This window comes from uncultured Thalassospira sp., from assembly GCF_963976115.1.
Lineage (GTDB): Bacteria > Pseudomonadota > Alphaproteobacteria > Rhodospirillales > Thalassospiraceae > Thalassospira.
On the sequence record NZ_CAXBJJ010000016.1, the window covers coordinates 57,672 to 102,596 of the forward strand.

Genomic DNA, 44,925 nt, shown 5'->3' on the forward strand with positions numbered 1-44,925 from the left:
CCGGCGTCACTGTAAGCGCAAACCCGATATTGGTATTGTTTGCCCCGACAGTGCTGGCTTGCCAGCCGTCAAAGATAAGCCACGAGGTTAAAACGCCAACGGCAGCCCCGATGGCGGCAAGAATAATGGCTTCGAACCAGGTTGCCAAAAATGCCGAAAGACGACTGAAACCCAGGGCGCGAACCGTTGCAATCTCGATCGTGCGATTGGAAACCGAGCTCATCATGGTGTTAAGGGCGCCAACGGTGGCACCAATGGCCATCAGAAGTGTCAGCGGCCAGCCAAATACCCGGATCAGATGGGAAACATGACCGGACTGGGCCGCATAAAGGCTGGCTTCCGAGACGGCAACGAGGGGTGTAATTGTTATCGTTTTTAGTCTGTTGTTCAGGCTTGCCAAAGACGCCGGGTCTTTGAGCCGCAAGCGCAGGCTTTGAACTTCCCCCTGACGGTCGAAAGCCGCGCGAACTGTGTCAAGGTTGGCCCATATTTCGGATTCAAATGCGCTGCCATGCGCCGAAAAATGGCCTGTTACTGTCCATTGGACCGAGCCGAGCCGGATGACATTGCCAATGTCCAAGCCCGGAAAGCGGCGTGCCAAATCATTGCCAACAACGATTTCGCGGGTGCCGGGCCTGAACATGCGCCCAAAAGACAGTACAATGCCGTCGCGGATTTCTGCACCTTGCACATCCATTCCGCGCAGTGCCAGTGTTTTTGAGGTGTCACCTGGAAGTTGCCTGACCTCGACAGGCACCACAAGTTCGCGCGACAAAACCATATTGCCGGTATTATCGCGCATGACGCCAATATCGTCGCCGATTGCCTCAATGTTACGGATCGCGCTGGCAGGCACATCAGACCCAGTTTCCTGGTTGGTGCCACCGCCAAGTATAACGGCAACCAAAGGGGAACCCGCACTGGCAAGGGCTGTCTCGAACCCTTTGGCCATGGCGAGAAACCCCACCAGAACCGCAACCACCAGCGCAATCGACAGCACCATGGAAACCGAGATTGAGAGGCGGCGTGGCAGACTAAAGAGATTGGCGCGGATCATCACGAGCGTTTGTTTAACCTGGGATGACATGGAACTTACCTTGTTCTGAAAGCTTTGATGATGGGGGTGCGCATGGCATTAAACGCGGGCAACAGACCGGTCATCAGGCCAAGCGCCAACAGAAGCACGGTGGCCTTGAGCGCAAGAAAGGGAGAAAAAACCAGCCCGAGTGCAGGCATGGCAAAGATGGTTGCAAGTTTGGCTAAAGCCAGACCGGTGAAGCCGCCAATGGCAAAAACAAACAGCGTCTCGGTGAGGATTAAAGTCAGGATCTTGCGATTGGAAAATCCGAGTGTCTTGAGTACCGCGATCTCGAATGTCCGCTCTCGGACTGCAAAAATCATGGTATTGATGACGATCAGTAAAAGTGTGACAAAGGCGGCACCGACAACCAGGTCGACAATCAATGTGATGTCGGCATATTGACGCAGAAAGGCACTGAGAAACTGTTTTTCCGACTGTGTGCGGGTCGGTGCGGACGAATTGGCAAAGAGATGGTCGATCCGTGCGGCAAGCTCGGCCGGGGATACAGACGGATCAGGACGCACAGCGAAGGTATCGACCCGGTCCTTGCCCTGTGTGCGTGCGGCATTGACATAATCAAAGCGGCCGATGGCGAAATAGGTATCGGTGCTTTTGCTTTCCCCGTCGAAAATACCTTTGATGTCAAAACGCCAATTGCGCCCGCCATCGGACCGGGTTGGTTGAAAGGATGTAAGGGTAATTCTGTCGCCAACCGACCAGTTCTGGCTTGATGCCAATGCACGGCCGATCAGCACGCCGTCGCGCCCCTGGTTTAAGGATTGTATCAGGTGCCGTGTCAGGCCAAGTTCCTTGCCGTTGACCGCAAGGATCTGTTCCGGGTCAACGGCGCTAAGCGCCATGACATTTCGTTCTGTATTTACAAAACCACGCAGGCGCGCAACGGGCGACACCGCTGCAACGCCGGGCTCGGCTTTGATGCGGGCGAGATAGGCAATCGGCAGGGTAAGGGGGCGCCCACCGGCATTCATGACACCAAGAACGTCTTCGCTTGCCCCGGCGGTTCCTTGTGAACCGTCGACGAAACTTGTTGCCAGGCCATAGATCAAAAAGGCGATGCCAACACAGATTATTAACAAGATGCTGCGAAGCGGCTTTCGCCAGGCGTTCTTGCGCGCAAGTTTAAGGAAGGTCATCACGCCGCCCTTTCGTTGTCTATGAACTGACCCTTGTCGAGGTGCAAGACCCGATTGGCAGAACGGGCTGCCTGGGGGTCATGTGTCACCATGATGATGGTCTTGCCCAGGTCGCGGTTCAGAAATGTCAGAATTTCCATCACTTCATCCGCAGATTTTCGGTCCAGATCCCCCGTCGGTTCATCGCACAGCAAAAGGTTGGGGTCTGATACAATGGCGCGAGCAATGCCAACACGCTGTTGCTGACCACCCGACATGACAGAGGGATGCTGCTTTTCGCGACCTTTGAGTCCGACAAGATCAAGCACGTTTGCCACTCTGCTGCGGCGTTCTGCTGCCAAAAGGGGTTTTAGCAACAAGGGCAGGGCGACATTTTCGGCAGCGGTTAGCATCGGCAACAGATTATAGAACTGAAAGACAATGCCCATGTTATGGGCTCGCCACGATGACCGTGCGGCTTCTCCCATTCTGTCGATACGCTGATTGTTGATGCGCAATGTTCCTGCATCCAGCGTGTCTATACCGGCCAGAATGTTAAGAAGTGTCGATTTCCCGGAACCCGAAGGCCCCATGATGGCGACAAAGTCACCCTGAGATATCGACAGATCCAGGTCGGAAAAAATCCGGATCGTTTCTCCGCCGATGCGATAGCTTTTTTGCCCATCTTCGAGGGCGATATAGCTGTTTTGCGTCATTGTGTTGCGTCTCCTGTTTGTGGGCTGCTTTCATGCCGTTGGGCCGGACGCGGCAGTAAAAGGCGGATGCGTGCCGCCATGTTTGGCCGAATGCCCTGTGGCGGATTGATGAGGGACAGGCGCAGCGTGATGGTGCCTTTTTCGACCGAAACGACGGGCGATAACCGGACGACTTCAAGCTTGAACGGGTGATCTGGAAAACCATCCAGAAGGGCTTCTCCGCGTAATCCCGGATGCAAGTTCGCCATATTTGTCTCGGCCACATCGGCGTCGATCATCATGTTTTTTGTATCGGCAAGGGTCAGCAGGCTTTGGCTGTCGCGGACGCTGTCAGCACGTGCAAGTACCGTGTCGCCGGTATGGGCGTTTAACCGGGTAACTGTGCCGGCAAAGGGCGCGCGGATAATAAGTTCTTCCAGGCGTTCTTTTGCGATGCGGATGGCAAGGTCGGCATCGGCAATTTCCTGCCGGGCTTTGTCAACGCCGTTCGCGGCACTGCGCCATGCCGTTCGTGTTTCATCCAGCCGTTGTTTCGATACGGCATCGCGCCGGGCCAGAATTTCGATACGGTCAAGCGACGCGCGGGCCTGCTTGAGATCGATCATGGATGCCGCAAGCGAGAGATTGGCGCTGATCTTGTCGGCCTGGGCCTGTTCGAGGGCAAAGCGGGCGGTTGCGTCCTCAAGTTTAATCAGAATTTGCCCTTTTTCGACCCTGTCACCGGGCTGAACCGCAATATCGGTGATCCGGCCTTCATATTTGGAGAAAACGATTGTGGTGCGCGGGGTAACCACAAAACCAGAACCGGTAATCTCTGTTAGGGGGGCCGTAACCGGTGGCGCAGAGGAAAGCTTGTCGGGTTGCTGATCTGCTTGTGCAAGCGATGCGGGAATGCGTGCTTCGGTGGTCTTGCCTGAAGCATTGGTCACCGAAAAAAACATGCTTTCGATTTGTAAAAGCAGGGCAGGTTCATAGCGGAAGGTGAAAAACGCCGCTGTTATGGCGGCAACCAGTATGACGATGGCAAGGGTAACCAGACCGAAGCGTTTTGCCCGCCGTGGTGGTGCATCCGCAGGTGGCTCAAACGAAAGAGATTTGAGCGTGGCGGCAAGTTTGTTGGTGTGATCGGTGACTGTGTGCATGTCGGCAACCTTGCGGTTTTGATCAAGGGTCGTGGTGATGCCGACATCATGCAGGATGGGATAAAATGCGAGACCTGAAGCGTATTTCAGGTCGTCCTTAATCGCGATTCAGGTCAAAATATTTCCGCAGAGGCCTTTTGTGCGACGCCCCGCCCGTCGCTTTGCGTTTTCTTGCGCCATTCAAGGGGCGACATGTCGGTAACGCGGCGAAATTCCCTGTTGAAGTTCGACTTGGTCTGAAAGCCGACATCGAACATGATTTCGGTGACAGGGGTGGTCGTTTCCGCAAGCAATGTGCAGGTTTCGGCAATTCTGTATTCGTTGACATATTGTGAAACGTTCTTTCCCGTCGTCCGGTTGATGGCAGAGGAAATCTGACGCGACGGCATTGTCAGTTTTCGCGACAGGCGGTCAAGATTAAGGTCGGGATCACGATAGACATGCCGGTCTTCCATCAGGGCCTCTAGCGCGAGGATGGTTTCTTTGTCTTCGGCCAGGTTTGGTTTTTGCGTGGTTTCCGGTGTTTCGACCGGCACGTGACTGCGGCTGGCAACGCTGGCGGCGGTTGCGAGAATGAAAAAGGCACCAAGATTGCCAAAGGTAATGACCTTTATGGCAAGCGCGCCATCGGTCCAGAGGAAATCAAGGAAAATGAACATATCGAGAGCGGCAGACAGGGTAAGGGCAAAGGCGGCAAAGAGGATGGCGTGGTAGGTGGATGTGGCCCCTTCGAAGGGGGCCAAACGCAATGCATCCGTGCCATGCCGCATGAGCCGCAAAATAGCCCCCGCATAACCGATAAAGATAAGGATAAGTGCAACGTCGATTGCCCAGGTGAGAGTTACCATACACAAAACAACGATGAGCGCTGGCAGAAGGTGAAAACCCAGCCGGGAAAGGCGCGACCGGTTGTTTTTGCGCACCAGTCGAGCGACCCCAAGATAGGTGAGCGGTGGCATAAAGGCTGCTGTTACAGGCGTTATATACATGGCTGCTTTTACATCATACCCCCAGTGCAGACCGGAAAGAACCGATTGAAACGCACCCAACAGGATGAGTGCCAGAAAGGGAACATTGGCCGTGGTGCCGTTGTCTCGCTTTATAACTGCGACAAACAGGATAAGCAGCAGCAGGGCGACAACAAAAGGAAGAGGAATGAACAGCATTTGGCAGCCTCGGGTTCCGGGATGGCAACAACCTCCTGATTTTGCCGAAAACGATGGCGAGAGGCGACCTCAATCGTGATTGAGGTCAGAAATGATTTTGCAACGAGATTATAATACCGGCACGGTATTACCCGGGATTTTGGCGGGGATTGATCCGATGACTTCTTCGGGCTATAGCCGGTGGGCAATTTTATTTTGGAGTGTGTGAAAGCGCACAAGGCGTGCAGCACGGAGGAAAATGATGCGCGGTTATTTCGGGATCGGGATCGAGGGGGCCAGTAAACCCTTGAATGTCGGCACCCTGTTTCGGTCGGCCCACGCCTTTGGTGCCAGCTTTGCCTTCACCGTTGATGCGGATTTTGAAGACGAAACCAGCAATGCCACCGATACCTCCAAGGCATCCGAACAGATGCCCTATTATCATTTTCCCGACCTCGACAATATGATGCTGCCTACCGGCTGTTCGCTGATCGGGGTGGAATTGACCCCCGATGCGATCGAGTTGCCCAGTTTCAAGCATCCATCGCGTGCGGCTTATGTTTTTGGCCCCGAACGCGGCGATTTGTCACCCGAAACCCAGGAACATTGCGACTTTATCCTGAAAATTCCGATGAAATTTTGCATCAATGTGGCGATTGCCGCCAATATCGTGATGTATGACCGGTTAATTACACTGGGCCGTTTTGCCCCGCGCCCGATCCGTGCCGGTGCCCCGATTGAAGAAAAGCCGGTGCCGTTTCACGGGCGCCAGTTGTTTCGCACCATCAAAGACAAAAAGAAAGCCAACCCCGAAACCTTTCGCCGTGCCCCGCCGCCCGATTACAGTGTGGTTGATGGTGCGCTTGTTGAAAATGACGATGATGATTAATTGATGTTTCGGTCTGTCTTTTAAGGGGCCGACATAAAAAAACAACGACCATGCGGGAGGCAACATGGTCGTTGTAAGGAACCACCGGGTATCAGGGGATGGCCGGTGGTTGGGGGATGGTGTCGGGTCAGGCGGCTTTGCTGCTGCCCGGGGTGTTTGTATCGGTGTTGCTTTCGATATCGTCTTTATCTTTGCCGCTGGGGCGGCCCTGCGGGTTGCGCAGCAAATTGGCAATCATGTGCATTCCGGCATTGCCCTGAAGGGTTAACAGGCTTTCGGGGTGAAACTGCACCGCACTGATCGGCAATGACGCATGGCGAATGCCCATAATCACCCCGTCACTGCTTTGCGCTGTCACAATCAGGTCCTTGGGCAGGGTATCAGGGTTGGCAAACAGCGAATGATACCGCCCCACCACAATGTTTTCGGGCAGGCCCGAAAATAGCGGGTCATTGGCATCAAGCCGCACCTTTGACGGTTTGCCGTGCATGGGGGTTGCCAGTTGCCCCAGTTCGCCACCAAAAAATTCGACAATGCCCTGAAGGCCAAGGCAAACGCCAAAAACCGGCAGGCCATGTGCCAGCGCACGTTCGATATTGCCTTTCAAATTGTAATCATCGGGGCGGCCAGGGCCGGGCGATAAAAACACCAGATCGGGTTTGTAATCATCAAACACGGCATCGGGGAAGCCGGGCCGCATCGTCAGGGTTTCGGCCCCGGTGGCGCGGATATAGCTGGCAAGGTTTTGCACAAAGCTGTCTTCATGGTCGATCAGCAATACCCGCTTGCCAATGCCCGACCGGGTCGGGTCATCGACTATACTATCGCTATCAGGCCGGGTGATGGCATCAATCATCGCCGATGCTTTTAAAACCGTTTCGGCTTCTTCGGCGGCGGATTGCGAATCATACAGCAATGTTGCCCCGGCGCGGACTTCGGCCACCCCTTGTTTAAGGCGCACGGTGCGCAATGTCAGGCCGGTATTAAGGTCGCCATTGCATAAAACTGCGCCAATCGCCCCGCCATACCAGGCGCGCGGGCTGCGTTCGACATTTTCAATATGGGTCATGGCGGCCCGTTTGGGCGCACCGGTTACGGTAACGGCCCAGCAATGGGTTAAAAATGCATCAAGGGCATCAAACCCGGCGCGCAGGCGGCCTTCCACATGGTCCACGGTGTGGATCAGGCGCGAATACATTTCGATCTGGCGACGGCCAATAATACGGATCGAACCGGGGTTGCAGACCCGTGCCTTGTCGTTGCGATCCACATCGGTACACATGGTCAGTTCGGATTCTTCCTTGGCCGAGTTCAACAAGGTGCGAATGTTTTCGGCATCCTCAATCGCATCGCGTCCGCGCGCAATGGTGCCCGAAATCGGGCAGGTTTCCACCCGTTTGCCGCTGACGCGCACATACATTTCGGGCGAGGCACCAATCAAATGTTCCCCGTGGCCCAGATTGATCAAAAAGCCATAAGGGGCCGGGTTGCGCCGTTTTAAACGGCGAAAAATTTCGGACGGGGCGGTGGTGCATTCGGTGCGAAAAACCCGTGATGGCACCACTTCAAACAACTCGCCGCGGGCAAAGCGCGGTTTGGTGTCATCAACGATGTTGGCATATTCGCCTTCTGCCATATCGTTTTGCACAACGTAATTATTGCCATGCGATGGCGGATGGGCGGCACCGCTGCGCGCCAGTCCCTCGGTGGTTTCGCCGGTGGTGGCGCTAAATTCATAGTCAAAACGCATGGCGTGGCGGGCGGCGTGGTCAACCGTGATGATGCTGTCGGGTAAATACAGGTGCAAATCCTTATGATCGGCCGGGCGGTCCTGTTTTAAGGCAATCTGTTCAAATTGCAGGGCCAGGTCATAGCCAAAACTGCCATATAGCCCTAACCGTTCATCGCCATTATGGGCAAACAGGTCGCGCATGGCACGGACCACCGAAAACAGGCTGGGTTGCTGGCTGCGTTCTTCTTCGGCAAACCATTTGGCGGGCTGCGCCACGGTGCCATAAAGGCCGTCATCACCACTGGTTATGCCTTCGACATGCGGGTGTTTTTCCAGCACCAGGGCAATAATGGGCAGCAACACCCGGCCCCGGTCATTTAAGGCATGAAGGGCAAAACCCCGGTCGCGACCGGTAATTTCCAGTGGCGGTTGGGCAAACCCCATATCCCAGCGCGAATAACGCCCCGGAAACTCATAGGACGATGACAGTAAAACGCCCTTTGCCGCATCCAGGCTGTTAATCAGCCCGGCGGTGGCGGTTTCGTAATCAATGTCGATCTGGCGGCGTAAAATGGCAACGCCACCATCGCTGACATATCGGTATTCACCAGCAGGGATGTCGTCGTTGGTCGCATTGTTTGGCGAAGTCTGGAACGGGGTGGTCACGGGAAGTCTCCTGTTGTGGGGCACAGCCACAGACGGAGAATGTTTTTCAGATGGAAAATGGACATGCCTGAAAACAAAAAACCGCCTGTAAATCAGGCGGCCGGAATATGGTCAAGACATGGGGTTGGCCGCCCGCTTTAAGCGCGCCACCACCAACGATTTGCAATGCGGATCGGGGTTATGTCTTGTGTTTTCATGGGTAAAATATGCGCGGGCCGAAAGGGCACGTCAAGGCTTTTGATCAGATGAACGGTTTTCGGGCCATTATCGATTTCGCGCGCGGTCGGAAACCTCGATCCGCAGGGCTTTGCGGCAATGCGGGCAATACAGGGTATCGTCAACGATATGGCCGCGATGAACCTCGCGCACATCGTTGATGATCAGTTCGGCCTGTTCATCGGTCAGGCCCAGTTCTTCCTGATGTTCTTGCAGGCGGGCGCGCATGGCATCGGTCAAATGTGCCCCGCCATATAAATGCTGGGCGGCGGTCTGACGATAGGTTTCTTCGCGGCGACGCAATTCACTGCTAAAGGCCGATGCTAAAATACCGGCAGGCACGGCAACCATGACAATGCCGCTAAGTGCTATGAAGGCAGCCAGAATTTTGCCGCCGACCGTAACGGGCACCACATCGCCATACCCTACCGTCGAGAGGGTAATGATCGACCAGTACAGGGTTTTGGGCAAATTGCCGAATGTTTCGGGCTGTATCTGGTGTTCGAGCAGATAAATCGCGCCTGAACTGAAAATCAGAAAGCAGGCCAGCCCGGTGCTGGCTGCCCCCAACATACCGATTTGTTGGCGCAGAACAGTTGTCAGCAGGTCCATCCCGTGGGAATAGCGGGTAAATTTCAACAAACGCAGCAACCGCATGATACGGATGAAGCGCAAATCGATGCTGGTGAGCAACAGCAGAAAAACCGGTAAAATAGATACCAGATCCACCAGGGCCATCGGGCTTGCAATATAGCGCAACCGGCCGAACCGACCGGCAAAACGTTCGTCATCCGGCGCGCTCCAGATGCGCAGCAGATATTCCAGGGTAAAGGCCGAACTACAAACAATTTCAATGCCCCAGAACCAGTCGATATGGTTGCGGGCAAAGGGTTCGACGGTGTCCATCACCACCGATGCAACATTGATCACAATCAGCAGCGACAATGCCCCATGCACGGCCATCGTTACCGGTTCGCGGCGCTCCTTGGCGCGCAAAATATCCGAACAGCGTTGGCGCAGGGTTTGACTCATGAAGAAAGGCTCCGTCTATGACTTTTATGTCGCACCAAAATGCGATCAGGTGGTCATAGTGCGCATCGCTATTTCAGAAAACAGTAATTTATTGATGATGGCAATGACCCTTGTTGTATCTCAATAAAAAAACCGTGCAACGCCCTCATCGGGCCAGCGCACGGTATATTGTTCGTGCAACGGGTTAATATCCAACGGGTTAATATCCCTTGGCCGCGCGAATAAAAGCATTGATCTTGCGCGCATCTTTGACACCCCGGGTGCGCTCCACCCCGGATGAAACATCTACCCACGGCGCGTTGGAAATTTCAACGGCTTCGGCGATGTTTTCGGGGTCAAGGCCGCCTGCCAGCATCCAGTTGCTTTTCCAGTCGCGCCCGGCCAGCAAGGTCCAGTCAAAGCTGACGGCATTGCCGCCAGGAAGGGCGCTGTCTTTGGGGGGCTTGGCATCGAACAGCAAAAAGTCGGCAATGCCGTCATAGATGGCAGCGGCCTGGTCCAGATCTTCTGCCGTGCTGACAGAAATGGCCTTCATCGCACGCAGGCCAAAAACATCCTGCACTTCTTTCACCCGGTCCGGCGTTTCGCTGCCATGCAACTGAATAATATCAAGATTTCCGGCTTTCACCGCGTTGGCAATGGCCTCGTTTCCGGCATCGACAAACAGGCCGACTTTTAAAATGCTGTCGGGCACACGTTCGGTCAGGGTTGCGGCCCCGTTTAGGGAAATGTGACGCGGGCTGGGTGGGAAAAATACATAGCCAAGCGCATCTGCACCCGCGCTCATGGCGGCAAGAACAGCATCTTCGCTGTTGATACCGCAAATTTTAACCATACAGCTCATGGCAGATCCTGTTTGTAATGATTTGACGTAAAGGCGTGTTGCTATTTTTAATTATCAGAAACCTGTCGCATTCAACAGGATATTTCTAAAAACTGCCGCTTTACACTGGCGGGCAGACGGTTGCTGCGCTATTTTCCGGCCATGAGCAAGCATCAAGGCCCAGCCGCGGGCGAAACCGGCGATAAAACAACCCACTTTGGTTTCCGCGATGTGCCGGAAAACCAGAAAGCATCGATGGTGCGCGAGGTGTTTGACACGGTCGCGTCCAAATATGATGTGATGAACGATCTGATGAGCGGCGGTATTCACCGCCTGTGGAAGGATAGTTTCATCAACGAACTTAAACCGCGTCCCGACATGCGTCTGATCGACGTTGCCGGGGGCACGGGGGATATCGCCTTTCGCTTTTTAAAGCGCGGCGGCGGGGCGGTCACGGTGTGCGACATCAATTATGAAATGTTGCATGTCGGACGGGACCGGGCGGCCAATCACGGGCTTTTGAAAAATATCGACTGGATGGTGGGCGATGCGCAAAAATTGCCGCTGCCCGATCAGTCGATGGATGCCTACACCATTGCCTTTGGCATTCGCAATGTCACCCGTGTGGACGAGGCTTTGCGCGAAGCTTACCGCGTTTTGAAACCCGGCGGGCGGTTTTTGTGCCTGGAATTTTCCAAGGTGGTCGTGCCGGGGTTTGACAAGATTTACGATCTGTATTCCTTCAAATTGTTGCCCGAAATTGGCCGTATGGTTGCCGGTAACCGCGAGGCGTATCAGTATCTGGCAGAAAGTATCCGCCAGTTCCCGGATCAGGAAACATTCGCCCAAATGATCCGCGATGCCGGGTTTGGCCGGGTGCGTTATCGCAATCTGTCTGGCGGAATTGCCGCGATTCATTCTGGCTGGCGAATCTGAGGGCCATTTCACATGATCCGCTTTGTTCGTAACAGTTTTCGCCTGATCACCATGGCGCGAACTCTGGCTCGCCACGATGCCCTGTTTCCGCTTGACCTGGTGCCAGGCGGCAAGGTTCTGGCGATGCTGGCCCGTTTGACAGCGCCCTTTTCCGGTGGATCAACTCTGCCCCAAGGGCGCAGGCTGGCCCGCGCCCTTGAAGAACTGGGCCCGGCTTTTATTAAATTGGGGCAAACCCTTGCCACCCGTGCCGATCTGATTGGCGATGATGTTGCTGCTGATCTTTCATCTTTGCAAGACAGGTTACCGCCCTTTCCTGCCAGCATTGCCAAACGGTTGATTTCCACCCAGCTGGGTGCCCCGTTTGACGCGCTGTTTGTTGAATTTGATGAAATTCCGGTGGCTGCGGCATCTATCGCGCAGGTGCATTTCGCCAAAACCCTCGACGGTCGCGAAGTGGCGATCAAGGTGTTGCGGCCCGATATTGCCGTGCGCTTTGCCCGCGATCTTGACCTGTTTTACTGGGTGGCAGAAATTGTTGAATGGACGCAACCGCGCCTGCGGCGTCTAAAGCCGATTGAAACCATCAAAACCCTGGAAGACAGCGTTAAACTGGAAATGGATTTCCGGTTCGAGGCATCGGCAGCTTCGGAATTTCGCGAGAATTTCAAGGACGATCCCACCTATTATATCCCGGAAATTGACTGGGAACGCACCGCCCAGCATGTTTTGACCATGGAGCGGGTCAAGGGTGTGCGTATCGACAATGTTGATGCGCTTGACCAGATGGGCATTAATCGGACCGAATTGTTGGCAAAGGCCGCTGCGGCCTTTTTCCAGCAGGTGTTCCGCGATGGTTTTTTTCATGCCGATATGCATCCGGGCAATTTGTTTGTTGATGAAACCGGCCGCGTCAGCGTGGTTGATTTTGGCATTATGGGCCGGGTGGACCGCCAGACGCGGCTGTATCTGGCTGAAATGCTGCTGGGCTTTTTGACCCGCGATTATCGCCGGGTGGCCGAAATTCATTTTGAAGCCGGTTATGTGCCGCGCAACCAGTCGCTGGAAAATTTCCAGCAGGTGTGTCGCTCCATCGGCGAGCCGATTTTGGGCAAGGAACTGGCCGATATTTCGGTTGGACGGCTGTTGGGGCAGTTGTTTCAGGTGACTGAAACCTTTGGCATGGAAACCCAGCCCCAGCTGTTGATGCTGCAAAAAACCATGATCGTGGCCGAAGGCCTGTCGCGTATTCTAAGCCCGAACGAAAACATGTGGAACCTGTCGCGCCCGCTGATTGAAGAATGGATGCGCGATAACCTTGGCCCCGAAGCCAAAATTGCCGAAGCCACCCGCCAGGCCGGGGCGATGTTGCGTCGCCTGCCTCGTGTGATCGAGGCGGCGGAGCGGGCATCGGGCGTGCTCACCGAACAGGGGCTTAAATTGCATCCTGATACCGTGGCGGCCATGCGGGGCCGTGGGGGTAAGGGCGGCGGCAGTATTCTGAAAAACGGTGTTTTGTTGTGGGTTGCGATTATCGCGCTTGCGGTTGCTGTTATTTTAAAATAACGCGTTACGGCTGGTGGTTATCGGTTTGAATGTTGTGCTTTGGCATAGGATGAAAGCGGTCATGGAAAATCAAAGTCAGGTTGAAATCAGTTGCGATAAAAGCCAGGTCGATCTTGATTATTGCTATGGTTTTATCGCCAATGCCTATTGGTCCATGAACCGGTCCCGGGCGGAATTTGAAAAGTCGGTTGAAAAATCTTTGTGTGCCAGTGCGTTTTGCGATGGTCGGCAGGTTGGTTTTGCCCGTGTTGTGACCGATCATATTTCAATTGCCTACATCGCTGATGTTTTTGTCGATGATGCCTATCGGCGGCGCGGCATTGCGGCCAAGCTTGTGAATGCTTTGCATGGACATGCTGATATGGTGCGCGTCAAACGCTGGATGCTGGGCACCCGTGACATGCATGCGGTTTATCGCAAGCTGGGTTATCGCGAAATTGACGACACGATGATGATGCGCATCAACGAAGAAGCGGTAACGCATCCGCCTTTGAGATAGGGCTGTTTTCATTTTAGCCGCTGGTCGCGATATGTACCATGCTTGAGGGTTAGCTTGGGAATTGAGGCAGCTATTTTGTGCGTTATCAAACTCGCGTTAGATGCTGTCTCAAGAATGCATATCAATGCCCCTTATTCTTCCATCGCCATGAAAACATCCCATGGCGGAATGTTGCCAAATTCCATATTAAGGTGGTCAAGAAATCGTCGGAGTTTGAGCGAGTTGTACCGCTTTGTTGGATATACAGCATGAACCTTTAAATCCGGCGTTTTATGGTCTTCTAATAAAGAGTGAAGAGCGCCGGTTGCGATAGATGGTCCGAAAACAAAGCTCGGTCCATATGCAACGCCAGCACCCGTTAATGCTGCTGAAAGCAAGATCTGCATGTTGTTTGCGGCAAGGCGGACAGGTCCGTTGATGACGTGTGTTTTTCCATCTGGATCGGTCAAATTCCAATCTCCGGGAGAAATAGCGTCTGTGAAAATCAGCCTTGGCGCCAAGCTCAGATCTTCTATTGTTTTTGGCACACCATATTGTTTCAGAAATGACGGCGCGGCACAGTACACCATTCGGCATGGAGCGAGGGACCTGGCGATAAGGTCGGAATCTTGAAGCTGACCGATGCGGATTGCGATATCCACGCCTTCTTCTATCAAGTCCACATAGTGATCACTCAGCAAAGTCTCGATAGAGACATCGGGATACGTTTCGAGGAAACTTCCTATTACCGGGCCAAGATGCATGGCACCGAATGTCGTTGGTGCGGTAACCCGTAATGTTCCCCGAACATTCGTTTGGGCTTCCTGTGCTTCGATATTTGCATCCTCTACAGCTTCGAGGATTTGTTTGCACCGTATGTAATATGCCTTTCCTACCTCGGTCAGTTTTAGCATTCGGGTGCTTCGTTGCAGTATTCGCACCTGTAATTGTTCTTCAAGTGACGAAACATGTTTGCCTGCCATGGATTGTGATAATCGGAAACGACGCGCAGCACCAACAAGACTGCCTTCCTCTACTGCTGCGACAAACACGGCCATGCTGGTTAATCGATCCATTTTCCATTCCATTTGATAATCAGAATATCAAGTGATGATAAATATCATCTGATTATATCGTACGAAGTTTAGATCTAAATTGCCACGCATCGATCACAGGAGATCGAATCACCGAAGAGGTATGCAATGAAGATTTCATCGAACGGAATAACTTTACATGTTGAAGAACAGGGGAAAGTGGGAATTCCACTGATTTTTCTGCACTATTGGGGTGGATCGTCGCGAACATGGAAATATGTAACATCTGAACTGGCAACGGATCATCATACCATTGCCATTGACCATCGTGGTTGGGGGCAATCTGAAGCGACGGAAAGTGGTTATACCCTGGCAGACCTGTCGGCTGATATTGATGGAGTGATCAAGGCGCTAAATTTGCGCCGTTATGTCTTGATCGGTCATTCCATGGGCGGCAAGGTCGCTCAGTTGATGGCATCGCGTCGCCCTGCCGGTTTGGTTGGTCTCGTGCTTGTTGCTCCATCGCCGCCTACTCCCATGGCTCTGTCGGCGAAAGCGCGAGAGAGTATGGTTGGTGCTTACGACAGTCGGGCGGCAATTGAGGCTACGATCGACAATATGCTGACCGCAAAACCGCTTTCACCGAGCGACCGTGAACAAGTAATAGAAGATAGTATGAAAGGTGCCCCAACTGCGAAATTGGCTTGGCCAAGGGGCGCAAGTCAGGAAGACATTACCGATCAGATCGGTAAAATAAATGTCCCAACTCTTATCATCAGCGGCGAGTTGGACCGGGTAGATACACCAGATGTGCTGAGAGCGGAATTGCAGTCTCGTTTGCCTCACACTGTTATGTCTGTTTTACCGGGAACCGGGCATCTCTCGATGCTGGAATCCCCTCGCGAATTGGCCTTGTCTGTTCGCAGGTTTTGCGCGCAGTTCACCCAATAGAATGATGCATGTGCATTTTTCCGCATGGTAATTTTTGCCAGAAGGCGTGAAAACCTGCAAGGGGGCTGCCCATATTAACAAGCCCGAACCTGGTGCCTCATCGTTTTCCTTTAGACAAAAAGGCACCCCATCTGTTGCCGGGTGCCTTTTTGTGCCAGGGGCGCCAAATTTTTGGCGTTCAATCAGCTTTCGCGCACATCATCCAGAAAACTGCTGACTTCGGTGCGCAAAGTGCCAGACTGGGTGCCAAGTTTTTCGGACGCGTCAAGAACAGGCTCCGGCAAGTTCTTGTCAGGCAAAAAGTTGCCGATACCTTGGCCGTGGCAGCCGTGAATGGACGGTTACGGCTCTTAAAGAAGTTTTTCTTTTTGGGGGCGATGAACTACCGGGTCATTGTATATATTATAATGAGATATAGCCATTTTTGTTCCCTGCAAACACTTTTTGATCAACCAGTGTAAATGGTTGCAAAAGATAAGAATTACACAGTGCCATTGTTAAAAAGGCCGTGCCCTTGTTGCGGAAAGCCGCCAAGGTGAGTGCATGTTTGTGCTGCGATTTTACTAGCTATCTTCAACGCTTCTTCTATATCGGCACCGTTGCGCCAATTGACCAGAAAGTTGGCAATATAAGTATCACCTGCACCGGTGGTGTCGATCACATCAACCGGGTTGCTGACAGTTTGCCATTCTTCTTTTCCGTTCGATGCAATGCTTCCCAAAGCACCACACGTCACCACAGCAAGCTGGTGCCCCTGTTGCAGAAGACGGGCCAGTTCCTTTCGGGCAAGATCAAAAGATTCTCCTACCGAGCCAAAAACCACGTCCATCGGTCCACCTTCGTCATTCACCGCTATGTCACGAGACAGGGTTACGCCGGTATCGGCCAAAGCAGTACATAACATGTCCGTCCCCTTGAACCACCCGACATGAACGTGAGACATCGTGCGTAAATGATCAATATCTTCCGCAGAAGGTCGGTAAGCTGCGCACGCGCCGAACTCCTCAAACGCAAAGATCCTGTCCCCTTCCGGGCCATGATTGATATTGGTATAGGCGGTGATTTCGGGCAGGAATTGCAGATGTTTCACATCGACATCATTTTCCATCAAAACATCCTTAGTCCAGATACCGTCAGTGTCATTTCCGACGGCTCCGAAATAGAAAGAATTGTTCTCGGACTTGGCAATATGGACAGCCACATTGAGCGCGTTGCCGCCAACGCGGGCCCAACCCTGATCTAAAAATTTGTCGATGCAATTATCACCAACTGCTGCAAAATCGAGTGCAGGCATTCGCAAACCCTTTAAATTTACCGCAAGTAAGAATCAAGGTTCGGGTGCATAGCACCCAAACCCGTCATCCGGTCATTTTTTCAGGCTAGTATGTTACACGCTTGTAGTATCGGCGTGTAACTAATGGATGATCCCGCATTACCTCCAGATGGGCGCTCAGACGTTCCAGTAAGGTGGCCATAAAGGCTGGCGAAAGAAGAGCCCGCATTTGTGGTGAAACGGATCGAGGAACAAAATCGGCAATTGCAAGTGTTGTAAAACAGTCGGTATATTGTGGTGCGAAATTGGCCACACGTTCGGCCAGGGCATCATATTCATCCTCACCACGGAACAGGATAAGGCTGACACCTTTCTCGATCAGTTCGAGCGGGCCGTGAAAGAAATCCGAAGCGTGAACCGGGCGAGTTCGGATCCACTGCATTTCTTCAAGAATACAAGTGCTGTAATAAAGAGCAGCAGGCCACATGTTGCCTGCACCGGTGAACATGTGATAGTCGGCATCAGCGATTATCTTTGCGTAATCTTCTGCCTTTGGTTCAAAGGCTTCTTTTGCTTTCAGTAACATTTGCGGAATGGTCTGAAGTTCGGCAACCAACTGATCATAATTGTCGATTTCACCGCGGGATTTCATCACAGAAAGCGCCACAAGAAGCGCCTGGATGTAGAAAGATTCACTAGAAGTGTCGTCCTCGGCAAAATTGACAAGAGCCGTATTGCCTCCGTCACCCAAAGGTGTGTCCTTGTGACCTATCATGGTGATGACCGTTGCCGGGATTTCTTTAAGTTTCTCGAGCATGGCCACACTTTCCCTGGTGGTTCCCGAGAGGGATGGCATTACCACAATGGAATTTTTGGTAAGGTTACTGCTGCCAGTCAGAACAAGTTCAGCGGGATAGTCTTTGTAAACGGGAAAAGAGGAATGACGATTGAGCAACTGAACAGCGGGTTCCATGAGATAAGCCACGCCCCCCGTGCCAAGGAAAAAGAGATTTTTTGCCCCTTTTGTCATGGCATCCACGATTGCCGCGTCAATCGCCGGAGCCAGTGCCACGGCACCCTTCTGGATTTTCAGAAAGCGCGCTTCATCAAAATTAAACATGTCTTATCCTTACTTTACAGTGCCCATTCTCGGGCATTAGGCAAAAGTCCAGCGAGCGCGTACAAAAAGCACGCGAGACGAAATGTCCGGTTTCGGACGTGGGAAAACGAAAAAGTCTAGAGTTTCAATGCCTTTGCCCGATCAGAAAGTCTGGCAGTTGCTTGGGACAGACGATTTCGCCGGGAGATAACGGTTTCCTGGTCTGCATCCAGCCGCGCCTGCATTTCCGATAACATATCTTTGACAATTGCCGGGGCTGGTCCACCGGGTACATTGCGGGAAGCAACAGCACTTATCGGATCCGTCCAGCTTTTAAGGGTGCTTTCATCGAGCGCAAATGTTCGGCCGATCTCGATCTCGGCGGCCTTGTTAAGTATCGCGACGCTTAGGTCTTCAGCATTGCCGCCCTCGGACACAACCATTTGAACCGCGTGCCCCACGATATGATGCGCATCACGAAAGGAAATTCCGTGTTCACGCACCAATCCGTCGGCCAGATCTGTCGCTGTCGAGAAGTTCTCGTTACAGCGGTGCCGGAGTTTTTCGGCTGATGGCGTGGCGGTCTCGAAGATCAGAGAAAGCAGGGGGAGTGTGATGTGCAAGCGGGCAAACGTGGACCAGGCATCTGCTATCCCCTCGCGCGCACTGTCGAGACCGATGGAGTAGTTCGACCCTTTGATCGCAGAAAGCGCCCCGGTCAATGCACCAATGCTGCGCCCGGCTTCGGCACGAAAATATTCCAGAGGCAGCATATTTTTCTTTTGGGGCATGATTGATGAAGTGCCCGCAACCCGGTCCGGAAAGCCAAGGCTTCCGAATTCCCAGGTGGTAAAAACGTAGAAGTCAGACGCCACACGAGACAACAACACCTGCAGACTCGTCACCCCCCACAACAGTTCGGTGACAAAATCACGTGACGCAACGGCATCTAGTCCCGGCGTGGCAATGGTATCAAAGCCAAGCAGATCTGCGGTCATTTGCCGGTCAATGTTGAAAGAAGTGCCCGCAAACGCGGCCGAGCCCAGAGCACAGGCATCAGCCCGATCATAAACAGCGGCGATACGATCATGCTCTCGTTCCAGCCCTCTAAGGACGTTGGACAGATAATAACCAAACGTAATTGGCTGTGCCGGCTGCAGATGTGTATAGCCGGGCATCACAGTTTCGGTATGTTTCGCCGCCGAATCAAGGCAGGCCTGCCGGGCCCTGTTCAGTTCGCTTAGTATATCAAGGCACGTGTCGCGTACCGTCATCCGATCAATGGTCGATCCGATATCATTGCGGCTGCGCCCAATATGCAGCCAGCCCGCCGTTCCTTTGCCAATGATTTCGCTCAAACGATTTTCAAAAGCAAAATAACTGTCCTCAAATTGAGGATCCAGATCGATGCTTTGATAACCATCGTTACGGATCTGTTCAATACCGCGCAATAGATCAATAGCAATTTCTTTGTCAATCAGCTTGCGGTCTGCAAGCATAATGACATGGGCTTCGTTCAGGGCGCACATGCGTTCAAGAGCGGCAGTGTCAAATCCCAGCATTGAGGGTTTGTAAATCGCGTTGGCTACCTCCTCGGCAGTACGTTCCGTCAATCGGGCACTTACGGAATTCTTCATTTCATTTCATCCTTATAATGGTGAAAAACGGGAAGTGCGTCAAAAAGGGTTTGTGCTTCCCTAATGAAAGGCAGCGCCAAAATAAGATCGATCCCGGACAACGGACCCCGGAAGCCATAAGCCGAAAACCCGCTTACATGTTCGCTGTGATGCGTTTTTGATAGCTGAAACGTGGTCAGGCATTTGTTGGAACAGTGGTTTTAATCTCTCGAATCCTGGCTTCGAGTGCGGCTTTCTGATCTTCGCGTCGATAGGGTTTCAGGAAATGTTTTTCAAGACGTCCTCCCAACTGGGAAATCAGCCAGCAAAGCAGGAAATAGACCACAAGAATGGAGCCGTAGATCAGATAGGCCGGGCTGCCCCCCTGCATGATGGTGGTCTGTTCGATGATTACTTGCCCCGAGCGAAGTAATTCTGTTGCGCCAATAATGGCCCCTAGCGATGTTGCCTGCACCAAAGCCGTGATCAGGCTGATATAGGGCGGCAATATCACGGGCATGGCTTGCGGAAGGATAATCAGAAACATGCTTCGGACGGGGTTGAAATTGAAGGCCAATGCCGTTTCTCGCTGCCCCTTGTTAACAGACATCAGGCCAGCACGCAGGATGTGGGCACCGTTGGCACCTCCCCAAATGGAAATCGAAAGACTGCAGGACCAGAAGGGGCTGAGGCTGATGCCAGTACTTGGCAACATAAAATAAACCATCAAGACATTGACCATGAGCGGGACATCGCGCAGCAATTCCACAAGCGTGAAACTCATTTTACGCAGCAATCTGTTGTCGGACATCATGCCGGTAACCAACACAATGGCAGATACAGTTCCACCGAGAACCACAGCCAGCGACAACAACAGCGTCATCGTGAAACCGGAAAACAGAAAAACGCGATATTCATATAATAACGTCATGGATTATCTCTCCGCATATGGCCGATTGAGGCGTTTTTCCAACTGTTGGCCCAGGTTGGATACAGCAATGACAACGACGAGATAAATCACACAAATGGCCAGGAACATTTCCGTTGAACGAAATTCGTAAGCAATCCTGTCAACCGCAACAAAGGTAAGTTCAACCAGACCAATTGCCTGTAAGTAAGCCGAGTTTTTGATGGTCGCGACAATGGTGTTGAGCATCGACGGCAAAGCCACCCGAGCCGCAATGGGAAAGACAACCATCAAAACATGATGAATCTGACCAAGACCAAGAGAGGCAGATGCGTCGCGCATGTCTTTTGAAACAGACGACAAGCCTGCCCGGAAGCTTTCAATATGAAAAACGCTGGCCCAAATCGTAAGCGCCACAACGCCGGACCAGAAAATGGACAATTTCAACCCAAGGCTTGGCAGTCCGTAAAAAACGAAGAAAACTTGAACAAGATAGGGGGTGCCTCTAATGAATTCCACGTAGGCAATAACAGGATAGGCGAGAATTTTAAGTGGGGAGACCCTGAGGATACATCCGGCAATGCCAATCAATAAAGAAAAGCAAATTGCCAGGCCGCTAACCATTAGCGTCATGCCAAGGCCGCGCATCAAATCCGGCAGGGCGTCAATTATATATCCCCAATCGAGAATGTTCATGAGCGTTCCAGAAAAGATCAGGATGAAGGGGGAGAGAAAGAGAGCCGTTGCTAGAACGACCCTCTCCTGGCGGGAAAATTACAATTTGGGAGGTTGTTCCAGGAACCCTTTTTCCATTACCTTTGCCAGAGCAGGTTCTTTCACGAATTCGGGAATGACTTTCTGATAAAAACCTTCGTTACGAAGTTCGTCCAGAACAGCATTCACGAATGCTTTCAGTTCGGGTTCGTTTTTGCGTAAACCGATGCCATTGACACCCAGATCCAGCCCTTCTTCCACAACACGCAGATCGTCGTAATTGGCCGCCAGCGTGTAGATCAGCCCGCCATCTCCCACAAAACCGTCAGCGCGTCCCTGACGCAATGCCTGCACACCATCAGCCGTGGTGTTCAATTGCAGCAATGAAAGACCGGGAATGTTTTCCTTTAGCCATTTGATCTGGGAGCCACCCTTCACAATCAGAAGGCTTTTGTTTTCGAGATCCGAAAGTTTCTGCACCGGGCTGTCTTTAGGGACGAGAACATTTGACGTTCCCCAAAAATAGATGTTGGAGAAATCAATAACTTCCTCGCGAGCCGGAAAACGTCCCAGAGTGGCGAGAATCAGGTCAACCTTTCCTGAATTCAAAGAGGAAATGCGGCTTTCGCTCGTCACGCAGGAAAGGACAGCCTTGTCCGCAGCACCAAACGCGAATTCGCCTATTTTTTTGGCCATTTCGACTTCAATACCGATGGGTTCGCCGCTGGTGCCGGTCGCCCCAAATGGCGGGCTGTCACATTTTACACCAATCCGGATTTCCCCTTTCTCCTTGATGGCGTTTGGTAAGGACGGCATCTCCTTTGCCTGTGCGAGTGTGCCAATACCACTGATAAAAATTGCTCCAAGCAGCACTTTGCCGAAGTTGCGTGTAAAATGTCTCATACGTCTGACCTTTCTGTTGGAAGATGATGATTGAATACAGTTAGGGCCTGATCTTTCTGGCGAGATCAGTGCAGGATTTGGCTCAGGAATTTTCTGGATCGTTCTTCTTGCGGACGTGTAAAAAAGTCCTCGGGCGTGGCATTTTCAACGATACTGCCCTCGTCCATAAAAATGACACGATCCGCAACTTCCCGCGCAAAACCCATTTCGTGTGTCACACAGATCATCGTCATTCCGTCCTTAGCCAGAGAGGTCATTGTCTCAAGCACCTCCCGTACCAATTCCGGATCAAGGGCTGAAGTCGGCTCGTCAAACAGCATTATTTCAGGTTCCATACAAAGAGACCTGGCGATGGCGACACGCTGCTGTTGACCGCCTGAAAGCTGGCTTGGATATTTTTTCGCCTGATCCGGGATGCGGACCCGCTCCAGATAATGCATAGCCCGCTCCTGGGCCTCGATACGGGAAAGCTTCCGTACCCAACGTTGGGCAATGGTGCAATTCTCAAGGATGGTCAGATGTGGATAGAGATTGAAATTTTGAAATACCATGCCGACTTGATGGCGTACTTTTCCAATATTCTGTTTGGAATCGTCAACCTCAATGCCATTGACAAGGATGGTGCCGGATTGATGTTTTTCCAAGCGGTTGATGCACCGGATCATGGTCGATTTGCCCGATCCTGATGGGCCGCATACGACGATCCTTTCTCCTTTTTTGACGGAAAAATGAAGGTCGCGCAGGACGTGCATCGCCCCAAACCACTTGTTCACATTATTGCAGATGACACCCTGATTCCCGGGCTCAGCATTTTGCATTGACAGGCTCCCTGATTTGGTGGAGTTAGATGGCGTTATTGTTGTTTGACAACATTAAACATACTGAGTTTATTTTTGTCAATCAGAGTATGTTGGTGTTTGAAATTAAAATTTTTTCTGTTTTAAAACAAATAGTTATTTTGGTATTGGCGTTTGTGGATAAGGTTTATTGTTGTTTGACAACTATAGGGGCGTCTAGGATGGGAGATCGTAATAGCCTTTCATTTCTTAGTCATCTCGCAGCCTTAATGACGTCAATAATGGCTTGGTATTTACAGGAAATCAGAATGCCTCAAGATCTTCCGCAGGAGGACGGGCGAGGTGCAGATGAAACTCAAAGGGCGTATGGGTGCATTCATCTAATGCCCTTTACCAAACAGACAGACCAGGACTCCAAGCGATAAATGGGAAGGAAATTTTCGCTTTGAACGCTCAACCATTAACCCTTGAACGGGGGCGATACTCCCTGCTTCGTATGTTGACCCGGTACACCACATTCTTGTTTTAGGGAGAAACCGAATGACGATCCCCCCTGCTTCACCGATGACCCTGGATAAGGTCGGCACCCGACCGAAAATTGCCGTGATTGTCACTGGCGGTACGCTAACCGCCCTGGCGAATGATCCGTTTGAAATTTGTGATTACGGTCAGGCGGGCAGTCTGGACGGGCAAGCACTGGTATCTCGATGTGAGGGACTGGCGGGGCATTATGACTTTATCTTTCCATCATTTGTCGCTCGCCCCAGCTTTGACATGGCTGCTCCCGAATGTCTGGAATTGTGCCGCTTGTGTCAGCGCACTCTTAATGATCATCCGGATCTTGTTGGTTTTGTGCTAACCCACGGCACAGGTACCCTCGAAGAAACTGCTTTCTTTCTTTCACGCGTATGGGATTTTCCAGTACCTGTTGTCTTGACAGGGGCTCAGCGCCCGGCCTCTGCTCTGAGCAGCGATGGATACATGAACTTTTATCAATCCGTCATGCTGGCGGCCAGTTCGTATGCCTGCAACAATCGCGTACTCGTTGTCATGAATGGTGATATCCATGCGCCGGACGATGTGACGAAACGCTCGAATTTCGATCTGGATACCTTTATATCGCCCAACTTCGGTCCCCTTGCCCGAATAATTGGCAAAAACGTCATCATGCGTAACGGGGGCTTTGCAGGGCAGAGCAAGCCGACGATTTCGTGGCGTGAATTAGGCAACCTGCCCCGCGTTGACATTCTCTATTGTCATGCTGGTGGCGACACTTGCGCCATCGAGGCTTTTGTGGCCGCCGGTGCGCGCGGTATTGTTGTGGCGGGTTTTCCTCCTGGTTATGCAACCAGTCGCCAGGCCGCCCGATTGACGAGATGGATCACGGAGGCCGGGGGGACGGTCATCATGGCGTCGCGGGGGACAGGTCCCGTTGTGAATAACACACGTAACAACGGACATCAGTTCATTCCCGGGGGGAGGTATCTCCCCGTCAAGGCGCGCATTCTTTTGCAATTGGCATTGGCAGAAGGTAAAAACTTCAATCAAATTGCTCAGCTATTTACTGAATAGAAGAGATACGACAAGGCGATACGGAATGGAAAAGACTAAAGAAAGTAACGTTGAACGTTTACGAAATGGCATTCTTGACTTAATTCAGGAACTAAATCTTTCTTTGGGAGATAAACTTCCAACAGAAAAGGTAATGGCAGAACGTTTCCAGGTTTCGCGTCCAACCTTGCGTGAGGCACTTAAATTGCTTGAACAGGATGCGGTGATTGACGTTCATCAGGGTAAGGGGCGTTTTCTGGCTGCTGGTGTTGCACTTAATATAGCGCGTCCAATCACCAAATTCGAAAGCGCGTCAGACATGGTCCGCAGCCACGGCTACAAGGCCAAAATTCACGTTCTGGGTTTCAGTACGGTGCCTGCACGCAGTGACATTGCACGTGAATTGAATCTCACAGAGGATGATCCGGTCATTCGCGTCGAACGTTTGCGGTTTTCGGGCGATCAACCACTGATCTATTCCATTAACTGGATTCCAAAATTCCTGTTCGATCGCCACAATGGCAATGGCGTAACGTGGGACGATTCAATTGTGACAATGCTTGGCGAGATCGAACATCGACCGGTCGCATCTACCGCCTGTGTTCAAGCAACCATGTTGCCAATCGAGATAGCTGAATTGCACGGATTACAGGATTTTGGTCCCGCACTCCTTATTCAGGAAGTCTGCTATACCAGTAACGGAGAACGGGTCATATTTTCCCAAGATTATCATCGCGGGTCAGCCTTTACATTTAGTTTTGTCAGAAGGTAAAGAGAGGGCCGCTGATTGGGGCCCCGTTGACCGGCATTGATCAACGGCGGATATTAAAAGAAGCTTTCCTTTTTATACCCCGCCTGTCCCAAAACCCGAAAATTCTGGTATGAGATGATAGGAAAGTTATCGGAAACCTGATCCTGGAACGCAGGGCGGTATTTTCGGATTGTTTCGCGTAAAAAGGCGCATTGTTCCAGATCAGGTGAATGGCTGATTTGGTTGGGTTTTTCGCCTTGATCCTGGACAGGAACTGCACCGTGCTGTTGCCATCGACGGTGAGCGGCTCAACAAAAGGTGCGTCGAAATTCTCCAGGCTAACGGCCCCGTGAATATTAATCCGCCCTCGCGCCGCTGTGGTCTTAAGGGTGAGGTTTGCGCCCTTGTGCGCCCGGCCACAGGCTGGTTTCGTCTGATATTCCCGGTGATGAGAACCGCATCGGCGAAACAGATCGTCTCATCGGCAGTCAGACCGTTCATAAAGTGCTATGAATGCGGCCTGCTTTTCTTTGTCTGCAATCTCGGCGCAGGACTTGCCCTTGTCCAGAAGCAAGATCGAATTTGCCCGACATGCAATACCGTGATCCTCGTGCTGACGACGTACACAACGCTCCAGTTCAAGACGTTCGATCGAGGAGAGAAAGTTCAGGCTAAGCGTGTCCAAATGTAGAATCTCTATGAACCGGGACGTTAGTAAAAAACGGATGTTCAAGGACTCGCGCCGCGCGGCTTGTGAGCGATTGGCAAGGGATTTGCAGAAGTCCGTCCATCGACTGAGGGGCGCGTTGATCGGTTTCGATCAACGCGATTTGGTATGACGAGCGAATAAATCCAACCGAAATGGTCAGAAAGGTAGCAGTTTATAGGGCTCTTTCGGTATTAACCGCAAAATTTCAAACAGAATGGCAATCAGCTTTCGCGTACATCCTCAAGAAAACTGCTGACTTCGGTGCGTAAAGTGCCAGACTGGGTGCCAAGTTTTTCGGACGCATCAAGAACTTGCCGGGCTGCAAGGCCGGTTTGCCCGGCGGCATCCTGCATTTCCTGAATATGACGGCCAACCTCCTGGGTGCTGCTGACAGCCTGTTGCACCGAATGCGAAATTTCGCTGGTGGCACTGCCCTGCTGATGCACCGCTGCGGCTACTTCGGCAGAAATAGTATTCAGATCGTTAATGATACGGGTAATGCCATTAATGGCACCAACAGCATCCTGTGTAGAGCCCTGAATACCGGAAATTTGTGCCGAAATGTCTTCGGTTGCCCGTGCGGTTTGATTGGCAAGGTTTTTAACCTCGTTGGCGACCACGGCAAAACCCTTGCCGGCATCCCCCGCCCGGGCGGCTTCAATGGTGGCGTTGAGGGCCAAAAGGTTGGTCTGTTCGGCAATCGCCTGAATAATCTGGACGACCTCGCCAATTTTTTGCGCCGAAATATCCAACCCCTGAACCATTTCATTCACCCGGTTGGCTTCGGTGGCGGCCCGTTCGGTAATGTTGGAAGTATCATTGACCCGGGTGCTGATTTCCTGAATGGATCGGGCCAGTTCTTCGGCGGCACTGGCCACCGTTTCAACACTGCCATTGGCCTGATCCATCGCACTGACCACGGCTTGCGACCCCGATTCATTCTGGTGAACAGCGGCAACCATGCTTTGGGCCACTTGCTGCATTTCGCTAGATGCGCCCGAAACACCATCAACCACGCCCATAACCGTGCTTTCAAACCGGGCTGCCAGGTTTTGCATGGTATTGCGACGCTGCAATTCGGCTTGGTCACGTTCTCTTTCGCGGTCGCGGTCCAACTGGCTCACGCGGATGGCATTGTCCTTGAAAACCTGAACCGACCCGGCCATTTCGCCAATTTCATCGCGCCGTTGCAAGCCGGGAATGACAACATCAAGGTCGCCGGTGGCAAGTTCGGTCATTACACCATTTATCTTGCGAAGCGGGATCAGGATTTGGCTGCGCAGCACATACCAGGTTGCGCCAAGCAGCACGACCAGAATCGCCGCCGCCAGTGCCAGTTGCAGGATCACGGCCCTGACCACGGATGCATTGACGTTTTCCAGGCTCCATGCGGTTAACAGCACACCTCGGTAAACATCTTCGTCTTTACGTTTGGAATATTTGGTAATTGGCGCTGCAACAATAACCGCGCCATCGGCGACAAAGCTGATCAGTTCCTTGTTTTCCAGCTGTGGCATATAGGGCTCAACCAGTGCTTTAAGGTCGTAGGCCTTCATGCTTTCGGCTTGAAATTGCGCAATATTGGTGCCGTCGGGCATGTTGGTTTGCAAGGTCGCCAGTTCGGTGTCCGACCGGTCGGTCAGTTTGCGAAATTCTTTTTCGATGGAATTGGCATCCATTGCAATGAAGCCAGCCTGAACAGCTGTTGAGAGCATTTCGGTTTTTTTGACAGATTCGCGATACATCAAATCAATCATGGCATCGTTTTGCGATACCGCCTGAATGCTCGTCATTGCGGCGAAACCCACCACCAGCAATGCCACCAGCACCACAATTACTTTACGTCCAACAGATGCGCCGGACTTTCCCTTTGCGGCCATAGATGTCTCCCCGTCGGTTTAAGCCTTGCCTGATGTTGTTTCCTTCCGGTCGGATCCCGATATCGCCCGTGTTTTGATTTTTTCCGGGGGTATATCCGTCGTTCGGGTAGCCTTTTAAAGCCCGCCCCTGTTCCCGGAGCGTTAAGGTCGTTTTTCCTTGCGCGGTGCCAAATTCTTCGCCAGAACGCGCCGATAGTGCGATCAAGTTTACATACTTTCTACCGTGCCGATAAGAAAAGCTAGCCGATGGTTGCCAATAACTGAAACGTTTAAAACAAACTTGGGAAAAATTGTTTGAAAGACCGGATTTGGGTAATTTTGCGCTGAAAATGGCCTGCTATACCGATGATTATGCGGGTTAGGCGCATGGATAGACCGGGATGCCGAATCGTTAATGGCAATTCGATAACCGATTTATGTCTTTTGCGGTTGGGGCGTGACAGGCTATTTTGATGCCGCCAAGGTAATTAAGGCGCGCTGTTGCGGGGCGGTGTCTTGCCAGGCAGGGGGACGATGGTATGGCAAAATCGAAATCACAGATCCGAAAGCGACAAAGCCGACCAGCGACGTCATCGGCGGGGGGCGCGGCAAGCGCTGCATCGACAGGTGCCGCAAGCGCGCGCCCAACATTGCCTGTCGCCAGAATGCCGGTTTCGCCATCGCCCGCCGTCACACAGGAATCACCCGCGCCGGTTTTGTCGGTGCGCGCACAATCGCCAGATCATAAAGGGACCAACGCCGATATGCCGAGCCAACAGCGCAAATTGACGGTTCACCGCAGTGGTGTGCCGGGGGACAACCTTTTTTCGCGCGCCGTTGCCGCCCATCAGGCGGGCAAGCTCGACGAAGCCATCACGCTTTATGGGGCGATATTGCGCGCCCGTCCCGATCAGGCCGATATTTTAAATAATCTTGGTGTCGCCCTGCGTCGGCGCAAACAGTTTGATGCGGCCCTGGTTGCCTATCGTCGGTCGGCGGCGGTGCGGCCGGAAAATGCCGGGTTATGGTCCAATATGGGCAATTGCCTGCGCGAAATGATGCGGTTTGACGATGCCATTGCCGCCCATGAACAGTCCCTTGCCCGCAATCCTGACGATAAATCGCATCTGTTCAATGCCGGGCTGGTCTATCGCGATATGAACCGTTTCGCGCAGGCGATTGATTATTTTGACAAGGCATTGCAGCGCGACCCCGATTATATCGAAGCCTTGTGGGACCGATCATTGGCCCTGTTGGCACTGGGGCATTATGACGCGGGCTGGAAAGCCTATGAAGTGCGTCGTCGTTTGGCCGATAACCCCATTCGCCCGCTACCCGGTGTGCCTGAATGGGATGGCAAAACCGATTTGCGCGGTAAAACCCTGCTGTTGCGCGCCGAACAGGGCTTTGGCGATATGATCCAGTTTGCCCGTTTTATTCCGCTGGTGGCGCAAAAGGCTGCCCATGTGATTGTAGAATGCCGCAAGGAAATGCTGGGCGTGATGCAAACCGTGGCCGGTGTCGGGCAGGTGATTGCCAAGGGGACAAATCCGCCGCCTTTCGACCTGCACGCCCCTTTATTAAGCTTGCCGCATTTAATGGGAATCGGCGCTCGCGAACTGCACCAGGCATCGGTCAGCCCGTATATTCGTGCGCCCAAACAGATGGCGCTGGGCAATATTGGCGGGGATGTGGCGTTAAAAGTGGGGCTGGTATGGGCTGGTAAACTGAACCCGCGCGACCGTTCCTGCCCGCTGGAAAAATTCATGGGCTTGATGGGCGCACCCGGTGTGGCCTTTTTCAGTTTTCAAATTGATGAACGCCGTGCCGATATCGCCCGCCTGGGGGCGTCGGCCTTTATCCATGATCTGGGCGACCGAATTGGTGATTTTGGCGATAGTGCCGCCCTGATGACCGAAATGGATTTGATCATTACCATCGACAGTGCGCCTGCCCACCTGGCCGGGGCGCTGGGCTTGCCGGTATGGATGTTGCAGCTCTACACCACCGACTGGCGCTGGATGGTTGATCGCAACGATAGCCCCTGGTATCCGACCATGCGGATTTATCGCCAGCAGGAACCAGGCAGTTGGGAGGCTCCCTTTGCTGCCCTGAAACGCGATTTTGATAATCTGGTTATAGCGCGCACAGCCTGACAGGGCAAAACGGGGGGCTTCGGGTGTTGGTCGCCTTGGCAAGCCGGATAGGCGATTTCCCCTTATACTTGCTATTGGTTTAGCTTTGCACTTCTTATGGATAGTATCACATAATTTGAAATTCATGCAAAAATTGAAACAGGTTGCCAGGGGCTGCAACCTTTAGACAGGGGGATTGTATGAAAACCACGATTGGCGATTTGGTGCCAGGCAGGGGACTGTTGCCTTTAAAGAGACTGCTTGGGGCGGCATTCATATGTGCGACGACGTCCATTTTCATCATGTCACCATCGCCGGTCCATGCGTCGGGCGGTGTTCGTTCTGCGGTTGAAGTTCAGTTACCCATGCTTGATGTGGAACTGTTTGATGCGCCGGGGCAAACCCGCAAATCGGTCAGGTCTATTCCCGGGACCGAATTTCCAGGCGAAGTGGAATATATCGAGACAGAATTGGCGGCAGGCCGGATGCATCACATTCGGCTGGATGGCGAAAGCCGCGATTATTGGGTTGATGGCAACGAAGTCTGGATAACCGCCTATGACGGCGTGATTCAGGTTTTTTGCGATGCCGATCAAAGCCGTGCGTTGGGCAATACCGGCCGGGGGGCCGGCGGGCGTTCGACCTGTCGTGAAAAATAATTGCCGGGGGGCATAATCATGAAGTTTTTAAAATGGTCGCTGCCAGCCGCCATGTTGTTGCTGGCCGGGTGTGGTGTAACCAATCAGACAAGTCTACCGATCCCCTTTCTGTCATCGATACCCGATGATGCCAAATATATTGAAACGGTCAAATTGCCCACACCCCCTCTGGAAAAGGCCGAGGGTTTAAAAAAAGCCCGTATCAAAGTGCTGGCATCCTCTGTTGGTCTTGCTGATTTTCCGCAATTACAATCCTATGCCCAATCGGTGTTAGACCGGATCATTGCGGCGGCCCCGGCGGGGGCACCCGATGCAAAGGTTTACCTGTTGGCAAATGCCAGCCCCGGTGCGATGGCCGTGCCTGAAGGGGCCATTTATATTCATTTTTCGGCGTTTCAATATTTGCAATCCGAAGACCAGCTGGCATTTTTGCTCGGGCATGAATATAGCCACGTCGCCTTGCAGCATTCGCCAGAAAACCTGCTGCGCAGCCTGCGGCCCTATCTTGTCACAGCCATGGATTTTGCCGTGTCGCGCGCGGGCAGCGACAGCCAGCTTCGTAAATCATTTCAGTTATACGGCAGCGATATTATATCGCGCGATGTTCTCTTACCTGTTTGGGACCGGTCAGCCGAAAAAGAAGCCGATTTTCTTGGCCTCGATCTGATGACAAAGGCAGGTTACAATCCGTCGGAATCGCTTCGTTTTCTGGCGATTTCCGGCAAATATGACGACAGTTTTGAGCGGCTGCATCTTTCCACGCGCAACCAGCTGGAAAAACAGCTCGATGCCCAGCTGGCAACAAAAACGGACAGCCCGCTTTGGAATAAGTTCACCGGCGAGTTCCGCGATGCCATTGGCAAAATTCAGGAACAGATTTCCAGCCGCCACGAAGATGCAAAGGACCGCATGGTCGCATTGGTTGGGTATATGAAGCGTGAATATGCGATGGAGCGGCGCCGACCGATTAACAATGTGGTCTATGCGAAAACGGTTGATCAGAATGCCGATGTTCTGGACCATTACTTTGATGCCCACAAAGTGATTGCGGCCTTGCAAAAGGCGGAATTTGAACCGGGTCAAAAAATCAATGTCGGCAAGCTGGAAAGTCTGGCCCGCAGGGCGGTCGGCGGTAAGACATCGGATCATGCCTATACCCGTTATGCCTTTTCCAAATTGCGCGCCTATCAGGGGAAATACAGCCTGGCCCTGAAAAATATCGACCTTATTGCCGGGCAGAATGGCGACGATGTTCTGCCTTTTCAAATTTCGCTGGAACGGGCCGAAATGCAACAAAGCATTGGTAAAAAGAAACTGGCGATCACGCAAATGGAAGTTGCCGCAGCCCATTATGACTGGCCTGTCGAGGCCTATCATTTTTTGATCCCGATGATTGCTGCGCAGGGCGACAAAGGGCGGGTCAACGAGCTTAAGATCGGCTGTGTTGCGCGGTATCCGCAGCAGCGCGAATTGTGTGCCGTATCGCAATAAGCATGTCGGTATCAGCAACCGGTCTGTCGAACTGTCAATCTGCCAAGGCTGACAGGCCGGTTATTCTTTTGGCCATTTTCCGGGCGGATTTCCTATGTCTGAACCTGATAATCGCGATCCTTCGGCGGAAGAAGCACCTCGGCCGGTAAAGGCCGGGCCGGGGCTGGCCTATCTTAACTGGGCGTTTGTTACGTTTTTACTGGCCACATTGGTGATCGTTTTTAAACCCGATGAATTTACCCGGCCTGTGAATGAATATAGCTACGAGCTGTTTAATCGTCTGTTTGGTGCCGCCCTGTATGACGCACCTAACAAGGATGATGTCGGCATTGTGCTGTTTGATGAAAAATCGCTGTATGACCTGGATGCCAGCTGGCCGCCGCTTTTTATGATCCACAGCAATGTTTTAAAATCGATGTTGCGGCCCAAGGTTCCGCTTCCTTTGGCTGTTTTCATGGATTTTACCTTGCAGGATTCGCGCAGTACCGAGGTAACCCTTCAGGATGATGCGGTGAAATCGCCCCGGTTTGTACTGCGCGATGATACACTCGACGAATTGGTAAAAACCGTTGAAAATTATGGAAAACTTGGCGTTCCGGTCTATGTGGCTGCGGGTAAACTGACCGATGACCGGTTTCCTGAAATTCTGCCGCGATTAAAGGGCAAGGTCACACTGGTTGCCGGGTGGGGTGATGCCCGTTCCAGCGCCGATATTCGAGGGTTGAATTACAGTTTGTTTCCGCATCGTCCCGGCAGGGAAAACACCGATAACAATCAAACTTTGCCCGCAAAACCTCAAACCCGTGCAAGCGATTATTATCCGGCCCCGGCCTTGCAGCTTTATCTTGATTTGTGCCGTCGCCAGGCCGAAGCCAAGGCGGGGAAAGATTTTGAGAGGTCACCTTTTTTCGGTCGAAAATGGACCTGTGACGGAGGCTTTGAGGATCCGGCATCCCTGTCGCATGATGGAAATACCTTGCAGGAAGACACGGTTACCCTGTGGCGTGATTATGCGCGTGAACGCCCAATGGCGCTGATCTGGCCCGATAGTCAGCCTGATTATTACGGTTTTGCCCCAGCAATTTCGACGAAGAAGGCCGCAGATGGTCGCATCATTGAAACGCAGCATTTTCCATCGACTTGCGATAACGGGGATGCAAAAGGCTTTTCATCCTTGGTTGGTTTTTTACATCGTTTGGGGACCGGTTTTATCGGTCACAAGGCAGTTGCCAATCATTGTGGTCCCTTTGACGTGGTGACTGCGAGTGAAGCCGCACTGTCAACTCCTGATGCCGAGGATAGCTGGATCAGCAAACTTGGCGGGCGGGTCATATTTTACAGTTTCAATTTACAAGGCTTGCAAGATGTGGTGCGCCCGCCAACTCTTGATGATGATATTGCCGGGGTCAATGTTCATGCCATGGCGCTTGAAAATCTGCTGCATTACGGGTCTGATTATCTGTCAGATACATCTCGACACGGGGGGGCTGGTTTTGCCTGGATTTCAGGGGTTTTGACTTCGGATAATCTGGAATTATTGACCATGTTGGGGTTATTTTTCTTGCGATTGGCCTTTTTGCTGCTGGTGCGAAAATGGGGAGCAAACCCGCCTGTTGTGACACGATTAAATGCAACGCCCGGAGCCGCGGCACCAGACCCGATCATATACACGCTGTGGTCGGGTATGGTGCCGTATTATCGGCGGAATTTTATAGATTTGATCACGTGGATTGGTAATTTCCCCCGCAGGCAGCGCGCCGGATTTATCAATATAACCCGTGCCTTGCACCAGCGTCGTTTCCCGGTCAGCTTTTTTTTAGCCGCTGAATTCATATGCGTTTTGGCCTTTGTATTTGTCATTGCTTTCTGGCTGGAATTTAGGGTGCTGCGGATTGCACCTTCTAACTGGTTGTCGATTTTGGGCCTGGCCGGTGTGACATATCCGTTTTACATCCGGGCGATGTTTTCCCAGCCCGGCAGAGAAGACGGGGTGAACAATGACGGGCAGGACACGCAGCCTTAGGGTGGGGCATGATGTTGTCATCTTCGTGCATACCGCGTGCGAATTGTGGGGGCAGGTGTGATTTCGTCTGGCAGCGTGATCACCCGCACGATTTGTAAAGCGATCGCCCGAACAATAAAATTTCGCGTCAATTAGCCTCTCCCCAAGTCCGAAGGCTTGTGTTTCAATCGGACAAGGCGTAGGAAAGCGCCTTGATATTTTTGGGGTGACCGTTTTGCCTGTGTCTGTGCGGACCGGCGCCTTGTCGATTTTGCAGGAGAAACGTTGTGAGCGAAGCCGCATACAACAAGGGATTCCCGGTTTCCTGGGAGCAAATGCATCGCGATGCCCGCGCACTGGCATGGCGCCTGCTGGAAAAAGGCCCTTACAAGGGCATCGTCGCCATTACCCGTGGTGGTCTTGTGCCCGCAGCGATCATTGCACGCGAACTTGATATTCGTTTGATTGATACGGTTTGTGTTCGCAGCTATTCTGACAAAAGCCGTGGCGACATTGAATGGCTGAAAGACGTCCAAGGTGATGGCGAAGGTATGCTGATCATTGATGATCTGGTTGATACCGGTAAAACCGCCAAAGCTGTGCGCGAAAAGCTGCCCAAGGCACATTTCGCCACCGTCTATGCCAAGCCGCTGGGCCGCGAAGTCGTTGACAGCTTTGTAACCGAAGTGTCCCAGGACACCTGGATTTATTTCCCGTGGGATATGGAACTTTCGGTTAACGCACCGATTTCCGAACGCGCTCGTTAATCTGCCTTGGGTTTTGATTTTCCCAAGGTCAACTGCGACCGAGGGAGAACATCATGCCTAATGCCCCTAAAACACGCCCGTTTCTAACCGGTTTTGTCACGCTTTGGCGTGCCCTGCGGTCAGACGGGCGTTTTTTTGTTCCGCCCCGTGTAGTGGTGCGCCCGGCCTTTGTGCCCAAAGGCGCGCCCCGGCTGTATGGTGGTTTGGTGTTGCTGGCGGTTATGGTGGTATTTGCGCCTGTTGACCGTTCTTTTGCCGCTGATAAATCCGAAATTCTGGAAAAAATCCGCTCGCAGCTGGATGTGGCCGACGGGTTTGACCTTGCAGTATTTGCGCAAGTGCCCAATGCGCGCTCGATGGCGGTTGCGCCTGATTTGGGCGGTATTTTTGTCGGCACGCGCGGGCGGAACCTGTATTTTGTGGCCGACCCGGCAAAGGCGGGCACCGACGGTACTGGCGGCACGGCTGGCACCGTTACGCTGATATCGTCGGATTTTACCTCCGCCAACGGTGTCGCCTATAAGCCCGGCACGTTGTTTGTGGCCGATCAGGACCGGGTGGTATCGTTTGATATGACCGGTTTTACAGGCACAAAACTGGGCAAGCCGGACCGGGTTTTATTTGCTGGCCTGCCCGATAAAAGCCACCATGGCTGGCGCTATATCGCCCTGTCGCCCGATGGCGAAACCTTGTTTGTGGCGGTGGGCGCGCCTTGTAATATCTGCAAGGTTTCGGGCCTGGAAGGGACCATCATTACCTTGCCGGTTACGGGCGGCGAACCTGAAATTTACGCCTCAGGCATACGCAATTCCGTCGGGCTAACCTTTCACCCTGACAGCGGTGATTTGTGGTTTACCGATAATGGTGGCGATGGCCTTGGCGATGACGTACCGCGCGAAGAACTTAATCACGCCTTTCAGGCCGGGGGCTTTTATGGCTATCCGTGGTTTGCGGGCAATAAAACCCGTGCGCCCGATTTTAAAAACGAAATAATCCCCCACAAGGTGACTTTTCCGGCCTTTACCTTTAATGCCCATAATGCGCCGTTGGGCGTGCATTTTTATAATGGCGATGCGCTGGTCGCCCTGCATGGATCGTGGAATCGCACGGTGCCTGATGGCTATAAAGTGGTGCGGGTGAAATTTACCGATGGCCAACCGGTTTCGGCCAGCCCGTTTTTGGCGGGTTTTTTGCGCAGCAATGGCGCGGTTCTGGGCCGTCCGGTCGATATCAAATCTTACGGCAAGGATGGCAGCGTGCTGGTTTCGGATGATCATGCCGGGGTGATCTGGCGTTTAACACCGCGTTCGTGACCGAAACAAAATTATTTGCAGCCTTTCTTGCGCGAATTTGTTGCACGGGCCGGTCAGCCGGGCTATAAAGCGTGCCGCAAAGCGGGTGTAGCTCAATGGTAGAGCAGAAGCTTCCCAAGCTTACGACGAGGGTTCGATTCCCTTCACCCGCTCCAGCAGCTTCCTGATCAGATACGGTAAAGCGTAAAACCTGGGTGAAATTCGCATCAGGTTATTTGTGTTTGAGCGACGGTTCGCACAATTTAATTGAGAATGATAATCACAATCTATATGGTGCCTTTTCCTTGCGGTCGGTTTTTCTGACAATCGCAGGTCTTTAGGAATGGATTCATAGCGTGTCTATATGACCAGACGACGTTTCACCAGTTTGGCGCAAGTTGTTGAAGAATATTACGACGAGTTATTGACCTTTGTCGTCCGTCGCACCGGGTCACGCCCTTTGGCAGAAGAAATTGTTCATGAAACCTGGATTAGGGCCTGTATCACCACGGTGGTGATGCCGGGCAATCCGCGTGCTTACGTGTATCGTATGGCACGTAATCTGGTTGTTGATCATCATCGCAGTCATTCCGTTCGCAAGCATGTTGAACTTTCGCAACCGCCGGATTATCAAAACACAGAATCAGACGCATCCTCGCACCTGCACGATCTTGCCGTGCCATCCCACGAAGAGATGGTGTCGGCCCGTCAGGAATTGGCGTTGATTTCCGGTGTGGTGACAAGGCTGCCGCAAAAATGTCGTCAGGTTTTTTTGATGTATCGCGGTCAGGAACTTTCAATGTCGGAAATTGCCGAAACGTTGGATATTTCGGTCAGGACGGTCGAAAATCATATCGCGCGGGCAATGGTCGAATGTCGGCGTTGCCTGCAAGACGCAAGACGCAACCTGTGATCAGATACTCGCGAAATGGCACCACAAATCTGCTTTGGCCAAGCATTGGCGACTGTGAAAACAGCTCGAATGGCGTTGCGATGTTGTTTGCATTTAATAGGGATGCAAAAAGCGGGGTGGTTTTTGTCGCGCAAAATTATGGCTGGGGCAGATTGGGATGAATGAGCGCGATGCGGATTTATCCGCAGATATTTCTGAAGCACTGTTTGAAGAGGCTGTTCTTTGGCATGGACGCCTGCGCGATTCATCTGCGTTTCAAGGCCGTTCGGAAGCTGTTGTCGCTGAATTTGAAAGCTGGCTTGAACAGTCATCGGCGCACCAGACTGCCTATCGCGAGGTTGAGCTTTTGTGGGGCAAGCTGGAATTGCCGGTTAAGCGGATCTGGCGGGCACAAATGCAGGTTTCGCAAGGCATATCCACAACACAGCCCGGAAAATCAAAAAGTGCCCACCAAAAGCATTGGTCCTGGCGGCGTGCTGTGGCCATTGTTGCCGTTATCATGTTGTGTGTTGTGACGGGGCATTATTTTAAAAACGACGTCGAACACTATTTCAATCCCGACCTTTATATTACGGCCCAACAACCGACGACCCGAACCCTGCCGGATGGTTCCAAGGTGATGATGAATGTGCAAAGCCGGTTGGAAATCGCCTTTTCCGCTGATAAGCGGCTGGTGAAGTTGCAGGAAGGTGAAGTGTGGTTTGATGTGGCTCACAACGCCCAAAAGCCGTTCGTGGTGGAAACCGCGCTGGGGAATATTACGGTTTTAGGGACCCGGTTTAACGTGCGCAAAACGGCAGATGCTGTTTTTGTCAGTCTGGTCAAGGGCAAGGTGGAATTGCGCGACACTGCTGCGTCGCAGCTCCCGGCAACTGTGTTGGCACCAGGGATGGAGGCGGGGCTGACACGCCACGGTGTTGGCGCAGTGCATCCGTTTGATGTGTTTGCGACGACGGCATGGCAAAAGGATCAACTGGTTTTTTATGATTCCCCCGTTTCCGAGGTGGTGAATGAATTGAACCGCTATTATCGGGGGAAGATTGTTATCGCCAATAGTCGTTTGCGCGATTTGCATATCAGTGGCGTCTTTCAAACCGACAATATAGACCGCGTTCTCGGTGCGATTGAAAATACGCTTTCGGTGCGTGTGATCCGGGTGACGGATTATCTTGTGTTTCTTGTCTGGCAGGACGACGCCTGATGATAAAAGCGGCAATTCTGGCGAATGTTTTCGGGAAAAATATTATAAATCAAATGATTGCCGCAATTTTTACGACCCTTGCGTCGTTGCAAACAAGACGTGTTAAAAAAAGTGATACTGGACTAGGGGGGAATCGTTTCTGACCCGTCTTACTCATATGTCGCGAATGCGCCGTATTCGCAATTTGATGATATATAGAGTTGGGGACCTGAATTGGGAACATTGGGTAGATCAAAAACAGGCATAGGCATGTGCCTGATGGTGTCGTTTGCGGCACTTATGAATAGTCACGTCGCGCGGGGGAACGAGGCAAAGCAGAACCAGATTACGGAGGCAAGCCAGGTAAAATATCCGTTCGATATTGCACCGCAGCCGTTGCCGCAGGCGCTTGCGGCCTTTTCGGCAGTTACCGGTATTCAGGTTCTTTATACCGAAAAATCGATTTATTCTTATCGCTCGGGCGCGCTGCAAGGCGAGTTTGCCGCGAATGACGGATTACACATCTTGTTGGATGGGGCGGGTTTGCAGTTTCGCTATACCGCGGATCGTTCTGTTACGATTGAAAAACCCGTTGCTGTGAACCTTAATGACCAGGTCGAATTGGACGCAATTACGGTTGTTGGCACCCGCCAGTCCCGTTACGACAGCCGTTACGCCGAGACGGGTACGCTGATTGCCAAGAATATAACTGACATCCCAAGAACGGTTGATGTTATTCCCGAACAGCTTTTGCTAGATCAGCATGCCAGTGAACTGGAAGATGTTTATCGATTGTCACCCAATGTGGTGAATGTTGACGGTTACGGTGGCAGTCGCGAAGATTTTCTGATCAGAGGGTTTCGCCGTCGGGACGATATTTATCGTAACGGTGTGCGTTTGAAAACCAATGGCCGCGTTAATCCTGATACCGTCGATAGCGTACAGATCGTGAAGGGGCCGGTTGCTGAAATCGGGCAGATGACGCCAGGGGGGCTGGTCAATATCATTACCAAAAAACCCCAGTTTATTGCTGAAAACCATATTGCAACCGACTTTAATGAATATGGTGAGCGTGAAGTTCAGGCTGATTTTACCGGTCCGCTGAATGAAGAAAAGACAATTGCGTATCGCCTGACGACATCGGTTGAAAACAGCCGCAATTTTCGCAAGGCCGATATTGACCGCCAGTTTTTGTCGTCGTCTTTTTATTGGGAAGGCGACAATGGCGCGAATGTTAACTTCAATTACGAATATACCCATGATGAACGCCCGATTGATCGTGGTGTCATTACGGTTCCGGGAAGTGGCACACAGCGCACCATCGTCAACACATCAGTTGATACCCGGTTTGATCAGTCAGACTTGAATAATCGCGACGTTTCTACCCACATTTTTGAGCTTGATAGTGCGATACCTGTTTTCAACGATGACTGGACGTTTGAAAACAAGCTGTTTTATGCCTATGAGCAGGTTGACGAAATTCGCAACGAAGTTGTCAATGTTTCGAATACCGGGGTTCTGACGCGTCGTGTTCAGGGAAACGATGATCGCGAACTGGCGACGGCTTTTGTCCGGATGCAATTGCGGGGCGAATTTGATGCGGGGCTGCCGGTGGATCTGGTTTCCGGTGTTGAATTGCGCCATCAGGATGAAACCTGGACCAACTTTGCCGGGGCCAATCAAACGGGTGGGACCGTCTCAAACCCGTCGTCCTTTACCCTGATTGACAATACCGACAGCAATCCGATCCTGCGTCGCTATACCAAGGTCAAGCAGCTTTCCTATGGCCCTTATGCCCAGGGCGACATTCATCTGACCGATGCGGTCACCATGACACTTGGGGCGCGTTACGAAATTGTCGCGAACGAATATAGCCAGATCGATCGCCTGACCGATACAGCCAGCGGTTTTGATCCTGATTCCGATGGACATTTGACCAAATCTGCGGCCCTGGTCTGGAAACCTGTCGAAAAATTGTCGCTTTATGCATCTTATGCCGAAACTTTCCAGTCCCAGAATATCTATTCCGGTGACGTGACGACGGCGGTTTTTTCGCCCGAAAAAGGTCGGCAATATGAAGTTGGTGCAAAATGGTCGGGCTGGAATGATCGTCTTTTATTAAGCGGCGCGCTTTTTGATATTCGCCAGAAAAATGTTGTCGAGACGGTCAATGGGACCCCAGAAATGACCGGTGGCATTCGCTCACGCGGGGCGGAAACCGTTATTACGGCCAATCCGGTTCAGGGATTGAACTTGCGTGCCGGGGTTGGGCTGCTGGATGCCGAAATCGTTAGCGAGAATGCGAATAACGGCAACACACCGACGAATACACCAGACATCACGACCAGCCTTTGGGCCAGCTATGAGTTTCAAAAAGCCGAAAGCAATTTGAAGGGATTAGGGTTCGGGGCCGGGCTTTATCATGTTGGTAATCGTTACGGCGACAGTGCGCACAGCTTTGAACTGGGTGACTATACGCTTCTGGATTTGGGTATGTGGTATTATTTGCCCGTTCGAAACGAGTCCCGGGTACGCTTTGACCTTGGGGTCAAGAACGTGACGGACGAACAATATTATGTCGCTTCCGGCGGAACATATCGTGTGAGCGTGGGGGCACCACGTACGTTCTTCGGGAGCATCCGGTTTGAATTCTGATCCTGCGCGCGATGGCAGGAAGCAGGCAGGCAAGCCAGTCAAACCCTTGTGGTTTGACTGGCATAGCTGGATTGGTGTCTGTTTTGGTCTGATGTTGTTTACCATTTGCTGGAGCGGCGCTTTCGCCGCTCTTTCGCAAGAATTTGACTGGCTGGTTACGCCTTCAGCACGGGTTGCATCCTTTAGCGGGGATATTGATTTTTCTGGTATTTTTGACGCCGTTAAACAGTATTTTCCAAATGCCCGGATCGAATTTCTGCAAGAACCCCTTTATTCCGTTTTCCCGGCAAGCGTTGATGTGATCACCGTGCAGGGCGAACGGCGGATCGTGCATGTTGATCCGGCAACGTTAAAGGTGATTGGCACCCAGTCGATTTTTACCATTGAACGGTTTTTTCGCGAATATCACGAAGCCCTTTTTGGTTTTTATGGGGCCGGAAAATTTATCGTAACAGCATGTGCCGTGCCGCTCATTCTGGCGATGATCAGTGCATTATTGTTTTACCGGCGCTGGTGGTATCGGTTTTTTGAACTGCGAACAGGGAAATCATCGGTCAGCTTCTGGAGCAGTCTGCATAAGCTGGCAGGTTTGTGGAGCCTGTGGTTCGTTGTGCTGATATCCCTGACCGGTGGCTGGTATTTGTTTGAAGAAGGGCGCTACAAGCTGGGCGATGGCAAGTTTGCCGATGTCGATTCCTTTCCGTTGGCGGTAAATGTTTTGCCCAAGCTTCAAACACCGCCAGACCAACGTCTGCCCTTTCATGATTTGTTGGTTCGCGCACAAACAACACGACCAGATATGCACATTACCGGGATTTACCCCAATCGCGGCGGGTATTTTTACGTGATCGGGCAGGCCGATGATATTCTGGTGCGTGATCGCGCAAACAAAATCTATCTTGATCCGCGTACGGGCGAGGTTGTTTTTAATCAGCACGCAGATGATTTGTCCGCCTACTGGCGGTGGTCGGACATGGCCGATCCGCTGCATTTTGGCACATTTGGCGGCTTGGTAACCAAAGTTTTATGGTTTGTATTCGGGTTGGTCTTGGCAGGTTTGGCACTTAGCGGTGCCTGGTTGCATCTGAAAAAACGCCAAAGATCGCGCAAATCTGGCATAAAGTGGCGCGGTACATTGATGATGGCAGGCGTGTTCACCTTGTTGCCGTTGGCTTCTTTGCCCATCATGTGGGTTTATCTGGTGCGCATTGGCCCGAAGATCGACGGTCACAGACAACTGGCTGAATTGCCAATCGGGGTGACGGCCTTTGTTGGTCTCTGGCTTTTGATGACATTCAGTATCAAGCTGATCTGGCTGTGGTCTTGTTATCGGTTAAATAAGGTGCCACCGGAATGAAAGGGCCGCCAGGGCATTTTGCTAAAAACAGATGGTTTTATTCGCGCGGCAAATATTCCAGTCCCTTTGCGCGGGCTTCTTCGTCGCTGCACACTGTTACCGGCGCATCTTTGCTGGCGTAATTGACAAAGCGTTGGTCCAGCGGGCTGATATAATGGCCCTTGCCGTCGCCCACCATCAGGCAGCGTTGTTTTTCACCTTCCAGGCGTTTCCCTGCCCGCCAGTCGGCCGGGGGCACCATTTTGGCACCGTAAAGGCCAATTCCGGCATTGGCGGCCTGTTTGGCCTGGTCGTCATAATCCAGCGAAAAACCGGGAATCGGCAGGGCTTCGCCATCGGCGATCATGGCCGAGCCAATATCACGGTCCCCGGTCGAACATTCGACCCGGGGCCAGTTTTTGCCATTACGTCCGCTGTCTTTTTTGCCGTCATCGCGCTGGTCGGCGGCCAAAACACATTCGGCGGGAAACGGCGACATAACGAAGTATTTTTGCAACTGCATCCCGGCCGACAGCCCGCAATCCTGAAGGGTATCGTCATGCAGGCATTGCTGGCCCAGTTCGGGGGCATCAATGCCTGCAATATCAAAAACATGGCCGTCAATCATGATGGTATCGCCATCAATCGCAAAGACCTTGTGGCCATCGGCCTTGAACGCTGTTTGATTGCTGACATCGGGCGGGGTGGCCGGGGCTGCTTTTTGCGCCATGGCTGTGCCATGCCAACCTGCCAGTGCCATCAGCCCGATGGTGGCCAGCATCACCGGTATTTTCAGGTGGCGTTGGCGTAAAAAATGCCGGGAAAAGTGCTGGGACGATTGCAAAAAAGCAGCGCGCAGGGTCATGGGTGTTCTCTTTGTTATATTTTTGTTCAGGCCGGTTTGCGGCACAGACCATAACATTGATGATGTGAAAACACGGCGAAAAGATGCCAGTTTAGCGCCATGATTGCGATAACGGGATGCACCAGAAGCGATTTGCGGTTATAGAGCATAGGATAAAACAGGGATCGGGGAAAAGTGCATGGCATAAAAACGGTCATGCAGGTGCTGCCCACGCGATAACGGGTCTTTCAGATCGTCTCCCGGACCAAACGCCCCGGCAGGGTTAATGCCGATTGTACAAACTTGCATGGATGCCGCCTTGTTACGACTGCAGCCGATCTTTTTTGTTGTTGGGGTGATGGTTATCATCATCGGTGCGGCCATGCTGATACCGGCATGTGTCGATCTGTATTTTGGTAATCCCGACTGGCGGATATTTGCCCAGGCATCCATGACCAGCATTGGCCTGGGCGGTATGACCTGCCTTGCGTGTCGGTCCGACATCGGGCCAAGGGTTACCGCGCGCCAGGGCTATGTCCTGACCGGGTTTTCCTGGATTGCGGTCAGCGTAACGGGTGCCTTGCCGCTGTGGTTTTCGTCGTTGAATATCAGTTTTTGTGATGCGGTTTTTGAAACCATTTCAGGCCTGACGACCACGGGTTCCACCGTTTTATCGGGGCTTGATACCATGCCGCCGGGCCTGCTTTTGTGGCGATCCATTTTGCAGTGGCTGGGCGGCATTGGCATTATTGTGACTGCCCTGGCTCTGTTGCCGATGATGCGGGTCGGCGGGATGCAGTTGTTTCAGATGGAAAGTTCGGACCGGTCGGAAAAACTCAGCCCGCGTATGCGCGATATGTGCCTGCAAATCGTAGTGATTTACGTGATGTTGTCGCTGACCTGCATGGTTTTGTATCGCATTTTTGGCATGACCTGGTTTGAAGCCATCAACCACGCCATGACAACGCTTGCCACGGGGGGCTATTCTACCACCGACCAGTCTTTTGGCAAATTTTCCGGAAACTGGCCGTTGCACTGGGTGGGTACCATTTTCATGTTTGCCGGGGGCCTGCCCTTTACCGCCTATGCCATGATGGTGCGCAAACGCAGCATCCTCTCTTTGTTTGATAATCAGCAAATTCGGCTGTTTTTTCTGGTGTCGGCCTTTTTTGTCGTGCTGCTGACCATTCGCCTGATGCAGGTTTCCGATGATGGGATAGGGGCCAGCTTTACCCTGGCATCGTTTAATCTGGTGTCGGTTATTACCACCACCGGCTTTGCTTCGGGCGATTATTTGCAATGGGGCCCGGTGGCGGTGATGCTGTTTTTCTTTGCCACTTTTATCGGCGGTTGTTCGGGCTCCACGGCGGGCGGCTTTAAGATGTTTCGTCTTTATGTGGTGTTTAGCGGTTTGCGCGCCCATTTCCTGCGCTTGCGCAGCCCCAGTGCGGTGACGGTCAGCTATATTGATCGTAACGAAATTACCAGCGACATCTATAGTGCCGTTACGGTCTTTGTCTTTCTGTTATCCATCAGCTATATCGGCGTTACCGTGGCATTGGGCCTTACCGGGCTGGATCTGGTAACAGCCATGAGCGCAGCTGCCACCGCCCTTGCCAATGTCGGTCCCGGTATGGGGCCTATTATTGGCCCGGCAGGCAATTTTCAAAGCCTGCCCGATGCCGCGAAATGGGTGCTCGACATTGCCATGGTGCTGGGCAGGCTGGAATTTGAAACCTTGCTGGTTTTGCTGATGCCGGCCTTCTGGCGCGATTAATCATCTTAAAACGATGCCTGCTTTGGGTTTTATTGCCCGTTATCGGGCCTTCGCACACTCGATCAACAGGTCTTTGCCCTGTTTTCGCCCCATCATCGGCCTAAAGCACTTTTCCTTTAATATGACCCATTTTGTTTGTTTTTGGCGTGTCGTTT

The 44,925-nt window shown here is 52.4% G+C and carries 37 protein-coding genes and 1 tRNA gene (1 of these 38 cut by a window edge); 19 read left to right on the forward strand and 19 right to left on the reverse strand.

Features of this window, described 5'->3' with window-relative positions; genetic code table 11:
• The 5 genes from AAC086_RS19270 to AAC086_RS19290 form a co-directional block, all read right to left on the reverse strand.
• Positions 1 to 1,087 carry the 5' portion of an ABC transporter permease gene (locus AAC086_RS19270; protein ID WP_339781168.1) on the reverse strand. The gene continues 116 nt to the left of window position 1, outside the view, so the window shows 1,087 of its 1,203 coding nt (coding positions 1-1,087); it begins with the start codon at positions 1,085 to 1,087; its stop codon lies off the left edge, out of view.
• Positions 1,088 to 1,092: 5 nt separating this feature from the next.
• Positions 1,093 to 2,235: an FtsX-like permease family protein gene (locus tag AAC086_RS19275; RefSeq protein WP_339781170.1), complete on the reverse strand. Its 1,143-nt coding sequence runs from the start codon at positions 2,233 to 2,235 to the stop codon at positions 1,093 to 1,095.
• Positions 2,235 to 2,930 (reverse strand): ABC transporter ATP-binding protein, encoded by a 696-nt coding sequence (locus AAC086_RS19280; protein ID WP_339781171.1) that lies wholly within the window; start codon positions 2,928 to 2,930, stop codon positions 2,235 to 2,237. The genes AAC086_RS19275 and AAC086_RS19280 overlap by 1 nt, the downstream gene beginning before the upstream one ends.
• Positions 2,927 to 4,072, reverse strand: coding sequence for an efflux RND transporter periplasmic adaptor subunit (locus AAC086_RS19285; RefSeq protein WP_339781172.1), 1,146 nt, complete (start codon positions 4,070 to 4,072; stop codon positions 2,927 to 2,929). The genes AAC086_RS19280 and AAC086_RS19285 overlap by 4 nt, the downstream gene beginning before the upstream one ends.
• A 113-nt stretch (positions 4,073 to 4,185) precedes the next feature.
• Complete coding sequence (locus AAC086_RS19290; RefSeq protein WP_339781174.1) at positions 4,186 to 5,238, reverse strand: AraC family transcriptional regulator; 1,053 nt, start codon at positions 5,236 to 5,238, stop codon at positions 4,186 to 4,188.
• 238 nt (positions 5,239 to 5,476) lie between these two features.
• Between AAC086_RS19290 and AAC086_RS19295 the strand changes: the two genes are divergently transcribed.
• On the forward strand, positions 5,477 to 6,106 hold the full coding sequence (locus tag AAC086_RS19295) for an RNA methyltransferase (protein ID WP_339781176.1): 630 nt from the start codon (positions 5,477 to 5,479) through the stop codon (positions 6,104 to 6,106).
• A 127-nt stretch (positions 6,107 to 6,233) separates the two neighbouring features.
• Here the strand turns inward: AAC086_RS19295 and AAC086_RS19300 are convergent, their stop codons facing one another.
• From AAC086_RS19300 to AAC086_RS19310, 3 genes are all read right to left on the reverse strand, one after another.
• The gene (locus tag AAC086_RS19300) at positions 6,234 to 8,504 is read right to left on the reverse strand and encodes an anthranilate synthase component I (RefSeq protein WP_339781178.1); all 2,271 of its coding nucleotides are present in this window, start codon (positions 8,502 to 8,504) and stop codon (positions 6,234 to 6,236) included.
• Between the two features lie 264 nt (positions 8,505 to 8,768).
• Entirely contained in the window at positions 8,769 to 9,752 is a 984-nt protein-coding gene (locus AAC086_RS19305) for an ion transporter (protein ID WP_339781180.1), read from the reverse strand.
• A 199-nt stretch (positions 9,753 to 9,951) separates the two neighbouring features.
• A complete protein-coding gene (locus tag AAC086_RS19310; protein WP_339781182.1) occupies positions 9,952 to 10,596 on the reverse strand; it encodes a phosphoribosylanthranilate isomerase in 645 nt (214 codons plus the stop codon).
• Positions 10,597 to 10,737: 141 nt separating this feature from the next.
• Between AAC086_RS19310 and ubiE the strand changes: the two genes are divergently transcribed.
• The 3 genes from ubiE (at position 10,738) to AAC086_RS19325 (ending at position 13,576) form a co-directional block, all read left to right on the forward strand.
• The gene (ubiE, locus tag AAC086_RS19315; RefSeq protein ID WP_339781184.1) at positions 10,738 to 11,511 is read left to right on the forward strand and encodes a bifunctional demethylmenaquinone methyltransferase/2-methoxy-6-polyprenyl-1,4-benzoquinol methylase UbiE; all 774 of its coding nucleotides are present in this window, start codon (positions 10,738 to 10,740) and stop codon (positions 11,509 to 11,511) included.
• Between the two features lie 12 nt (positions 11,512 to 11,523).
• Entirely contained in the window at positions 11,524 to 13,077 is a 1,554-nt protein-coding gene (ubiB, locus tag AAC086_RS19320) for a 2-polyprenylphenol 6-hydroxylase (protein ID WP_339781186.1), read from the forward strand.
• A gap of 61 nt (positions 13,078 to 13,138) precedes the next feature.
• A complete protein-coding gene (locus AAC086_RS19325) occupies positions 13,139 to 13,576 on the forward strand; it encodes a GNAT family N-acetyltransferase (RefSeq protein WP_339781188.1) in 438 nt (145 codons plus the stop codon).
• Between the two features lie 131 nt (positions 13,577 to 13,707).
• On the opposite strand, the gene AAC086_RS19330 is transcribed toward AAC086_RS19325, so the two are convergent.
• Positions 13,708 to 14,631, reverse strand: coding sequence for a LysR family transcriptional regulator (locus tag AAC086_RS19330; RefSeq protein ID WP_339781190.1), 924 nt, complete (start codon positions 14,629 to 14,631; stop codon positions 13,708 to 13,710).
• A gap of 126 nt (positions 14,632 to 14,757) precedes the next feature.
• On the opposite strand from AAC086_RS19330, the gene AAC086_RS19335 reads away from it, so the two are divergent.
• Positions 14,758 to 15,540 carry an alpha/beta hydrolase gene (locus AAC086_RS19335; protein ID WP_339781192.1) on the forward strand — a complete coding sequence of 261 codons (783 nt, stop codon included), beginning with the start codon at positions 14,758 to 14,760 and terminating at the stop codon, positions 15,538 to 15,540.
• 481 nt (positions 15,541 to 16,021) lie between these two features.
• On the opposite strand, the gene AAC086_RS19340 is transcribed toward AAC086_RS19335, so the two are convergent.
• The 7 genes from AAC086_RS19340 to AAC086_RS19370 all read right to left on the reverse strand — a co-directional run bounded on the left by AAC086_RS19340 (position 16,022) and on the right by AAC086_RS19370 (position 22,870).
• Positions 16,022 to 16,834: a PfkB family carbohydrate kinase gene (locus AAC086_RS19340; protein WP_339781194.1), complete on the reverse strand. Its 813-nt coding sequence runs from the start codon at positions 16,832 to 16,834 to the stop codon at positions 16,022 to 16,024.
• Positions 16,835 to 16,919: 85 nt separating this feature from the next.
• Positions 16,920 to 17,933: an SIS domain-containing protein gene (locus AAC086_RS19345; protein WP_339781195.1), complete on the reverse strand. Its 1,014-nt coding sequence runs from the start codon at positions 17,931 to 17,933 to the stop codon at positions 16,920 to 16,922.
• 116 nt (positions 17,934 to 18,049) lie between these two features.
• Positions 18,050 to 19,549 carry an argininosuccinate lyase gene (gene argH, locus AAC086_RS19350; RefSeq protein WP_339781196.1) on the reverse strand — a complete coding sequence of 500 codons (1,500 nt, stop codon included), beginning with the start codon at positions 19,547 to 19,549 and terminating at the stop codon, positions 18,050 to 18,052.
• Between the two features lie 175 nt (positions 19,550 to 19,724).
• A complete protein-coding gene (locus AAC086_RS19355; protein WP_339781198.1) occupies positions 19,725 to 20,459 on the reverse strand; it encodes an amino acid ABC transporter permease in 735 nt (244 codons plus the stop codon).
• A gap of 3 nt (positions 20,460 to 20,462) precedes the next feature.
• Positions 20,463 to 21,131, reverse strand: coding sequence for an amino acid ABC transporter permease (locus AAC086_RS19360; protein ID WP_339781199.1), 669 nt, complete (start codon positions 21,129 to 21,131; stop codon positions 20,463 to 20,465).
• A 78-nt stretch (positions 21,132 to 21,209) separates the two neighbouring features.
• The gene (locus tag AAC086_RS19365; RefSeq protein ID WP_339781200.1) at positions 21,210 to 22,052 is read right to left on the reverse strand and encodes a transporter substrate-binding domain-containing protein; all 843 of its coding nucleotides are present in this window, start codon (positions 22,050 to 22,052) and stop codon (positions 21,210 to 21,212) included.
• Between the two features lie 65 nt (positions 22,053 to 22,117).
• A complete protein-coding gene (locus AAC086_RS19370) occupies positions 22,118 to 22,870 on the reverse strand; it encodes an amino acid ABC transporter ATP-binding protein (RefSeq protein ID WP_339781201.1) in 753 nt (250 codons plus the stop codon).
• A 519-nt stretch (positions 22,871 to 23,389) separates the two neighbouring features.
• Between AAC086_RS19370 and AAC086_RS19375 the strand changes: the two genes are divergently transcribed.
• Positions 23,390 to 24,421 (forward strand): asparaginase, encoded by a 1,032-nt coding sequence (locus tag AAC086_RS19375; protein ID WP_339781202.1) that lies wholly within the window; start codon positions 23,390 to 23,392, stop codon positions 24,419 to 24,421.
• Between the two features lie 25 nt (positions 24,422 to 24,446).
• Positions 24,447 to 25,172 carry a GntR family transcriptional regulator gene (locus AAC086_RS19380; RefSeq protein ID WP_339781203.1) on the forward strand — a complete coding sequence of 242 codons (726 nt, stop codon included), beginning with the start codon at positions 24,447 to 24,449 and terminating at the stop codon, positions 25,170 to 25,172.
• A gap of 909 nt (positions 25,173 to 26,081) precedes the next feature.
• Here AAC086_RS19380 and AAC086_RS19385 read toward each other — a convergent pair.
• Positions 26,082 to 27,740: a HAMP domain-containing methyl-accepting chemotaxis protein gene (locus tag AAC086_RS19385; protein ID WP_339781205.1), complete on the reverse strand. Its 1,659-nt coding sequence runs from the start codon at positions 27,738 to 27,740 to the stop codon at positions 26,082 to 26,084.
• A 518-nt stretch (positions 27,741 to 28,258) separates the two neighbouring features.
• Here AAC086_RS19385 and AAC086_RS19390 point away from each other — a divergent pair.
• From AAC086_RS19390 to AAC086_RS19440, 11 genes are all read left to right on the forward strand, one after another.
• Positions 28,259 to 29,875, forward strand: a complete 1,617-nt coding sequence (locus AAC086_RS19390) for a tetratricopeptide repeat-containing glycosyltransferase family protein (RefSeq protein ID WP_339781207.1) — start codon at positions 28,259 to 28,261, stop codon at positions 29,873 to 29,875.
• A 179-nt stretch (positions 29,876 to 30,054) separates the two neighbouring features.
• Positions 30,055 to 30,513 carry a hypothetical protein gene (locus AAC086_RS19395; protein WP_339781209.1) on the forward strand — a complete coding sequence of 153 codons (459 nt, stop codon included), beginning with the start codon at positions 30,055 to 30,057 and terminating at the stop codon, positions 30,511 to 30,513.
• Between the two features lie 18 nt (positions 30,514 to 30,531).
• Positions 30,532 to 32,004, forward strand: coding sequence for a M48 family metalloprotease (locus tag AAC086_RS19400; RefSeq protein ID WP_339781211.1), 1,473 nt, complete (start codon positions 30,532 to 30,534; stop codon positions 32,002 to 32,004).
• Positions 32,005 to 32,098: 94 nt separating this feature from the next.
• Positions 32,099 to 34,027, forward strand: coding sequence for a hypothetical protein (locus tag AAC086_RS19405; protein ID WP_339781213.1), 1,929 nt, complete (start codon positions 32,099 to 32,101; stop codon positions 34,025 to 34,027).
• Between the two features lie 266 nt (positions 34,028 to 34,293).
• The gene (gene gpt / locus AAC086_RS19410; RefSeq protein WP_339781215.1) at positions 34,294 to 34,773 is read left to right on the forward strand and encodes a xanthine phosphoribosyltransferase; all 480 of its coding nucleotides are present in this window, start codon (positions 34,294 to 34,296) and stop codon (positions 34,771 to 34,773) included.
• Positions 34,774 to 34,826: 53 nt separating this feature from the next.
• Positions 34,827 to 36,086 (forward strand): PQQ-dependent sugar dehydrogenase, encoded by a 1,260-nt coding sequence (locus AAC086_RS19415; protein WP_339781217.1) that lies wholly within the window; start codon positions 34,827 to 34,829, stop codon positions 36,084 to 36,086.
• 81 nt (positions 36,087 to 36,167) lie between these two features.
• Positions 36,168 to 36,241: transfer RNA gene (locus AAC086_RS19420), tRNA-Gly, on the forward strand.
• A 188-nt stretch (positions 36,242 to 36,429) separates the two neighbouring features.
• A complete protein-coding gene (locus AAC086_RS19425) occupies positions 36,430 to 36,978 on the forward strand; it encodes an RNA polymerase sigma factor (RefSeq protein ID WP_339781218.1) in 549 nt (182 codons plus the stop codon).
• Positions 36,979 to 37,135: 157 nt separating this feature from the next.
• Entirely contained in the window at positions 37,136 to 38,179 is a 1,044-nt protein-coding gene (locus AAC086_RS19430; protein WP_339781219.1) for a FecR family protein, read from the forward strand.
• Between the two features lie 279 nt (positions 38,180 to 38,458).
• Positions 38,459 to 40,813: a TonB-dependent receptor gene (locus tag AAC086_RS19435; protein WP_339781220.1), complete on the forward strand. Its 2,355-nt coding sequence runs from the start codon at positions 38,459 to 38,461 to the stop codon at positions 40,811 to 40,813.
• Complete coding sequence (locus AAC086_RS19440; RefSeq protein ID WP_339781222.1) at positions 40,803 to 42,170, forward strand: PepSY-associated TM helix domain-containing protein; 1,368 nt, start codon at positions 40,803 to 40,805, stop codon at positions 42,168 to 42,170. Before AAC086_RS19435 ends, AAC086_RS19440 begins: the two co-directional genes overlap by 11 nt.
• A 37-nt stretch (positions 42,171 to 42,207) precedes the next feature.
• Here the strand turns inward: AAC086_RS19440 and AAC086_RS19445 are convergent, their stop codons facing one another.
• Positions 42,208 to 43,014 (reverse strand): thermonuclease family protein, encoded by an 807-nt coding sequence (locus AAC086_RS19445; protein ID WP_339781223.1) that lies wholly within the window; start codon positions 43,012 to 43,014, stop codon positions 42,208 to 42,210.
• 138 nt (positions 43,015 to 43,152) lie between these two features.
• On the reverse strand, positions 43,153 to 43,302 hold the full coding sequence (locus AAC086_RS19450; RefSeq protein WP_339781225.1) for a hypothetical protein: 150 nt from the start codon (positions 43,300 to 43,302) through the stop codon (positions 43,153 to 43,155).
• A 10-nt stretch (positions 43,303 to 43,312) separates the two neighbouring features.
• On the opposite strand from AAC086_RS19450, the gene AAC086_RS19455 reads away from it, so the two are divergent.
• Entirely contained in the window at positions 43,313 to 44,770 is a 1,458-nt protein-coding gene (locus AAC086_RS19455) for a TrkH family potassium uptake protein (RefSeq protein ID WP_339781226.1), read from the forward strand.
• Positions 44,771 to 44,925 lie beyond the last annotated feature (155 nt).

Coding starts and splice junctions, on each gene's coding strand:
- AAC086_RS19380 (WP_339781203.1), top strand. CDS start 24,447: ATGGAAAAGACTAAAGAAAGTAACGTTGAACGTTTACGAAATGGCATT.
- AAC086_RS19285 (WP_339781172.1), bottom strand. CDS start 4,072: ATGCACACAGTCACCGATCACACCAACAAACTTGCCGCCACGCTCAAA.
- ubiE (WP_339781184.1), top strand. CDS start 10,738: ATGAGCAAGCATCAAGGCCCAGCCGCGGGCGAAACCGGCGATAAAACA.
- AAC086_RS19375 (WP_339781202.1), top strand. CDS start 23,390: ATGACGATCCCCCCTGCTTCACCGATGACCCTGGATAAGGTCGGCACC.
- AAC086_RS19435 (WP_339781220.1), top strand. CDS start 38,459: ATGAATAGTCACGTCGCGCGGGGGAACGAGGCAAAGCAGAACCAGATT.
- AAC086_RS19340 (WP_339781194.1), bottom strand. CDS start 16,834: ATGCCTGCACTCGATTTTGCAGCAGTTGGTGATAATTGCATCGACAAA.
- AAC086_RS19425 (WP_339781218.1), top strand. CDS start 36,430: ATGACCAGACGACGTTTCACCAGTTTGGCGCAAGTTGTTGAAGAATAT.
- AAC086_RS19390 (WP_339781207.1), top strand. CDS start 28,259: ATGGCAAAATCGAAATCACAGATCCGAAAGCGACAAAGCCGACCAGCG.
- AAC086_RS19430 (WP_339781219.1), top strand. CDS start 37,136: ATGAATGAGCGCGATGCGGATTTATCCGCAGATATTTCTGAAGCACTG.
- ubiB (WP_339781186.1), top strand. CDS start 11,524: ATGATCCGCTTTGTTCGTAACAGTTTTCGCCTGATCACCATGGCGCGA.
- AAC086_RS19370 (WP_339781201.1), bottom strand. CDS start 22,870: ATGCAAAATGCTGAGCCCGGGAATCAGGGTGTCATCTGCAATAATGTG.
- AAC086_RS19360 (WP_339781199.1), bottom strand. CDS start 21,131: ATGAACATTCTCGATTGGGGATATATAATTGACGCCCTGCCGGATTTG.
- AAC086_RS19335 (WP_339781192.1), top strand. CDS start 14,758: ATGAAGATTTCATCGAACGGAATAACTTTACATGTTGAAGAACAGGGG.
- AAC086_RS19295 (WP_339781176.1), top strand. CDS start 5,477: ATGATGCGCGGTTATTTCGGGATCGGGATCGAGGGGGCCAGTAAACCC.
- AAC086_RS19385 (WP_339781205.1), bottom strand. CDS start 27,740: ATGGCCGCAAAGGGAAAGTCCGGCGCATCTGTTGGACGTAAAGTAATT.
- AAC086_RS19355 (WP_339781198.1), bottom strand. CDS start 20,459: ATGACGTTATTATATGAATATCGCGTTTTTCTGTTTTCCGGTTTCACG.
- AAC086_RS19445 (WP_339781223.1), bottom strand. CDS start 43,014: ATGACCCTGCGCGCTGCTTTTTTGCAATCGTCCCAGCACTTTTCCCGG.
- AAC086_RS19280 (WP_339781171.1), bottom strand. CDS start 2,930: ATGACGCAAAACAGCTATATCGCCCTCGAAGATGGGCAAAAAAGCTAT.
- AAC086_RS19365 (WP_339781200.1), bottom strand. CDS start 22,052: ATGAGACATTTTACACGCAACTTCGGCAAAGTGCTGCTTGGAGCAATT.
- AAC086_RS19395 (WP_339781209.1), top strand. CDS start 30,055: ATGAAAACCACGATTGGCGATTTGGTGCCAGGCAGGGGACTGTTGCCT.
- AAC086_RS19345 (WP_339781195.1), bottom strand. CDS start 17,933: ATGTTTAATTTTGATGAAGCGCGCTTTCTGAAAATCCAGAAGGGTGCC.
- AAC086_RS19290 (WP_339781174.1), bottom strand. CDS start 5,238: ATGCTGTTCATTCCTCTTCCTTTTGTTGTCGCCCTGCTGCTGCTTATC.
- AAC086_RS19450 (WP_339781225.1), bottom strand. CDS start 43,302: ATGCAAGTTTGTACAATCGGCATTAACCCTGCCGGGGCGTTTGGTCCG.
- AAC086_RS19415 (WP_339781217.1), top strand. CDS start 34,827: ATGCCTAATGCCCCTAAAACACGCCCGTTTCTAACCGGTTTTGTCACG.
- argH (WP_339781196.1), bottom strand. CDS start 19,549: ATGAAGAATTCCGTAAGTGCCCGATTGACGGAACGTACTGCCGAGGAG.
- AAC086_RS19325 (WP_339781188.1), top strand. CDS start 13,139: ATGGAAAATCAAAGTCAGGTTGAAATCAGTTGCGATAAAAGCCAGGTC.
- AAC086_RS19305 (WP_339781180.1), bottom strand. CDS start 9,752: ATGAGTCAAACCCTGCGCCAACGCTGTTCGGATATTTTGCGCGCCAAG.
- AAC086_RS19275 (WP_339781170.1), bottom strand. CDS start 2,235: ATGACCTTCCTTAAACTTGCGCGCAAGAACGCCTGGCGAAAGCCGCTT.
- AAC086_RS19310 (WP_339781182.1), bottom strand. CDS start 10,596: ATGAGCTGTATGGTTAAAATTTGCGGTATCAACAGCGAAGATGCTGTT.
- AAC086_RS19330 (WP_339781190.1), bottom strand. CDS start 14,631: ATGGATCGATTAACCAGCATGGCCGTGTTTGTCGCAGCAGTAGAGGAA.
- AAC086_RS19405 (WP_339781213.1), top strand. CDS start 32,099: ATGTCTGAACCTGATAATCGCGATCCTTCGGCGGAAGAAGCACCTCGG.
- AAC086_RS19400 (WP_339781211.1), top strand. CDS start 30,532: ATGAAGTTTTTAAAATGGTCGCTGCCAGCCGCCATGTTGTTGCTGGCC.